Here is a 55,985-nt window from a genome sequence, read left to right on the forward strand (position 1 = left end):
GCAACAAGTTTTGCGGCGATGGTCTCATTGGCCTGCGCTATGCGGTGCTTGCGACAATACTTTACGTACAGAGCCTAGCGTTCGCTATCGACTGCTTCCAGATTTGTAGGAACGCTAATTTTTTCACCTGAGCTTCTGGCTTGCTCCCGGTCTTCAGTGACTCGGTGAACTCGGTTCGGTTTAGGATGTGCCTAACGTCCTTCGGGATGCTTAGGCGGACGTGCCAATTTCCTGACCGTAGAACTAGGTTGTCGCTTGCCATTTTCGCCCCTGAGCCTTGGGTTTTGATGCCGAAAAGGTAGCTGAGTTTTTCTATAATTTGTAGCAAAAATTTGTAGCAAAATTGCTTATAGTGCCTGTAATCGTTGGTTTTAAAGGGCTGCAGAGTATGATTCGGAAAGTCCCTATCTCTCCGCCATTATTTGAAGAGCCCCGCAGATCAAGGTCTGCGGGGCTTTTTCGTATCTGGCATTTGACGACTCTAACCATCCCGAATTTTTTCCAGTTGGCTCTTTCCAATCAACTTGGGAATCAGGTGGCGGAGAATCCGTGTGATAAAAGACTTTTCGAACCACTACGTCATATTGAGCTGACTCTCCCTTCTCGAAATCGCCGAATCCAGCACCATCACTCAATGGCATCAACAAGGCGGATCAATACCCGCCGTTCCCTCTGCTGTGACCCTGAATGACTTGGGATAAGAACTTCGTTGGCGCATTTAAGGACAGTCGCGTCCGCGTAAAAAAAGCCGGGCAACATCGCCCTTAAATCTGGAGTTCGTAAGGTGTGTTGGCCGTTCCATTAGGGTCGGTTGTATAAAGTTGCAGTATTTAATTGCGGCTATGTGGCGAAGTGTATAGTGTCTCCTGCGTGAATTCTAATCGGAATCATTATCGTTTGCAGGGGGGGGGAAATGTCGGAAGTACTTCAGCTTGGTGCAACCTTTGTTGGTGCTCAACCAACCAGCACAGGGTATTCCACCTCGGTTAATTTCTCCCCGAGGCCTCCTTTAAAACCAAATGAACAATTTATTTCAGGCGGTTTTATCCAAAAGCTGATTGCTAACGGGGTGAATGTTTTCACTGCTGCTAATGTCTTAGATATTGAAGGGGCCATGAATGCATCATTAATTGGTTTGAATGGGTTGGACAGTAAGCAGCTGAAAGCACAGCTGACGATGCAAGCTGCAATTCAGAAAAACTTACTCAACGATCGTGCGAGTCGGGGGGCACAAGAATCAGTAGCTATTACAGCGCAGGAGCGTACTGAGATAGTTTACGCGGGCGCAACTTGGGCCCACAACACGGCTACGGTAGACCACAGTTCGCAGCCTGACTTCTTCGGTACACCTCTTATGTTTATGGCTGGACTTTACTATTGGCTGTATGGGAAGGGCAAAACTCGTTATGTGAATATTGGCTCTCTTAATTTGCAGATGGTGACGCGTGATATCCCACCAGTCAGGGACGCGGTAGCTGCCAATGGTCCTGGCACCTACCAAATTAACTCTCCGTTCACTTATAATACATTTGGACCGGGCTACTTGACCTCGTTTGCAGGTTTGCTTTTAGGCAGGGTCAGCGGGAATGTATCGGGAGTACTAACTATTGCTGCAAATGGAACCTATGTATTCACCGGTTCTTACACCCTCAATCCAGATGTATTCGATGCAGATCCTAGCCATCGCCCCCCAGTTCAAGAAGCGCTTACCACAATCCTCCGCTCTATCGGCGATCAGATTGGGCACGTCGATTTCACAACCGTGGTTTTGGGTTCGCAACCTCTCATATTGAAAGGGAGCAAATAAAATGGCTAGATCAGGGGTTAGCGCAATGGTAGGCGCTGCAGTTGCGATGATGGGGTTAGTTCTGCAAGGGTGTAATGGAGATTCTGACGTTTCCTGTTCCAAAGCAGATCGTGTTTTTTTTGAACATTCTATTCGAAGCCATTTACAGCGTAATCCAGGGGCAAATGGAGTTGTGGACTATTCTGCGGACGGTAGTGCGACATATGACAGCCATAATAATTGGTGGGCAGTACCTTTTGTCTCTAACGGAAAAAAAATGCTTGCTATCTTAAGTTGCGATGGGCGTGTTGAACTTTCAGAGCGTCTCTGATTTTTGCTCTCGTATTTGTATATGTTCACTCGGTATAAAGATAAAAAACTAAACGGGCAGCCGGCACTGGTGTGTTGCTGGATTTCAGAGAAGGGCAGGTGTGCCGCAGGTGAGTGCGGCACGGATGGTTAATTAACTAGCTGAAATTATTTAATATTTGAGGGGTTTTCGTGGGCGTCGATAAATGCGGTGCCCATTTCCCCTCAGGCAGACACCACCCGGTTGCGCCCGCTTTCCTTGGCACGGTAAAGGCGTTCGTCGGCCAGTTTTAGTACTTGCTGCGGTGTCATTGGCGCGCCGGCCTTGCTGGCAACACCTATGGAGATTGTCAGGTTGCCGACTTGCGGTATGCGAGCGTCTGCGATGCTTTGGCGTATGCGTTCGGCGATGGCTCTGGCCGTTTCTTGCGTGGTATCCGGTAGCAGCAGCGAAAATTCCTCCCCACCGCTGCGACATGCCAGGTCGTTTGCCCGTGAGTTCTGCTTGAGGATTTCGGCCACCTGCTTGAGTGCAACGTCGCCAGCGTCGTGCCCGAATGTGTCATTGACCCGCTTGAAATGATCAATATCCAGCGCCAGTACCGTGTAGGGCTGCTGGGTCTGCTCCAGCACGCTCAGTAACTCTTCCATGGCCCGGCGATTGGCCAGGCCGGTGAGAGGGTCACTTTGCGCCTCGTGGCTGAGGCGGCCAAGCTTTTGCTGCAGCAGTTGCACGCCCGCCAGCATGGCCTGGCGGATGGCCGAAGCATCGTGGTACCAGGCGTTGATACGTTGCAGCAACTCCGTAGTCTGCGGCGCGGACAGCTGTTGCGCCGCGGCAGACAGCAGGCGCAGGGGCCGGGCGATCAGCGTTGTGCCGACGAATACCAGTACCATCCCCAGAAGCCCGGCCGGAATCATGCCCGTGATCATGTCGTGCATAAGCCGGCGCAAGGTCGCCTGACTATGCTCCCTGGGTTGTTGCACCACTACCGCCCAATTTGAGTCCGGGACCTGGCTGTAACCTGCCAGCATTTCGACGCCTTCGGAATTCCTTATTTCCATCGAACCGCGTTCGCCGCCCAGGGCCGCATCAACCGCAAGGTTTTCACCAAGCACTTCAGAGATACGCGCAGGATTGGGGTGGTAGAGCAGTCGACGATTGCTGTCGGCCACAAACGCAAAAGTGCCTTCGTGATGAAAGTGACTGCTGATGACGGTGTGCAAGGCACTTTGATCAAGCAGGTAAATAGACCCGACCACGGCGCCGAGAAACACACCGGCCTTGCTGAAAACAGGTTCTGATACGAATACGATCAAGTTGCCCTGGCGGGATACATAGGTCGAGCTGACCAGTGCCCGGCGCTCTTGGAGTGCTTGCCTGATACCGCTGGCCGGAACGTTGGAGCCGACAATCTGCGCCTGCGGCGGATTCGAGGCCAGGACCTTGCCGTTGGCATCGAGGATTTCGACGGAGTTGAAATACTGATCCTGTGCCTCCAGCCTCAAGGCTTCTTCATGCAGCACCTGGGGATCGTCCCAGTGCTTGCCGAGGATTTTGGCGCTGTAGTTCAGGTTGTTGTGGGCTGCGCGCAAGAACTCACCAATGCTGGAGGCAACTTTTGCCGCATAGGCAGCATTGGACTCCAGGGTCGAATGGATCAGGGCGTCGCGTTGTACGCGATAGGCCACCACAAGGCTGTTGCACAGGGTCGCCAGGACTGACGCCAGAACAATGCAGAGGATCAGGCCGCGCAGGTTTACGGGCAATGGGCGTGATGGTTTAAAGCTGTCGGTCATGGGCATGTTCGATAAGCGCAAAAAAACTTGAATAGAGGTTTGGACTCCAGAACCTGGCGGTGCGCAGGTCACTAGCAGAGTAGGTAGGGGTGCGCGCTCTGTCACACCCGTAAACAAGAATAATTGCTGAGCTGCGGCTATCGCCCGCTTGCGGCCGACGGCGGGTGCCAATCACCAGTCGGTGGATTTATGCGTCATTGGTATAAGTGCTATCAATAAAGCCGCGTTTATCAATGAATTCCTACGCGCTAAGTTACTTCTGTATTGAATACGCGCACACCTCTGGTGGCCGTTTCCTACAGAAGTTTTAACTTGAAAGGGAGATTCCTGTGACGTTTACGGTGCTTAAAGCCACGTTTATGGCCGCAATGGTCGGCATGTCCGCCGCGGAGGCGGGGGACTACAAGACCAACCCGTTCACCCTGACCTACGCGGGTGCGATCACTCGCAACGAGCCAGGCAAAGTCAATATCCACCCGGTCACCTACAAGCTCAATGGCCTGGACATCGCCGCCAATGTGTACACCCCCGCCAATTACGATGCGGGCAAGAAATACCCCGCCATTGTCGTCGCGCACCCCAACGGCGGGGTCAAGGAACAGGTGGCGGGCCTGTATGCCCAGCGCCTGGCGGACAGGGGCTATATCACCATCACCGCCGACGCCGCCTACCAGGGCGCCAGCGGCGGTCAGCCGCGCAACGTGGACAAGCCTGCCAACCGTGTTGAAGACATCCACGGCATGGCCGATTTTATTGCCAGTTACCCCGGTGTTGACCCCCAACGTCTGGGCTTGCTGGGTATCTGCGGCGGCGGTGGCTATGCCTTGAAAGCCGGGCAGAGCGACAAGCGCTTCCAGTCGATTGCCACTGTGAGCATGTTCAATTCAGGGCTGGTACGCCGTAATGGCTTTATGGATTCGCAACTGGACACCCTCCAGGAGCGTCTGCAGCAGGCCACCGCTGCCCGTGCCCAGGAAGCGGCAGGTGGCGAAGTAATCTACACCGGCGATGTCAAACTCACCGACGAGCAGATCGCCAAGCTGCCCTTTGATCTGTATCGCGAAGGTTTCGAGTATTACGGCAAAACCCACGCCCACCCCAACTCGACCTTCAAATACACCTTCAGCAGCCTGCTGGACCTGATGAGCTTCGACGCCACCAACCAGCTCGAATTGCTCAACAAACCGTTGCTGATGATTGCCGGCAGCAAGGCCGACACCCTGTATATGACCGAGCAGGCGTTCGCCAGGGCCACGGGCACCCAGGACAAGACACTGTTCAAGATCGATGGTGCGACCCATATCCAGACCTACTGGGTGCCTGAATATGTGGACACTGCCATTAACCAGCTGGCTGATTTCTATGCCAGAACACTCTGATTCCGGGAGGTTTGCATGAAGCGGACACTGTGGACACTTGCCATGTGTGTTGCGGCCCCCCTGGCGGGTGCCGCCGGATCGTCAGCCGTTGACGACAAGGCCCGGGCGCAGCAGATCACCCGCAGCGCCGACCAGGCCTCGACAGCGGGTCCCGAGGACTACTTTACCGGGCAGGTACGGGTCGATCCGCTGTTTGCCGCCAGCGAGGAAATCAACGCTTCGGGTGCCTACGTCACCTTTGCGCCGGGCTCCCGCTCCGCCTGGCACACTCACCCGGCCGGGCAGCGGCTGGTGGTGGTGTCCGGCGTGGGACTGACCCAGGAGTGGGGCAAGCCGGTGCAGCAAATCCACCCCGGCGATGTGGTGGTTTGCCCACCGGGCGTCAAACACTGGCACGGCGCCGCAGCGGACGGTGCCATGACTCATCTGGCCGTCACCGGCAGCGTGGACGGTAAGAGCGTGACCTGGATGGAGAAAGTGACGGATGAGCAATACCAGAGCCGTTAAGTTTCAGAGCCCTGCCATGCTGGCTGCGGGGTGGACGGGCAAAGCCGTGAGCTGGCACCTCCTCAGCCTGGGTAACGCAAGGCTTCGCGCAGCAGGGTGAAGGCCGGGGAGGACTGGCGTCGGCTCGGGTAGTAGAGGTGGTAGCCGGAGTAGGGTTCGCACCAGTCCTCCAGCACACGGATCAGGCGGCCCTGCTCGATATAGGGCCGTACCACGTCTTCCGGCATATAGGCCAGGCCCAGCCCCTGCAGGACTGATTCCAGGCGCATGGCAATGTTGTTGAACACCAGTTGGCCTTCGATCCGCACGTTGAGTGCCTGGCCGTATTTTTCGAATTCCCACATAAACAGGCCGCCGTGGGTAGGCATGCGCAGGGTGATGCAGTTGTGCGCCATGAGATCGGCCGGGATCACCGGCTTGGGGTAGTGGCTGAAGTAAGCGGGGGAGCCGATCACCGCCATGCGCATATCGGGCCCGATGCGCATGGCAATCATGTCCTTGGCCACCTGTTCGCCCAGGCGCACGCCAGCATCGAAGCCCTCGGCGACGATATCGGTCAGGCCGTAGTCGACGATAATCTCGATGCTCAAGTCCGGGTGGTCGGGCAGCAGCCGCGCCAGCACCGGCTGCAGCACCGCAATCGCCGCATGCTCCCCTGCGGTGATGCGCAATTTGCCCGCTGGCCGGTCACGGAACTTGCTGAGCAGCGCCAGCTCGCTGTTGATCTCGTCGAAGCGTGGGGCGATCACCTGCAGCAGGTGCTCGCCCGCCTGGGTCGGGGCAACGCTGCGGGTAGTGCGCGCCAGCAGGCGCACCCCCAGGCGTTCCTCGAGCTGGCGCATGGCCCGGCTCAGGGCCGGTTGCGACATGCCCAGGCGGGCGGCGGCGCGGGTAAAGCTGCGCTCCTGGGCAACTACCGCGAAGATCGCCAGTTGGTCGTAGCTTTCAACCGTCATATCGCCGTCCCTGTGCAGTGGCCCGTCAAACGATGGCGGGGTACTCGGCCAGGGTGTCCGGCCACGGGCTCAGCACCTCAAAGCCGTCGTCAGTCACGGCCACCATATGCTCCCACTGGGCCGACAGCGAGCCATCCCTGGTCACGACAGTCCAGTGGTCAGGCAGCGTCTTCACATGGCGCTTGCCAGCGTTAAGCATCGGTTCGATGGTGAAAATCATGCCGGTCTTGAGCTTCATGCCCTGGCCCGGATAACCGTAGTGCAGCACCTGCGGTTCGTCGTGATAGACCTTGCCGATGCCGTGGCCGCAATACTCGCGTACCACACTGAAGCCTTCTTTCTCGGCCAGGGTCTGGATGGCGTGGCCGATATCGCCCAGGGTTGCGCCCGGGCGGACCATGCGGATCCCGGCACACATGGCTTCGTAGGTAGTTTTCACCAGATGCCGGGCTGCGGGGCTTGGCTCGCCGACAAAGTACATGCGGCTGGTATCGCCGAACCAGCCATCCTTGACCACGGCGATATCGATATTGACGATATCGCCGTCGCGCAGCACGCGGTTGGACGGGATGCCGTGACATACCACTTCATTGACCGAAGCACATACGGTTTTGGGGAAACCGTGATAGCCCACGTTGCCGGGGATGGCCTTTTGCACGTTGACGATGTAATCGTGGCAGATCCGGTCGAGCTGGTCGGTGGTGACCCCGGCCTTGACGTGCTCGGCGATCATGGCCAGCACTTCGGCGGCCAGCTTGCCCGCGACCTTGGACTGGGCGATTTGCGCCGGGGTGTTGATAACGACGCTGGCCTTCATGAATGTGCTCCGGTTGCGAGGGGGGTGTCTTGCAGTGCCACATTCAAGTCCAGGCCGCCAGCCTGCTCGGCCCGCACCAGCAGGCGGCAGATCTGGTTGTGATCAAGGTTGGGGTGCAGTTCGGACAGCATGCCGATCCGCATCCAGTGCTCGGCTTGTGCATTGATCGAGCGGCTCAGCGCGTTGCTGGCGACCCGCAGGTTTTCGTGCATCTGCTCGGATATCTTGACGATGCCCATCAGCGTTCCAATATGAAATGTATATGGAACGTATATTAGGCGAGAGCTGCTCGTGATCGCAAGCTGTAGCGGTTTTCAATCGTGTAGAAACTCTGTTTCCGGTCAAGGTCTCCCTGTGGGAGCGGGCTTGCTCGCGATGCATGCGGCGCGGTCTGTCAGGTAAACCGCGTCAATTTCATCGCGAGCAAGCCCGCTCCCACAAAGTACTGCGGTTATTGGAGAGTTAATCAGCGCCACAAGTTGACTTTGGCCAGGTCGATCAGCTCCCGGGCGCGGCCGTCCATCACGGTCTTGAGCATAAACAGGCTGAAGCCCTTGGCCTGTTCGAACGTCTTGGTCGGCGGCATGACCAGCTCCTGACGGGCGCTGACCACATCCACCAGCACCGGGCCGTCATGGGCGAAGGCTTCGCGCAGCGCCGCTTCCAGTTCGGATGGATGCTCCACGCGAATCCCTTTAACCCCCATGGCCTGGGCCATTGCCGCAAAGTCCGGATTTTTCAGGTCGCAACCCACATCCGGGAAGCCCGCTGCCTTCATTTCCATTTCGACAAAACCCAGGGTGCCGTTGTTGAGCACGATGACCTTGACCGGCAAGCCCACCTGGCTGAGGGTGAGGAAGTCACCCATCATCATGGTGAAACCACCGTCGCCGGACATTGAGATAACCTGGCGATCCGGGTATGTCGCCTGTGCGCCGATGGCCTGCAGCATGGCATTGGCCATGGAGCCGTGGTTGAACGAGCCGATCAGGCGCCGTTTGCCGTTCATTTTCAAATAGCGGGCTGCCCACGCAGTGGGGGTGCCAACGTCGCAGGTGAAAATCGCATCCTCTGCCGCCAGCTCACTGACCAGCCGGTTGAGGTACTGGGGGTGGATGATAGAGCTGCCAGGGCCACTTTCCGCCAGGGCGTCGAGGTCTTCCCGGGCTTTTTTGTAATCGTCCAGCGCCTGGTCGAGGTGGTCGCGGTCGGGGTTTTGCATCACCTTGGGCAATACTGCCTCAAGTGTCAGCTTCACATCACCGAGCAGCCCCAGTTGCAGCGGGCAGCGATTGCCCAGGGCTTCGGGGCGCAGGTCGATCTGTGCGATATAACTGTGCTCGGGATAGAACTGGCGATAAGGAAAGTTGGTGCCCAGCATCAGCAGGGTGTCGCAGTTCATCATCGCCTTGTAACCCGAGGCGAAGCCGATCAGGCCGGTCATGCCGACGTCATAGGGGTTGTCGTATTCGACATGTTCCTTGCCGCGCAGGGCATGCACGATGGGCGCGTTCAACCGCTCGGCCAGGGCCAGGATTTCGCTATGGGCACCAGCGCAGCCTGCGCCGCACAGCAGTGTGACTTTCTTGCCGTCATTGAGAAACGACGCCAGCCGGTCGATATCGGGCGGGGCGGGACAGACCAGCGGCTGGGCAGGCTTGAGCCATTGCGCCACCTTGGCCTCGGTCGCTTGCAGCGCCACATCCCCCGGAATCACTACCACCGCCACTCCGCGTTTGGCGATGGCTGTGCGCATGGCCCGATGCAAAATCTGCGGCAGCTGCTCTGGGCGGGACACCAGTTCAACGTAGTGGCTGCATTCCTTGAACAGGCTTTCGGGGTGGGTGGCCTGAAAATAGTCGATACCGATTTCGCTGCCGGGGATGTGAGCGGCCAGTGCCAGCACCGGTACTCCGCTGCGATGGGCGTCGAACAGGCCATTGATCAAGTGCAGGTTGCCGGGGCCACAGCTGCCGGCGCAAACCGCCAGCTCGCCGGTCAAATGGGCTTCGGCCCCGGCGGCGAATGCGGCGGACTCCTCGTTGCGCATATGGATCCACTCAATCTGCTCCTGGCGACGCAAGGCGTCGGTAAAGCCATTGAGGGAATCACCCACCACGCCAAATACACGCTTTACGCCGGCTTGCAGCAGGGTTTCGGTGATGAAATCGGCAACCGTTCTGGTCATGGTGCGGGCTCCTCGAAGCAGTAGGGTGGATCAAGCAGGATAGACACTGCATGCGACCTTGCCGGGGATTGAAACGTTCACAGAGCCCGCTCCCACAGAGGCTTGATTGTTTAGCGCCGATGTAACCAAAGGTATAAATCCCTGCATTTAAACAACCCACCCGGGCGTGTGAGGCTGGGTTCCCTTTTTGGCAACGGTTGCAGGTATGAGCAGCATTCAGTGCCCCTGGCAGGCCTTCTGGGCCCTGTTTCACTGCCGTCATGCCCGCCCGCCGGATCTTCATCGTGCCGTCAAATCCTGAATATGTGCGCCCCGGCGCCTGTCTGATACGAACCGATGAGAATTGCCATGAGTGCTGCAACCGCGTTTGCCCCGCTGCAACAAGCCCTGGATTTTCTGGAATTACATCCCCACATCGAGATGTTCGAACTGTTCATCATCGACAATAACGGCGTGCCTCGCGGCAAGTTGCTGCACCGCGACGAGTTGCTGGCGGTCTACGAGAGCGGTCGGCCGCTGCCGAGCACGATTCTGGGCTTGAGCATTAACGGCGATGATGTGGAAAACACCGGCCTGGTGTGGGATGTGGGCGATATCGACTGCCGTGCCTATCCCGTCAGCGGCAGTTTGCAGCCCATGCCGTGGCGCCTTATTCCCACGGCGGCAGTGCAGGTCAGCATGCATCCCCAACAGGGCATGCCCGCCACAGTGGCCGACCCCCGGCACTTGCTGGCCAAGGTTATCGATGGCCTCAAGGCCGATGGCTATTACCCGGTGATGGCGGCGGAGCTGGAGTTTTATCTGCTCGATCAGCAGCGCGACAGCAACGGTCGCCCGCAACCGGCCCGTGATGCTGATGGCCAGCGCCCGCGGGCGACCCAGGTTTACGGTTTGCGCGAGCTGGAGCAGATCGAGCCGTTTCTGGCCGATTTGTACAGCGCTTGCAAGCTCCAGGGGATACCTGCACGCACGGCGATTTCCGAATATGCGCCGGGGCAGGTGGAAATTACCCTGGAGCATCGCAGTGACGCGCTGCAGGCAATGGACGAAGCGGTGCGCTACAAGCGCCTGGTCAAAGGCGTGGCGCACAAGCACGGGATGGTTGCCTGCTTTATGGCCAAGCCTTTCGATGATCTGGCCGGTACCGGCATGCACATGCATGTGAGCCTGGCCGACAAGGACGGCAACAACCTGTTTGCCAGCGAGGCACCGGACGGTACGCCGTTACTCAGGCAGGCGGTGGGCGGAATGCTCAGCACTTTGCTCGATTCACTGTTGATGTTTTGCCCCAATGCCAACTCCTACCGCCGATTCCAGAGCAACAGTTATGCGCCGCTGGCCGCTACCTGGGGCGTGGACAACCGTACGGTGAGCCTGCGGGTGCCCGGTGGTCCGGCGTTTTCACGGCATATCGAACACCGCATATGTGGTGCCGATGCCAATCCGTACCTGGCCGCGGCAGCTATTCTGGCAGGAATCCATCGTGGCATTCGCGAGCAACTCGACCCGGGTGCGCCGGTCGAAGGCAATGGCTATGCCCAGGCCAGCGAGCGGTTGCCGACCGACTGGCTGACCACCTTGCGGGCGTTGCAGGCTTCGGAGTGGGCAAAAGAAGCCTTCGGTCCGGAGTTTCTCAAGGTCTACCTGGCCGTGAAAAACGCGGAATACCGTCAATTCATGGGCGAAGTGGGCGAGCAGGACTGGCGCTGGTATTTGCAGCAGGCGTGACCCGCCTGTTTTCATGGTTTTGTGACAATTTTTTCACTGGTGCCCCGATAATCTCTGCGTTGATCATCATCAAACACAAGAGTTCGCGGGCCCATGTCATCGCAGCCACCTTCCACCCCTATAGAGCATGAGCTCGCCGAGCAGTTTGACCGCGAGCATGCGAAGGTTTGCCTGCAAGTACAGCCCCAAGGGCTTGCCCGCAGGTTCGTGTTGTGGCGCGAGCGGCGCCTGGTGCGCCGGGCGCTCAAGGTTGCGGGCGAGCCTGGACTGATCCTGGATCTGGCTTGCGGAGCCGGGCGTTTCTGGCCGATTTTGGCCGAGCATGGCAATCGGGTGATCCTGGCCTGCGACTCGTCGCAGGCCATGCTCGATCACGCACAAACCCACCATCCCGCCGGCCTGCTGGCGCGCATCAAACTGTTTCAAAGCTCGGTGTTTTCCATCGATATTTCGGAAAACGCCGTGGACTGCATTTTTTGCATGCAGTTGTTCCACCATGTGCGCGACAGCGATCATCGCCAGGCCATTTTGCGCGAGCTGCACAGGGTCAGTCGTGACGGCCTGATCCTTTCTGTGCCCCTTGGTCGTGCGGCGGAGCAGGGCTGTGATCCGCTCCGTATCGTGGTGAACAAGGACGAAATTGAAGGTCAATTTGAGCGGGCAGGCTTCAGTATCCTCAAACAGTACGAAGTGCTGCCCGGTTGTGGCATGGGCAGCATCTACATCTTGCGCAAGGACATTTAGTCCAGGGCCTTGAGCACCTCGTATGCCAACTTGACCCGTGCGTCGTTGGGGTAGTTCTTGTTGGCCAGAATGAAGATCGATTTTTGCTTGGCAGGCACAAACACTGCGTAGGCACCAAAGCCGCCGGTTGAGCCGGTCTTGTTGACCCATACCGCCTGTTGTGGGGCCAGAGGCGGATTCAGGGCGATGGCGTCATTGTTTTCATAGGCCATGTTGTTCGAGTTGCCTTCCAACAGCGATTTGAGCTCGACAGGGTAAGGGTACTGTTCCCAGATCAGATCCTGCGTCATGGGGCCCACGCGGAAATAACCGATGTGCGTGTCAGCCAGAGCCTTGCGAATCTGCGGGCTGGTTTCGCCCTGGCCCAGGTTGAGCTCGGTAAAGTGGATCAGGTCGCGGGCGCTGGTTTTCACGCCATAGGCTTCATTGCCGAGCACGCCGGAGTTAAGCCTGACCGGTGCATCCTGCTTGTCGTAGCCCTGGGCATACAACGTCATTTTGCTGGCGGGCACGGTGTAGTAGGTGTTGTGCAGCCCCAGTGCCGGGAACAGTTGTTGCTCCATTGCCTGGGTGAACGGCAGGTTCAGGCTTTTGGCGGCAATCACGCCGAGCATGCCGATGCTTGGATTGGCGTAGCTGCGCTGGGTGCCCATCGGGTAGGCGGGTTTCCAGCGTTTGAGGTAATCCATCAACTGGCGCTCGTCCTGCACGCTGTCCGGCAGCTGCAAAGGGAAGCCGCCTGCAGTATGGGTGGCCAGATGGGCCAGGGTTACCTTGCCAAAGGGCGTGCCTTCAAGTTCCGGCTCGTGTTTACCGACGGTATCGCTCAGTGAAAGTTTGCCCTGGGCCTGGGCATAAGTGGCCAGGGTGGCGGTAAACAGTTTGCTGACCGAGCCAACCTCGAACAGTGTGTCGGGGGTCACTGGCTCTTTACTGGCCTTGGACGCGACACCGAAGCTGTAAAAGTGTTGCTTGCCGTTAGCGCTCACGGCGATGACCAGGCCGGGCACGGCGTATTCTTGCATTACGTGCCTGGCGCCGTTTTGCACCACTGTATCCAGGTCAGAACCCTTTGCCAGTGCACTACTGGCAAAAGAGCAAAGGCCTATCAGCGAAAGTGTCAGTGCTGACAGTTTGCAGGTCATTTTCATGGGGTATCCTCGGTTTTTAGTGCGCAAATCTACTCGTGCCCGCTCACAGTGGCCCGACTGGCTTGTCACATAATGTGTTGTAACAAATCTTCAATGGCGTTGAGCAAGGCAATTTATAGAGGAAATCACTCTAGGGATGCGGGTTTTATATGGAAGTTTCGTAGGTTTTTTCGCGCACAACATGACGAGGCAATGTCCGGTAATCCCTGGCGGCGATATATACTGCGCGCCATTCTTCAAGGGAGAGCCGTGTGGCCATCGATATTCACTGGATTCGCGACAACGATAGCCTCGGCCAGCATTGCGCCGAATGGCAACAATTGCCGTTCGTAGCCCTCGACACCGAATTTATGCGGGTCGACACCTTTTACCCGATTGCCGGCCTGATCCAGATTGGCGACGGCACGCGGGCGTACCTGATCGACCCGTTGACCATCGACAACTGGCAGCCCCTGGCCGACCTGCTGGAAAACCAGGCGGTGGTCAAAGTGCTGCATGCCTGCAGTGAAGACCTTGAGGTTTTACTGCGCCTGACCGGCAGCCTGCCGGTGCCACTGTTCGACACCCAACTGGCAGCCGCCTATCTGAACCTGGGCTTCTCCATGGGCTATTCGCGCCTGGTCAAGGAAGTCCTGGATATCGATCTGCCCAAGGGCGAGACCCGCTCCGACTGGTTGCAGCGTCCGTTGTCGGAAACCCAGATCAGCTACGCCGCCGAAGATGCCGTGCACCTGGCTGAAGTCTACAAGTTGCTGCATCCGCGCCTGTCGGCGGAAAAGTACCGCTGGGTGCTGGAAGATGGCGCCGAACTGGTCGCCAACCTGCGCCGCGAAACAGATCCTTACGAGGTGTACCGCGAAGCCAAGCTGGCGTGGAAGCTGTCACGGGCCCAACTGGCGGTATTGCGTGAAATCTGCGCCTGGCGCGAGCACGAAGCCCGTGCCCGGGACCTGCCGCGCAACCGCGTGATACGCGAGCATGCATTGTGGCCTCTGGCCAAAACCCAGCCTGATAACCTGGTGGCACTGGCGCGCATTGAAGACATGCACCCGCGCACCGTGCGTCAGGACGGTGAGTTTTTGCTTGATCTGATCAAGCGTGCTGGCAGTCTGCCGCCGGAACAATGGCCGCCCGCCGTGCCCGAGCCGTTGCCGGTTGAAGCCGCGTTGCTGATCAAGCGTCTGCGTGCCATCGGCCAGGCTGAAGCTGAGCGCCTGAACATTGCGCCGGAACTGATGCTGCGTAAGAAAACCCTGGAAGCCCTGCTTAAAAGCGGCTTCCCCAATGGCCCTTATCAATTGCCGGAATCACTGCGCGGCTGGCGCCGTGAGTTGATGGGCCAGGCCTTGCTCGATTGCCTGGCCACCGCTGGAGAACTGTCTTGAAACGTATTTGCTCGATCTACCGCAGCACCAAACGCAACGAAATGTACCTGTATGTACTCAAGGCCGATGCCCTGGAGCGCGTGCCGGAACCGCTGATGCTGGCTTTTGGCAAGCCGATCCACGCCTTTGATCTGGTGCTGACGCCCGAGCGCAAGCTGTCGCGCGAAGACATCACCAAGGTTCTGGAAAACCTCGAGAGCCAGGGCTATCACCTGCAAATGCCGCCGGCCGAAGACGAATACATCGAGCACTTGCCTGAAGAGCTGTTGCGTCGCAACGACCCGATGTAAGTGCGGCGCCAGGTGCCCGGTTCCGGGCGCCTGTCTGAAACGGACTCATTTTGATTGGCGCTGGCCGAACGCGACGGGGCAAACCTCGGCGACGGGCGCTGGCAGTGTTTTGGAAAGGTTAGAAACATGCGCGTCCTGATTGCCGAGCACGATTACCCGCTGTACACCCAACTGCTGCAGCGCCTCGCCCCGGATCTGCAACTGCAGTCCAGCGGCGATTCCGAGGAACTGTCGCGCATGGCCGGTGAATGCCCGGTGTGGCTGGGCCAGCCGGACCTGCTGGCGACCCTGCTGCGCCAGGGCCACAAGCCTGCTTGGTTGCAGTCGACCTGGGCGGGCATCACACCGTTGTTGGCCGAAGGCCTAAAGCGTGATTATCGACTGACCCGCGCCGTGGGTATTTTTGGTCAGGTAATGGCTGAATACGTTCTGACCTACATGCTCGGCCACGAGCGTGAAGTCATGGCCCGGCTGGTCAGCCAGGTCGAGCGCAAGTGGGATAACCGCATGGGCCAGAGCCTGGTCGGGCGTAAGGTGCTGATCGTCGGGGCCGGGGATATTGGCCAGACCGTGGCGCAGTTTCTGCTGCCTTTTGGCGTTGAGTTGCATGCCATCGCCACAACCGCCCGCGAGCTGGCACCGTTCAAGGAAGTGGGTGTGCTGAGCGACTTGCCGCGCCTGGTGGGGCAGGTGGATTACGTGATCAACCTGTTGCCCAACACCCCGGACACCCATGATGTGTACGATGCCGAGCTGTTTGCGCAGTTCAATCCCAATGCCGTATTCATCAATGCCGGGCGCGGTGTGTCCGTGGTTGATGCCGATCTGGTCGAGGCTTTGCGCGTGGGGCATCTGGCGGGCGCGGTGATTGACGTCTGTCGTCAGGAGCCGCTGCCGGCCAAGCATCCGTTCTGGACGGCCTGGGGCTTGCTGTTGACCGGGCACAGCTCGGCGCCGACCTCGCCACCGATGATGGCCCAGCTGTTTGTCGACAATTTGCGTGCGTATCAGGCGGGTGAGGCATTGCGTGGCGAAGTGGATTTCGACCGCGGTTACTGATCCTGTAGATACTCTGTTGCCGGTCAAACCACTCCTGTGGGAGCGAGCCTGCTCGCGAAGGCCATTCGCGAGCAGGCTCGCTCCCACAGATGAAGTATTCCTGTAGCCGGGTTACAGGCTGAAATCGCCTTCAGCCACCAGCTTGCTCAGCGGTTCGCGCTGGCTTGGCACTTCCTTGGCTTGCAGGTAATCCACCAGGCTCGACTTGTCACCGATCTTGCCGATCGCAACCATTGCCTGGACCTGGTAGCCCTCAGGGATTTTCAGCTCTGTGCGCGCGCGCTCGAAATCCAGCCCGCTCATGCCGTGGGTATGCCAGCCGCTCAGGTGGGCCTGCAGGGCCAGATGGCCCCAGGCTGCGCCAGTATCGAAGGCGTGGGTCGGTGCGGGTTTTTCTTCGGTGGTGCCGGGTGCCGCGAAGGTGGTCTTGGACACAATCACCACCAGTGCTGCTGCATGCTTGGCCCAACCCTGGTTGAACTCCACCAGCAGGCTCAGGTAACGGTCGAACTCCGGGGTGCCGCGCAGGGCGAACAGAAAGCGCCAGGGTTGTGCGTTGTAGGCCGACGGTGCCCAGCGTGCTGCCTCAAAAAAGCTCAGCAGGGTGGCTTTGTCGATGGTCGCATCGGTAAAGGCGCGGGGCGACCAGCGCTGGGTAAATTGCTCGTGAATGCTGTGATCGGCTTTACGGCTGCTAGCAGGCATGGCGGTTTCCTGAGGTAAATGTAACGGCTCAATTCAGGGGCTAAAACTACTGGGATGCCGTCAAGCTGACAAGTCTGACGACAAGCCCTTGGCCCGCGGGGTCTTGGGCACTAGACTGGCGGCCTTTTCCACTCCCTGATGTTGATGTTTGAACCATGGCCGCAATCGTTGAACCGTTCTGGATCCGCAAAACCCTCGATCAACTTGATCAGGAGGAATGGGAGTCGCTGTGCGACGGCTGCGGATTGTGCTGCTTGCAAAAGCTCGAAGATGAAGACGACAACAGCGTCTACTACACGCGCATCGCCTGCAAACTGCTCGATCTGAAAACCTGCCAGTGCACCGACTACCCTAATCGTCGTGATTCAGTCCCTGACTGCATTCAGCTGTCGCCGGGCAAGGCCGAAGAGTTCAAGTGGCTGCCGCCGACTTGCGGCTACCGGCTGGTGAGCGAGCGCAAGGACTTGCCGCTGTGGCATCACCTGGTGTGTGGCGACCCGGACGCTGTCCACCATGAGCGCATTTCACAGTCCGGGCGCATGCTGGCCGAAGGCAGCGTGCCTGAAGATGACTGGGAAGATCATTTGATTTTCCGCGCCGGTTAAGTGCCGGAGCGGTTTGCAAGGAGTGTGTATGCCGCTGCGTTATCGATTGCCCCTGGGTTTGCTGCTGTTGCTGGCGGCGGGCCCGCTGTGGGCTGGGCAAAAAGTGGCGCTCGATTACCACGTACAGTTGTTGCCCAAAAGCGATCAGGCCGAGGTGCGGATCACCCTGGCCGAGGGTTCTGCTGTGCGCAGCCTGGATTTCGACCTGGGCGCGCCGGGCAGTTACAGCGACTTCAAGGCCGACGGGCAATGGCAACTGAGCCCCGACCCGGTCCATAGCCGGGGCCTGTGGCATCCGCCAGCGGGCAGTGCCAGCCTGAGTTACCGCGTCCGCCTGAACCAGCCGCGCAAGAACGGCACGTACGACACCCGGATCACGCCTGACTGGGCGTTGTTTCGCGGTGAACAACTGATCCCGCCTGCCAGCCTCGATCAGCAGGATGGGGTCGAGCTGGTGTCGCGGCTTGAATTCGAACTGCCCAAAGGCTGGAAAAGCGTTGAAACCGCCTGGCCGCGTATCGGTAAAAACCGCTTTCGTATCGATGATGTGTCGCGTCTGTTTGATCGCCCCACCGGCTGGATGCTCGCGGGTAACCTGGGCAGCCGCCGCACCACCCTGGGCGAAACCGAGGTCACGGTGAGCGCACCCAAGGGGCAGGGCATGCACCGCATGGATGTGCTGACCCTGTTGACCTTTGTGTGGCCGCAGGTGCAGGCGGTGTTCCCGCGCAACCCGCCCAAGCTGCTGATCGTCGGCGCGGGCAGCCCGATGTGGAAAGGCAGTGCAGCGGGGCGCAACTCGATCTACCTCTATAGCGGTTTGCCGCTGGTCAGCGAGAGCGGTTCAAGTCCGTTGTTGCGCGAAGTGGTGCAGTTGTTCAGCGGCATCAACGATGAGCCGGGGCATGACTGGATCGGCGAGGGCCTTGGCGAGTACTACGCCATCGAACTGCTGCGCCGCGCCGGCGGCATGAGTGATGAGCGTTACCAGACCCTGCAGCACAAGCTCAACGCTGCCGGTAAAAACGTGACCCGCCTGCGCGGTGAACAGGCAAACGCGGCCATGGTTGCGCGGGCAGTCACGCTGCTGCAGGCACTGGACCGTGAAATCCGTTTGCAGACCCACAGCAAGCGCTCGCTGGATGATGTCAGCCAGGCGCTGATGCGTATGGACAAGGTCAACACCGCGAGCTTTATCCAGCTGAGCGAAAGCGTGCTGGGCGGCGCCTCCGAGGTACTGGACAGCCCGCTGTTGCGCTGATCCTAACCCACGTGTAGCAGCTGCCGAGGGGCGAAGGCTGCGTCCGGCGGCGTAGCCGTCGTCAATTTGGCCAATGCGGTTTGTCAGTTACACCGCATCTAGATGATTTACGACCGCTTCGCGCTCGAACGCAGCCGCGTTCCTTCGCCAGTTGCTACGGCAGGCATCGCTGCTTTTTTACACCTTCTTTACGCCCCCGCATCCCTCTCGATCTCGATCCTTTACGCCCTGATTCCCCACACTCTCTTCCTACGCGGCAGGTGCCGCCTGGGGAGAGTTGTCATGGGCATTCTGGATGGGGTGTCGCTGCTGCTGGCAGTGGCGCTGTTCGTTTATCTGCTGGTTGCGCTGTTGCGCGCAGACCGGAACTAGGAGCGGGTATGCACAGTTATGACTATGGGCTGATGCTTGCCTTTTTTGCCCTGGTGCTGTTGCCCGCACCCTGGCTGGGGCGTTTTTACTACAAGGTGATGGAGGGACGGCGGACCTGGCTGAGCCCGGTATTGGGGCCCGTCGAAAAGGTCTGCTACCGCATCGCCGGGGTTGACCCGGGCAGTGAGCAAAGCTGGCAGAAGTACACCCTGGCCCTGCTGGTTTTCAACCTGACAGGCTTTGTGTTGTTGTTCGCCATTTTGCTGTTTCAGTCGTACTTGCCACTCAACCCCCAGCAGTTGCCGGGGCAGGAGTGGACGCAAGCGTTCAATACCGCGGTGAGTTTTGTCACCAACACCAACTGGCAGAGCTACAGCGGTGAAGCCAGCCTGAGCTATTTCAGCCAGATGGCCGGGCTGACCGTGCAGAATTTTGTCAGCGCCGCCACCGGCCTGGCCGTGCTGGTCGCCTTGTGCCGTGGTATCAGCCGCCGCTCGGCGCACACGCTGGGCAACTTCTGGGTCGACATGACCCGGGCCACGCTCTATGGCCTGCTGCCGTTGTGCCTGGTGCTGGCGTTGCTGCTGGTGTGGCAGGGCGTGCCGCAAACCTTTGCCCATTACGTCAATGCCGTAACCCTGCAAGGTGCCGATCAAGTAATCCCGCTGGGTCCGGCTGCCAGCCAGATTGCGATCAAACAACTGGGCACCAACGGCGGCGGCTTTTTCGGCGTGAACTCGGCGCATCCGTTCGAAAACCCGAGCGCCTGGAGCAACTTGTTCGAAATGGCCTCGATTATTCTGATCCCGGTGGCGTTGGTGTTCACCTTCGGCCATTACGTCAAGGACCTGCGTCAGAGCCGCGCAATCATCGCCTGCATGCTGGCCTTGTTCCTGATCGGCGGGGGCACCGCGCTGTATGCCGAGTACCAGCCGAACCCGGCGCTCAACAGCCCGCTGGTCGAGCAGAGCGCACCGCTGGAAGGCAAGGAAGTCCGCTTCGGCACCACCGGCAGTGTGCTGTGGACCGAAACCACGACCTCGGCCTCCAACGGCTCGGTCAACGCCATGCACGACAGCCTCAACCCGCTGACCGGGATGGTGGCACTGCTCAACATGATGGTCGGCGAAGTGATCTTCGGTGGCGTCGGTGCCGGGCTCTACGGGATGTTGCTCAACGTGTTGATCGCGGTGTTCCTCGCCGGCCTGATGATCGGTCGCACCCCTGAATACCTCGGTAAAAAACTCCAGGCCAGGGAAGTCCAGCTGCTGGTGGTGACCTTGCTGGTGATGCCGGTGGGGGTGCTGGTGCTGGGCGCGATTGCCGCCGTACTGCCCAGTGCTGTGGCCTCGGTCAGCAACCCCGGGCCCCATGGTTTCAGCCAGATCCTGTATGCCTTCACCTCGGCCAGTGCCAACAACGGCTCAGCCTTTGCCGGGCTTAACGCCAACACGCCGTTCTACAACCTGATGCTGGGCCTGGGCATGTTGATCGGACGCTTCGGTTATATCCTGCCGGTGCTGGCATTGGCCGGCAGCCTCGCGATCAAGAAAAGCGCGCCGATTGGCCAGGACAGTTTTCCGACCCACGGCCCGCTGTTTGTCGCTCTGCTGACCGTGACCATCTTGCTGGTGGGCGGCCTGACCTTCCTGCCGACCTTGGCCCTTGGCCCCATCGCTGAACAACTGACCCAGGGCTTCTGAGGAGACGAAGATGACTATGCCTGCTCCTGTTTCAAAGTTGACGCCAACGCCTGAAGCCAGGGCCCCTGAGTCGCCGAAGACTTCGTTCGCCGATATCTGGCGTCCGGCGCTGTTGCAAGCATTCGTCAAACTCGACCCGCGCCAGCTGAAACGCTCGCCGGTGATGCTGGTGGTCGAGCTGACCGCGATTTTTACCACGGTGCTGTGTGTTATCCCCGAGCCTGCAGTGCCTACCGGGGTGGCGGTGCAAATCGCTCTGTGGCTGTGGTTTACCGTGCTGTTCGCGAACTTTGCCGAAGCCCTGGCCGAGGGGCGCGGCAAGGCTCGCGCCGATAGCCTCAAAGCTGGCAGTGTGGGCTTGAGTGCGCGTCGGCGCACTGCCACGGGCAGCTTTGAAATCGTCCCGGCCACCCGCCTGCGCAAAGGGGATGTGGTGCGCGTCGAAGCGGGGGAGATGATTCCCGGCGACGGCGAGGTGATTGAAGGGATTGCCGCGGTCAACGAAGCGGCGATTACTGGCGAATCGGCGCCGGTGATCCGTGAGTCGGGCGGTGATCGCTCGGCGGTGACCGGCAATACGCGGCTGGTCAGTGACTGGTTGCTGGTGCAAATCAGCGCCAACCCCGGCGAGTCCACTCTGGACCGTATGATCGCACTGGTCGAAGGTGCAAAGCGGCAGAAAACCCCTAACGAGATTGCCCTGGATATTCTGCTGATCGGCCTGACCCTGATCTTTCTGATCGTGGTCGTGACCTTGCAGCCGTTCGCTTACTTTGCCGGTGGCAGCTTGCCCCTGGTGTTTCTGGTGGCCCTGCTGGTGACGCTGATTCCGACCACCATCGGCGGCCTGCTGTCGGCCATCGGTATTGCCGGCATGGACCGTCTGGTGCGCCTCAACGTGATTGCCAAGTCGGGGCGGGCGGTTGAAGCCGCGGGCGATGTGCATGTGTTGATGCTCGACAAGACCGGCACCATCACCTTCGGCAACCGCCGCTGCACGGCGCTGTATGCCTGCCCCGGCGTGACCGCCAAAGAGCTGGCAGAGGGCGCGTTGCGCGCTTCGCTGGCGGACGAGACGGCGGAGGGCAAGTCCATCGTCGAGTTTGTTCGGGGCCAGCACAGCTTGCCCGAGTTACCCGTGTCGGACTTCACGGCCGTACCCTTTACCGCTGAAACCCGCCTGTCGGGTATCGACCACAACGGTCGGGTGTACCGCAAAGGGGCCGTGGATTCAGTGCTGGCGTTTGTCGGCCTCAAACGCGGCGAGCTGTTGCCGGCCCTGTCCCGGGAAATCGACAAGATCGCCCAGAGCGGCGGTACCCCTTTGCTGGTCTGTGCCCAGGGCAAGCTGCTGGGCGCCATCCACCTCAAGGACGTGGTCAAGCCGGGTATTCGCGAGCGTTTTGCCGAGTTGCGCAAGTTGGGCATCCGCACCGTGATGGTGACGGGCGACAACCCGCTGACCGCCGCGGCCATTGCCGCTGAAGCCGGGGTGGATGACGTGCTGGCCGAGGCCACACCGGAGAAAAAACTGGCGCGCATTCGCCATGAGCAAAATGACGGCCGCCTTGTGGCGATGTGCGGTGATGGTGCCAATGACGCTCCGGCCCTGGCCCAGGCCGATGTGGGCATGGCGATGAACGACGGCACCCAGGCGGCCCGTGAAGCCGCGAACATGGTGGATCTGGACAGCGACCCCACCAAGCTGCTGGATGTAGTGCAGATCGGCAAGGAGTTACTGGTGACCCGTGGCGCATTGACCACGTTCTCGATCGCCAACGACGTGGCCAAGTACTTCGCGATTCTGCCGGCGCTGTTTGCTTCGATCTACCCGCAACTGGGCGTGCTCAACGTGATGGGCCTGCAGAGCCCGCAAAGCGCGATTGTGTCAGCCATCGTATTCAACGCGCTGATCATCGTGGTGCTGATCCCGCTGGCATTGCGCGGTGTGCGGGTGCAGGCGGCCAGTGCGGCGCACCTGTTACGCCGCAACCTGCTGATCTATGGCGTGGGCGGGCTGGTGGTGCCGTTTGTGGGCATCAAGCTGATCGACATGCTGCTCACCGCATTGCATCTGGTTTAAGCATTGGAGGGTTACACCATGAGCACTTTTTTACGTCCGGCCCTGAGCCTGATGCTGTTGATGACCGCCATTACCGGCGTGATCTACCCGCTGACCGTCACCGGCATTGCCCAGCTGGCGTTCCCCGAACAGGCCAATGGCAGCCTGGTCCGTGACAGTGCCGGCAAGGTGCTGGGGTCGGCATTGATTGCGCAGGATTTCAGCGGTGACAGCTGGTTTCACCCACGGCCATCGGCGGGAGCGTTTGCCACCGTGGCCAGTTCGGCCAGCAACCTGGCACCGAGCAACCCGGCTCTGGCGACACGGGTCAAGGACAGTGCCGCCCAGCTTGCCGTGCCGGGCCAGGGGCCGGTACCCCTGGCGCTGCTGACCACCTCGGGCAGCGGGCTGGACCCGCACTTGCCACCAGAGGCAATACGCTATCAACTAGCCCGTGTCGCTGCTGCTCGCAGCTTGCCGGTACAGGCTGTTGAACAACTGGTCGCGGAGCATATCGAGCGGCCGTTGGTGGGGCCGCCGGTGGTTAACGTGCTGCTGTTGAACAGGGCATTGGCGCAGTTGAAGAGCCCCTCACCCTGACCCTCTCCCGGAGGGAGAGGGGACTGACCGCACGCGGCTTCAAGAAAACCGCATATCAGCTCCCTCTCCCTCCGGGAGAGGGCTGGGGTGAGGGTAAAGCTTTCAGTCACACAATTTATCAGGAACCCCCCATGACTCATTCCGCCCGCGCCGATGCGTTGCTAGCCGATCTACCGCGCGCAGGCCGTGGCCGGCTTAAAGTGTTTCTCGGCGCGGCACCCGGCGTGGGCAAAACCTACGCCATGCTGCAAGCGGCTCATACGCAACTGCGCCAGGGTGTCGAAGTACTGGCCGGGGTGGTCGAAACCCATGGCCGCGCCGAGACCGAGGCCTTGCTCAATGGCTTGCCCCAGCAGCCCATGCTGCGCTCGGATTATCGCGGCGTGCAGCTTGAGGAAATGGACCTCGACGGTCTGCTTGCCGCCAGACCCAAGCTGGTACTGGTCGATGAGCTGGCCCACAGCAATGCCCCCGGCAGCCGTCACGCCAAGCGCTGGCAGGATGTGCAGGAATTGCTCGCGGCCGGGATCGATGTGTACACCACGGTCAACGTCCAGCATCTGGAAAGTCTCAACGATCAGGTGCGCGGCATCACCGGGGTCCAGGTGCGTGAGACCCTGCCGGACTGGGTTGTGCAGGAAGCCTACGAACTGCTGCTGATCGACCTGCCGCCCCGGGAACTGCTGGAGCGGCTGCGCGAGGGCAAGGTGTATGTACCTGAGCAGGCACGGGCAGCGATTGATGCGTTTTTCAGCCAGACCAATCTCAATGCTTTGCGCGAACTGGCAATGCAGACCGCTGCGGTGTATGTCGACGATGAACTGGACAAGGGCTATCGCCAGCAGGGGCAATCGGCTCCGGCGCTGCGCGGGCGTTTGCTGGTGGGGATCGACGGCGATACCCATGCCGAGCGCCTGGTGCGGCATGCCAGCCGGGTCGCGGAGCGTCGGCATCTGCCCTGGAGCCTGGTGCATGTGGACAACGGCCGGGCAGGCGACGAGCAATCACGCCTGCGCCTGCAAAGCGCCCAGCAACTGGCTGAGCGCCTGGGTGGCGAGGTGGTGTTGCTGCGTGCCGGTGAAGTGGCCAAAACCCTGATCCAGCATGCCGGCGAACGCCGTGCCAGCTTGCTGCTGGTGGGTCAGTCGCGGTTGACCTGGCGCCGTCGCCTGTTTGGCGGCGGACTGGCGGCGCGCTTGTTGCGTGACGCCCACGGCCTGGAAATCAACGTGCTCGACAATGAGCAGTCCCCTGTACCTGTCACCAACCGCCCGGAACACTCACTGGTGTGGTTCGACTACGGCCTGGCGCTGCTTGCCACGCTACTGGCCAGTGCCCTGGCCTGGGGAGTATCCAGCGTACTGGCGCTGCCCAATATCTCCCTGGTGTTTCTGGCTGCCGTGCTGCTGGTGGCCGTGCGCAGCAGCCTGGGGCCAGCATTGGCCTGTGCGGCGCTGTCATTTCTGGCCTATGACTTCCTCTTTATTCCGCCCAATTTCTCGTTCAGCATCCAGCGCGAAGAAGATGTGCTGACGTTGTTGTTCTTTCTGTTGATGGCGGCGCTCACTGGCAAACTGGCGGCTCGCCAGCGCCGGCAGTTGCAGGCCTTGCGCGACACTCAGCACGAAACCACCGAGCTTCTCGACCTGTCACGCAAGCTTACCGCCGCGACCGACCGCAAGGCTGTGGTCAATGCTGCCGGGCAGCATTTGAGCGGCTGGAAAGAGCTGGACATATGCCTGCTCAATCGCGATGGCAATGGCGGCTGGGACGTTGAAAGCGGCGGGCCGTTACAGTTCTGCGAAGCGGAGCGCGCCGCTGCTGACTGGGCCTGGGCCCACGACCAGCCTGCGGGCAAGGGTACGGGCACTTTGCCGATGGGCCGTTGGTGGTGGTGGCCGATCAGCGCCGAGGAGGGGCCATTGGCCTTGCTCGGCGTGTGCACGAGGCAGGGCCATTCACTAAGTGGCCAGCGTCGTCGGCTACTGATGGCTTTGAGCCAACCCCTGGCCCAGGCACTGGCGCGCGCGCGCTTGGCCCAGGACCTGGAAGCGGCCCGCCTGCACGGCGAAACCGAGCAGTTGCGCAGCGCACTGCTGGCATCGGTGTCCCATGATCTGCGCACACCGCTGACCAGCATGCGCGGCAGTATCGACACCTTGCTGGCCCTGGGCGAGGCGATCCCGTTGAGCGATCGCCGCGAGTTGCTCGAAGGCACCCGCGATGAGGCCGAGCGTCTGGACCGCTACATCCAGAACCTGCTGGACATGACCCGCCTGGGCCACGGTGCGCTCAAGCTGGCGCGCGACTGGGTGTCACCTGCCGACATTGCCGGCAGCGCCTTGAACCGCTTGCGTGCGGTGCTGGCGCCCTTGCAGGTGCAGGTGGATGTTGCGGCGCAATTGCCGCTGTTGCACGTGCATGGCGCCCTGATCGAGCAGGCGCTGGTCAATGTGCTGGAAAACGCTGCGCGCTTTTCACCTCCCCATGGCCAGTTGCAATTAACGGCGGGAGCCGATGAAAGCGAATTGTGGTTTGCCGTCAGTGACCAGGGCCCGGGGATCCCCGAGGAGGACAGGGTGAAGATTTTCGATATGTTTTATACCGCCGCACGGGGCGATCGCGGCGGGCAAGGCACGGGCCTGGGGCTCGCCATCTGCCAGGGCATGGTGGGGGCCCACGGCGGGCGGGTCAGCGTCGGCGAAGGCATCGGCGGGCAGGGTACGTGCATTACCCTGTATTTGCCGTTAAGCCTTCAACCGTGCCCCGAGAATGAAGGTCTGGAAAGTGAAGACTGATATTCTTTGGCTATCCCTCTATTGCGATAACAAGTCATGAGCCAGAGCGCGACCATTTTGGTCATCGACGATGAACCGCAGATTCGCAAATTCCTGCGTATCAGCCTGGTGTCCCAGGGATACACCGTGCTGGAGGCCGCGACCGGGGCCGATGGCTTGAGCCAGGCAGCGCTCGGACGGCCCGATGTGCTGGTGCTCGACCTGGGCTTGCCGGACATGGATGGCCAACAGGTACTGCGCGAGTTTCGCGAGTGGTCAAATGCGCCGGTACTGGTGCTCTCGGTGCGCGCCAGCGAAGCGCAAAAAGTCCAGGCACTGGACGGTGGGGCCAACGATTACGTGACCAAACCCTTCGGCATCCAGGAGTTTCTGGCACGAATCAGGGCCTTGTTGCGCCAGGCGCCTGTGGGCGAAACCCGGGAGTCGGCGCTTGAACTCGGCCCCTTGACCGTCGACCTGGCGTTCCGCCGTGTGCTGCTCGATGGCGTCGAAGTGGCGCTGACCCGCAAGGAATACGCGGTGCTGGCGCTCTTGGCGCGTCATCCGGGGCGGGTCATTACCCAGCAGCAATTGCTCAAGGATATTTGGGGCCCGAGCCATGTCGAAAACAGCCATTACCTGAGAATTGTCGTTGGCCATTTGCGCCAGAAACTGGCGGATGATCCGACCCGGCCACGGTATATCGTGACCGAAGCCGGGGTCGGCTACCGGTTGTTGGACGCCTCGTCCTTTTCGTAACGGTCCAGGGTGTCTTTTGCAATCAGGCGGCCCAGGGCGATCAGCTCTTGGGCTTTGTAGAACTCGAAAAACCGGCACACCCGCTTGGGCACGTTGATCAGGATATCGGGCGGGTAACCGGCGATCTTGTATTGCGCCAGTGAAGTCTGCATGACCTCGAAGCTCTGGTTGATCAAATCCAGCAGCGAGGCCGGGCCGACGTTGTCGATGATCACCGAGCCGGTGGCTGACTTGGGCGAGCCCTCTTCAGCGGCTGGGGAGGCGGTTTGCGGCGTGTCGAGCCAGGGATTGGGCTTTGCCTGGGCCAGCGGCTCGGCCTGGGGGTTGAGCAGTTCCTGTTCGAGGTTGAGCAAGTGCTCGGCCTGTTTGTTGCGAAACGGCATGCGCGAGCCCAGCGAACTCATCAGGTTGTCAAAGCGCCCCTTGAAAGCCGCCGGGCGCTGGATCACCGGCAACTGGTAGTGGCTCTGGTGGGTGGAGTTGAGGTTGACGGCGACGATCAGGTCGCAGTGGCTGGACACCACCGGCACGATGGGCAGCGGGTTGAGCAGGCTGCCGTCCACCAGCATGCGGTTGCCCTGCATCACCGGGGTAAACAGGCTGGGGATCGCTGCCGAGGCGCGCATGGCCTGGTGCAGGCAGCCCTCCTGAAACCAGATTTCCTGCTGGTGGGTGAGGTCGGTGGCGACGGCGGTGTAGGGGATGCGCAGGTCCTCGATATTGATTTCACCGACCATATTGCGGATCTGGCCGAAGACCTTTTCACCGCGAATCGCTCCAAGCCGGAAGCTGACATCCACCAGGCGCAGCACATCGAGGTAGTCCAGGCTTTGAATCCAGTCCCGGTACATGTCCAGTTTGCCGGCGGCGTAAATCCCGCCCACCACCGCGCCCATCGAGCAACCGGCGATACAGGCGATTTCATAGCCGCGGCTTTCCAGCTCTTCAATCACGCCGATATGGGCATAGCCCCGGGCACCGCCGGAGCCCAATACCAATGCAATACGTTTTTTCATGAACCCCACCTTCGCCTGACAGTCACTCACAATGCCTTTTTGTGACCCTGAGTGACAGCTTTTGGCATGAACGCGTATCTACCAGCTAGGCTAGTGCCTTGTAGCAATGACGGGTAGGTGTTGCCGGTTTTTTTGATTTTTACGTTGTGGCACTTTTATGCAGGTTGTTCGTCTGAGATTGCACTGAACTTTAATTTCTGAGGAAAACAACATGAAAGCATGGATTTGTGTACCGCTGATCGCGCTGGCGTTGGCAGGTTGTGCGGGTACCAAGGCGTATCGCGACAGTTGTGCGACGAACCTGGATTCGGCCTGGCATGAACTGGACCTGGCCAAGGCGGAAGGCTTCGCCGGGACTGTCAGCTACTCCAAGGCCTTGTCCTTGTTGACGGCGGCCAAGACCCAGCAGCAATTTGAAGCCTTTGAGGGTTGCACCAAAAAAGCCGAGAAGGCGCGTTTCTATATTCGTGAATCCCGCGCCGGGCGTTGAAGCGCAGCGGTAAAGGGGGAGGGGGAGGATGTCTGAGCTGGTTGACCGGATAGTGGCAAACATCGTGCGTCTGGAGGTCAGGTTACTGGCCTGTCAGGCGCGTCTGGAAGCCGATACGGACCCGGAGGCCCTGCACGACCTGCGCACCACTGTGCGCCGCTTGCGCAGCCTGTTGCGGCCTTTGCGCGGGTTGCCGGGGGTTGTGCAACTTGAAATGTCTGCATCCCAGGTTGGCGTGTTGACCACCCCCCTGCGTGATCTTGAAGTGCTGGCGGCACATTTGCAGGCGCACGGCTACACGGCGCAGGCGCAACGCCGCACGCAACAGTTGGCCGGCAGTTATGCCCGGGTGGCCGACAGTGAGCAGTTGGCTCAACTGTTGATGATCCTCGAGGTGTTTCCGCGCTTTTTGCGTGCTGCCGAGCGAGAAGGCCTGCTGCGTGGTTTGCGCCAGCGGATCGCAAAGGTCCTGGAAAAACAGTGGAAAACCCTGGAAAACGCTCTCAATGACCCTGGCCATGACCGCCATCGCGTAAGGTTGCTGATCAAGCGCGTACGCTATGCCGCTGAAGCCTACCCGGAGTTGAACCAGCTGCCGCCCTTGGTGCTGGCCCGCCTCAAGGGGGCACAGCAGGCGCTGGGCGAATGGCACGATGCCTGGCAATGGTTGCTGCAGGCCGGGCAACACGCCGACTTGCAACCCTGTGTGGCGCAATGGCAGGCCACCCTTGAGCACGGCGAAAAACGCGCTGACAAGGCGTTGGTCAAATTGAGTGCGGCTTGCTTTCACTCCTGATCTTTGGCCGATACAGCACTGTGCAGAGTCAGATGGATGGGTAGTATCCCGTCATATTTATCTGTTTCGAGGTGCTTATGCAGTTTTGCGAATTGGTTGCGGCGGTGCGCAACACGCCTTTGGACGTGACCATTCCGGCCGATTGGGGCCAGGGCCGCGCCAGCTTTGGCGGCCTGTTGGTGGCTTTGCAGTACGAAGCCATGCGCGCCCATGTGCCTGTCGAGCGGGCGTTGCGCTCATTGGCAGTGAGTTTTGTCGGGCCGGTGGCCGCCGATGTACCGGTGCGTTTCGAGGTTGAGGTGCTGCGCGAAGGCAAGGCGGTCAGCCAGGTGCTGGGGCGGGTGGTACAGGACGGTCAGGTCATGACCCTGGTACAAGGCAGCTTTGGCGCTGCGCGGGAGTCAGTGGCGAACGTGGACGGCTTGCCTGCGCCTGAGATGAAGGCGCCCGAAGATTGCCCGCTGTTGCCCTATATCAAAGGGGTTACCCCGGAGTTTATGCGTCATTTGTCCATGGCCTGGGCCGTGGGCGCACTGCCGTTTAGCGGTCGTGGAACGCGGGAAATGGGCGGCTGGGTACGTTTTGATGGCGGTGTTGAGGACGAACCTCTGACAGAAACCCATTTGCTGGCGCTGGTCGATACCTGGCCGCCTGCACTGCTGCCGTTACTGAACAAGCCGACAGCAGGCAGCACGCTGACCTGGACCATCGAGTTCGTGCAGCCACTGCCTAAGGTCAGCACGTTGCAGTGGTGCAAGTACCTGGCCGTCATCGAACATGCGCGGGATGGCTACGGCCATGTGGCGGCCAACCTGTGGGGCCCAGGCGGCGAGCTGATTGCGCTCAGCCGCCAGACCGTAGCCGTGTTCGGTTGATCAGAAGGTCTGGCTGTTATCCGTTGCGCTGGTGGCCTTGTGGCCCTGGCGTTGCAGGATCAGGGCCGCAAACAGGGCAACCAGACCGATCACCGCGCTGGTGGCGTTTTCACTGAAGACGCCCGACACCAGCAACAGAAAAGCCACCACCATCATCGGCACTGCGATCAGGTTGATTGCCTGATACGCGGTGTTTTGCTGGCCGTGCGGGTTGGAGCGCCATTGCCAGGCCGGTAGATTTGGATGACGTTTGCCCATGATTGCTCTCCTTGTTCGAGGGTTCAGCCTGGGCTGAACCGGATAAACAAATCATAGATTTATGGTCACCCTGCGGCGAATCAACAATGGCTATTGGCCTTATAGCTTTAGTTGACCAATCGCCCGATTCAACTCGCCTGCCAGGGTTGCCAGTTCATTGCTGGTAGTGGCCGAGTCGACGGTCTGTTGCACGGTGTTTTCGGTGACATCGCGGATGCTCACCACTGCCCGGTTCATCTCTTCCGCGACCTGGCTTTGCTGCTCGGCGGCCACGGCAATCTGGGTGTTGCTTTCGCGCATTTGCGCCACGGCGTGCGTGATCTCGGCCAATGCCGCGCCCGCTTCCTGGGCCTGCTGCACGCAGTCGTCGGCCTTGAACGAGCTTTCCTGCATAAAATCCACGGCGTCGCGGGTGCCCGCCTGCAAGGCCGAAACCATGGCGGTGATTTCGTCCGTGGATGTCTGCACGCGTTTGGCCAGGTGCCTCACTTCATCGGCGACCACGGCAAAGCCACGACCCATTTCACCTGCGCGAGCCGCTTCGATGGCCGCGTTCAACGCCAGCAGGTTGGTCTGTTCGGCGATGCTGTGAATCACACTGACCACGCCGTTGATCTTCTGGCTGTCCTGGGCCAGTTGCTGGATCATTTCTGCAGTGGTTTGCACCCCGGTGGACAGGCTGGCGATTGACTGTTGCACGCGGCTGACCACCTGCTGGCCACTCCCCGCCAGGTTGTCTGCGGTTTGCGACAGGTCGCGGGTAGCCCCAGCGTGTTGCGCAATATGGTAGACCGTGGCCGACATTTCATTGATTGCGGTGGCGGCCTGGTCGGTCTCGCTTTGCTGGCCGAGCATGCCGTGGCGCACCTCGTCCATGCTGCTGGCCAGGCGCGCGGCCCCGGCATCCAGTTGCGCGGCGGTTTGGGCCACGGTGTTCACCACCCGCTGGTAACCGGCCTGCATGGCATTGAAGGCGCTGGCCATCTGCCCGACCTCATCGGTACACGCCAGGGGCACCCGGGCGGACAGGTCACCGGTTTTCTCCACATGCAGCATCACGTCCTTGAGGGTGTTGAGCTGGCTCAGCAGGAAGCGGATCAGCAACTGCGAAGCGCAGAGCATGGCCAGCATCAGGATCAGCACGGCGGCGGCATAGTTGGGCAGCCGCTCGACAAACACCTGAGCCAGGCTAGGTGTATGGGCCAGCACGGCGATTTTTTGTCCGTCGTCGCGGGTCAGTACCTCGGCGCCCAGCAGCATATTGTGGCCGAACAACGGCATGGGATTGATTGAGACCCAGCCGTTGGCGTTGCCCAGTTGCGGCAGGGGTTGATCGTTGACGCTGGCGATCTGGTCGGGCGCCAGGGGCAGCAATTGGCTGGCCTCGGGCAAGGGCTGCCCGGCAGGCCAGGCACTGAGCAATTGCGCCTGGGCCCGGGCGTTGGCCTGGGCGGCGTTGCTGCGCGATTGCTGTTCCAGCTGCACGGCGTAGAGCACCAGCAGCAGTGTGGTGACAAAAGCCACCGCGTTGACAGCCCAGAATTTGTATTTGAGCGAGATGTTGCTAAGCCAGGTGCCCATGGGAGGTCTTCTCTGAATTGGCGCAAACAATATTGGCAAGGTGCCATCATTGTGCCGCTATTCAGTGACAATCTTGTTGATGTGGGTCAAAAGAGGCACTGCGTGGGAGCGGGCGTCAGTCTGTCAGTACCGGCAACCCGTAAAACGCCCGTGCACACGCGGTGGTGTGTTCGGCCAGGTCCTGCTCGCTTTCGCCACGGTGCACGGCCACTTCACGCAATACGTCGGTCAGGTAGGCCGGTTCGTTGCGACCATTTTTCGGTTTGGGCCGCAGGGTCCGCGGCAACAGGTACGGCGCATCACTTTCGAGCATCAGGCGACCGCGCGGGATATCACGTACCAGCGGGTGCAGGTGGGTACCGCGGCGCTCGTCGCAGATCCAGCCGGTAATGCCGATATGCAGGTCAAGGTCGAGGTAGCTGAACAGCGCCTTTTTCTCGCCGGTAAAGCAATGCACCACAGCAGCCGGCAAGCGGTCGCGGAAGTCGCGCAGGATTTCCAGCAAACGCTGGTTGGCATCACGCTCATGCAGAAAAACCGGCAGTTGCAGGTCAACAGCCAGCGCCAGATGTTCTTCCAGCACTTTCTCCTGCTGGGCGCGGGGCGAAAAGTCGCGGTTGAAGTCCAGCCCGCATTCACCCACCGCACACACGCCCGGTTCCTTGAGCAGGGCAAGCAACTGGCGGGCGCTGTCGCCGTTCCAGTCACTGGCCGAGTGCGGGTGAATGCCGGCCGTAGAGAACAGCCGCTGGCCGCTTTCGTCCAGCTCGCGGCACAGTTGCAAGGCCTGTTCGCTGCCTTCGACGCTGGTGCCGGTCAATACCAATTGGCACACCCCGGCCGCGTAGGCACGGTCGAGCACGGCCTGGTGTTTGCCGTCAAAGCTTGGGTTGGTCAGGTTGACGCCGATATCAATGAGTTGCATGGTTTTACCTCAGGCCACAGGCCTCGCAGCATATCAGAGCTGTAGATTTACAAGAAAAACCAAGAACTACAGACAGTTATGGTTGTCTTTGAATGCCGCAACAACGCAATGCCCGGTTGTTTAAAGGACGCATTGACTGTTTTGCGCGCTGATTCCAGCGCTTGAAAGCCTCACTTGAGGCAACCGGTTGTCGGGAAACCGACCGGGTGCTGGGCTGTATTCTTTCCGGAGAACGGATGACAAGACCGACGCTATTGATTGCGCTGTGCCTGCTGCTGTTGCCGCTACCGGCACTGGCACGCCTGACCGGACCTTTACAGGTCGGGCAGCCAAGCCAGGTCCGCGATCTGGCGCAAATCCGCAGCAGTCAGGTGTTGCGGGTGCTGGTCAATCAAAGCCGCAACAGCTCGGGCGAGGTGCAGGGGCAGGCGATTGGCGTTGAATACCATCGTCTGCGTGCGTTTGAACGCTACCTCAACAGCCATGCCCGCGATGGCCAGGAAATAACCCTCAAGATCATCCCTAAAGCCAAGGATCAACTGCTGGGCGCATTGTCCCGGGGTGAAGGCGATGTAGTTGCCCCGGGTGAGTTGATCGATTTCAAGCCCAGCCGCGCCATCAGCGCCAGTGATCCGATCGTCGACGATGTGCCCTTGTTGTTGGTGGGGGTCAAGGGCGAGCGGCGCTTTACCCGCCTTGAGCAACTGTCGGGCCGCACCGTGGCGTTGACCACCGGCAGTGCGGCGGGAGCCTCGGTCAATTTGATCAATCAAAAACTGGCCTTGCGCAAACTGCCCCCGGTGAAGATTGAGTGGGTAGATCCGACCCTGGCGGTGGAGGATGTGCTGGAGATGGTGCAGGCCGGGATTTTTCATTTGACCATCGTGGAGCGCCCGATTGCCGAGCGCTGGGCCACGCTGATGCCCAAGCTGCGTTTTGACCGCAAGGTGCTGGTCAGCGAGCCCGAGGCCATGCACTGGTATGTACGCCGTGATGCGTCGATGTTGCGGGCCAGCATCGACCGGTTTCTCGATGGCTACAAGGCCCCGGCCGATCAGGATGTGGCCTTTGAGCGGGTATACCGACGTTTGTACCGGGTGCATTACCCGTTGGCCCGGGCCGATCGCCAGCAGCTTGAAAAACTGCGCCCGGTGTTGCAAAAACATGCCCGGCAACAGGGCATGGACTGGTTGAACCTGGCAGCGCTGGCATTCAAGGAGTCTACCCTCAACCCTGAAGCCAAAGGCAGCGGCGGGGCGACAGGGCTACTCCAGATTACCCCCTCGGCCGCCCGGCGGGTGGGGGTCAACAATATTCAAAACGTCGATAGCAATGTGCAGGCCGGTGCCCGGTATCTGTCGCTGATCCGCCGCAAGTTCTTTGCCAGCCCCAAGCTCAACGAGCGTGAGCGCATGGCGTTTGTGCTGGCGGCTTACAACATGGGGCCGGAGCGGGTGCAGGGCATGCGGGCTGAAGCCAGGCGACGCGGCCTGAACCCCAATCAATGGTTCTTTCAGGTGGAACGTATTGCCATGGAGCAGGTGGGAATGGGGGCTGTCAGCTATGTTAATAGCGTGAATAAATACTATTTGGCCTTTGACCGGGAGCGGGATTCCCTGGAACCGGCAAAAGCTGAACTGGTCACACGCAAATAATCGAATAATTTGATTGTTTTGTCAGGTTTATTCGACTTTTAACATTATAAAAACTGATTAGTATGGCGAGCATTCCCCAACTGATGACCTAAAGGATTCCATCATGAGCAAATTGATCCATACCGTACTGGGCAGCCGCGCAGGTTATGGTTTGACGGTCTTGCGTATTTTCGTCGGTATTATCTTTGCCGCCCACGGTTCGCAAAAACTGTTCGGCTGGTTTGGCGGCGGGGGCCTGGCGGGCACGGCGCAATGGATGGAGAGCATTGGCCTGGCGCCGGGCATGTTGATGGCAGTGCTGGCGGGCGGTACCGAGTTTCTGGGCGGTCTGGCGCTGATTATTGGCTTGCTGGCGCGCCCTGCAGCCCTGGGCCTGTCGTTTACGTTGCTGGTGGCGATCTTCTCGGTGCATATCAGCAATGGCCTGTTTATGGCCAACAACGGCTATGAATTCGCCCTGGCCTTGCTGGGTGGTACCGTGGCAGTGCTGATCGAAGGTGCAGGCAAGTTGTCGATCGATCGTGCACTAGCTGACTGAAAACCCGATGCCAGTGAAAAGGCCCGCCCAGAGCGGGCCTTTTTCGTTCCAGATGATTGTTGACAGTAGTAAGCAGGTTTATCTAGGATGTTTTCTTGCGCCGATTTAAACAGCTACTTGCGGGGCGCCAGAGGGTCACAGACCGTCTAAGAGGCTTGAAACAGGCCTTGAAATACCGCTAAAGCGCTGGTTCGGTGTTGCCTCTCACCTGCCACGCAGAATCTTGAGGCGGAGAACCGATACATGAGTCACCCACGTCCCCTTGTACGTCTTGCGCCGATCTCGGCCAGCCCAACCTTGCGCAACCCAAAAATCCTCCTGGGCGGTAAGCATCAGCCTACGTTGCTGCGCTATCTCGATGGCTGGCCACGCCGCAAAGGGCGGCCTACGGCGTTTCTGATCCAGTTTGTGGAAGAGGGCGATCAACTGGCGCGATTTGCCGCTGACAGTTTTGACCTGGCGGTGATCCAGTCCCCCGATGCTGAAAATGCCGAGCGGGTGATTCACAACCTCACCCGTGTCAGCCGGCAGGGGTTGATAACCCTGCGCTGAGGCTCCAGCCCCGTAGCAGCCTCGTTCCTTCGGCAGCTGCTACGGATGGGATCAGAAACGCTCCAGCCGGTAAGGGTGCAACTCAGGCAGCGCGTGGGCACTGGTTGCCCCCGCCAACTGCGCGATCAGTTCAGCCGTTACCGCTGCCTGGGTCAGGCCCAAATGCTGATGGCCGAAGGCAAGCAGTACCTTGCCGTCGCACACCCGGTCGATGATCGGCAGTGAGTCCGGCAACGACGGGCGAAAGCCCATCCATGGCGTCGCGTCTTCAGCGCTAAGGTCATGGCGCAACAATCCTTTGCTCAGGCGATGCAGCTGCCAGGCGCGCTCCATGCTCGGCGGCGCTTCCAGGCCGGCAAATTCAACTGTACCCGCCAGCCTCAAGCCATCGCTCATCGGGGTCATGATGAATTTGCGTTCCAGTGAGGTGACGGCAAACGGCAGCCGGTCATGCTCGTGGGGCAGCATCAGGTGGTAACCGCGTTCGGTATCCAGCGGAACGTGCTTGCCGGTCAGGGTTGCGGTGAGTTTGGCCGAGTGGGCGCCGCAGGCGATCACGACCCGGCGGGCGGACACCTGGCCCTGGGCTGTCATCAGAGAAACTCCGGCCTCACTCAGTTGCCCGCCTGTGACCTGTTGCTTGAGAAACTGCACACCGCACTTTCTGGCAGCCTCTACCAGTTCGCAAACCACGCGATAGGGGTCGATAAAGTGCCCCGTGGCCGGAAAAAACAACCCGCCCTGAATCTGCTCGCTCAGTTGCGGCGCTGCCTTGTGTATGGCCCTGGCCTCCCAGAACTCGACCGGTACCTGCTGCTGGCGCATGCGTGCCTGCAGTGCCAGAAGTGGCTGCCGGGACTCGGAACGTTCGTACACCAGCAACGAACCGTCTTCGCGCATCAGGCCCGGGCAGTCAATGCCCTCCAGCAGCCTGTGCCAGGCACCCAGGCTGCTTTCGTTAAGTGCCCGAATACCGGCTACAGTGCGCTGAAAGGGTGCCTTGCGCAGGTTCAGCAGCAGACGCGTGAACCACGGCAGGGCCCGGGGCATATATTTCCAGTCCAGGCGCAGGGGGCCCATCGGGTCCATCAGCATGGCCGGCAAGCGCTTGAGAATCGACAGGTCGGCAATCGGGAACACCTGTTCGGTGGCCAGGTGCCCGGCATTGCCGAATGAGGCGCCATGGCCCGGTTCCTGCGGGTCGATGACCACCACCCGCTGGCCCTGGCGCGCCAGTTGCAGGGCACAGGCGACGCCGATGATTCCGGCGCCGACCACGGCAATGTCAGCTGTGTTTCCAGCGAAGTGATCAGGCATTTTCCAGTACTTCTCTGTGGCCATCGAGCAGGCGGCGCAAGTGCAGCGGGTTGGCGTGCTTGAGTGCCGTCGGCAACAGGCTGTCAGGGAAGTCCTGATAGCAGACAGGACGCAGGAAGCGCTGGATGGCCGCAGTGCCAACCGAGGTGGTACGGGTGTCCGAAGTCGCCGGGAAAGGCCCGCCGTGGACCATCGCGTCGCACACCTCAACCCCCGTTGGCCAGCCATTGACCAGCAAGCGACCAGCCTTGCGTTCCAGGGTCGCAAGCATGGCCCTGGCACTGTCGAGGTCGGCTTCATCCAGTTGCAGGGTGATGGTCAATTGGCCTTCAAGGTGCTCGAGCACCTGGCGGATCTCCTCGTCATCGGCGCATTGCACCACCAGCGCCGCAGCACCAAAGACTTCGGCCTGCAATGCAGGGTCGGCGAGGAAGTCCCCGGCCCGGGTCACAAACAGATGGGCCTGGCACTGGTTGGGTGTCTCCCCCCTCAAGCCGGCAGCGGCCTCTTGAGCACTGTTCAGTTCCTGCAAAGAGCCAATACCGGCTTCATAGGCCTGGAAAATCCCGGGAGTGAGCATCGTCTGGGCCGGGCTTTGCTGGACCAGCCGGGCAGCTGTGCTGATAAATCTATCCAGTGCCGGCCCTTGATGGCCGATAACCAGACCCGGGTTGGTGCAAAACTGGCCTGCCCCCTGGGTCAGAGATGCAACAAAGCCCTGCGCCAGTGATTCGCCGCGAGCCTGCAGCGCAGCGGGGAACAGCAGTACCGGGTTGATCGAGCTCATCTCCGCATACACCGGTATGGGTTCGGGGCGTGCTGCTGCCACTTTGCACAAAGCCATGCCGCCACTGCGCGAGCCGGTGAAGCCGACTGCCTTGATGCGTGGATCGCTGACCAGGGCAACACCGACTTCACGGCCGGAACCGAACAACAGGGAAAAGACCCCTTCAGGCAGGTCCGATTCTTTCACCGCACGGGCAATCGCATGGCCAACCAGTTCGCTGGTGCCAGGGTGGGCGCTGTGGGCCTTGACCACCACCGGGCAGCCGGCCGCCAGCGCCGAGGCAGTGTCGCCACCGGCCACGGAGAAGGCCAGCGGGAAGTTGCTGGCGCCGAATACCGCCACCGGCCCCAGTGGCACCTGGCGTTGGCGCAAATCTGCACGGGGCAGTGGTTGGCGCTCGGGCAGCGCGTTGTCGACCCGCACATCCAGCCATTCTCCAGCGCGTACGGTACGGGCAAAGGTACGCAGTTGCTGGCAGGTACGTGCGCGTTCACCGACGATGCGCGGGCGTGGCAGGCCTGATTCGCTGACGGCGCGGTCAATCAATTCATCGCCAAGGGCTTCGATTTCAGCGGCGATGGTTTCCAGAAAAGTGGCGCGAGTTTCCAGTGAGGTCTCGCGAAAGCTGTCAAAAGCCTCCTGGGCCAGGGTGCACGCCTGCTCGACATGTTCGCTGCCGCCGCCAAGGTAGGCCGGTTCGAGCACAGTGCCGGTGGCGGGATTGATCGCCCGGATCGCTTCGCGGTTACCGGTGATGGCTTGCTGACCGATCAGCATGTTGCCTGTCAGAGTCATGGCGTGTTCCTAAAAATGGGTTGGCTGGAACAAGGCGGCGCACATGATGTGCGCCGCTGTTCAGGGATGCAGGGCTGCGCTGCGGGTCAGGCGACGTTCTGTTCGGTGGACCAGGTTTTGTACCACTGGCGGAACAGGCTGTACTGGTTCTCGGCGTAGTGGCGTTGGGCATCGCTCAGCGCATCGGTGTCGTTGAAGTGCAGGCTGTATTCTGTGTCGCCATTGAGCACCATCAGGTGCTTGTAGTAGAGCACCAGGTCAGTGCCTTCATCGAACGACGAGAGCACCGCCAGGGCGGCTTCCAGCTCGCGGGCCAGGCGACGGGCTTTAGGGTCGCCCTTGGCCGCTTGCTTGCTCAGGGCCACCAGGTGCAACACTTCGCGAGGCAGGGCGTTGCCGATGCCGGTAATGGCGCCGGTGGCGTTGCAGTTGACGAAGCCATGCACAACCTGGGTGTCGACGCCGACCATCAGGGTCACATCATCGTCTTTGGAAGTGATGTGTTCGGCGGCGTAACGCATGTCGGCAGCACCGCCGAACTCTTTGAAGCCGATCAGGTTCGGGTATTGGCTACGCAGTTCGAAGAACAGGTCGGCGCGGGTGGCGAAGCCGTAGTACGGGCTGTTGTAGATAACCGCCGGTAGCTGTGGAGCGGCTTGCAGGATGGCGGCGAAGTGAGCTTTTTGCGCAGCAGGCGAGGCTGCACGGGACAGCAGGCGTGGAATCACCATCAGGCCCTGGGCGCCAACTTTGGCAGCGTGTGCCGCATGGGACACCGCTTCGCGGCTGTTTACGGCGCCGGTGCCGACGATGGTTGGGATGCCCGCAGCTACCAGGCGTGCCACACCTTCCTGGCGCTCGGCTTCGGTCAGCAAAGGCCAGTCACCCATGGAGCCGCAGTACACCACGGCACTCATGCCGATATCGATCAGTTCGCGGCCCTTGGCCACCAGCGCGTCGAAGTCCGGCTTGCGCTCGGCGGTGCAAGGGGTCATCAGGGCAGGCATGCAACCGGTGAAAATGTTATCGCTCATTGTTCTAACTCCTCGAGTCGTTTATTCGGATGTGTTTACGGCGAAGGGCTTAAATGCCCCACGCGAAAGGATCTTTTTCGTCGATCAGCAGCATGCTGTCGGCGGTCATATAGGCCTGGCCGGTAATGAACGGGCGAATGCGCTCGCCGTCCCATTGATAACTGCCGACAAACTGGCTGGCGGTGATGCTGGCCTGCACCCAGGGCTGGCCTGGAGCCAGCTTGCCGTCGGCGGCCAGGCACGCCAGCTTGGCGCTGGTGCCGGTGCCACAGGGCGAGCGGTCATAGGCCTTGCCCGGGCACATGACAAAGTTGCGGCTGTCGGCCTGGTCGTCGTCGGCAAACAGTTCGATATGGTCGATCAGGGCACCGTCTTCGCCGTGGATACCCTGTGCCTCAAGGGCCTTGAGCATGGTCCAGGTGTACTCGGTCAGGGCTTCGACATTGTCCAGTTGCAGTGTCTTGCCGTGATCGGAGACCAGGAAGAACCAGTTGCCGCCCCAGGCAATATCGCCCTGCACACGGCCATGCCCCGGCACCTCAACGGCGACCTGCTGGCGATAGCGGTAGGAGGGCACATTGCCTACGGTGACCTTGCCATCTGGATGCAGGGTGGCGGTGACCGGGCCGACCGGGGTGTCGATCTTGTGCTCGCCGATCTCGATCTGGCCCAGGTGATGCAGGGAGGCGATCAGGCCGATGGTGCCGTGGCCGCACATGCCCAGATAACCGGCATTGTTGAAGAAGATCACCCCGCACGTGGCATCCGCCGACACGGGCTCGCAGTACAGTGCACCGACCAGTACATCGTTGCCTCGGGGCTCCAGCAGGCAGGCCCGGCGCCATTGGTCATGCTGGTCGCGCAGGGTGTCGCGCTGCTCGGCAATGCTGCGCCCGGCCAGTTGCGGGAAGCCTTTGATCACCACGCGGGTGGGTTCGCCGCCGGTATGTGAATCAATGATATGGACTTGCTTCATGAACGTATCCCTTGGAAGAGAACAACGGCTCGGAGGACTACTGTGGTTAACGGTGTCTCAGGATGAAGTCTGGATAAACGCCCCCGTGGCGTGGCTGGCCGGGGTGTTACTGGCAAGTTCCGGGGCTTCTTCGCTGTCCTCGTCGTCTTCCAGCCGGACCAGATGAGCCGGCACGCCGGTGGCCGCGCCCCAGTAATAGATGCCCGTCGCACAAGCTGCGACGACCAGGGTGTCAAACGGGTGGGCAAGTACGCCCAGGCCACCGAAAGTGCCGAGTTTGGACAGCACCATGGTTACGGCGTAGAAGCCGATCAGCCACAAAGATGAGCGTACTTGCTGGCCCAGGCTCAGGTGGTTGGTCGGTACGAATCGCGAACACAGCAGGTACACCACGAACATCACGATTTGCAGGCCGAGCAGCCAGGACACGGTGTTCCAGCCTGACCAGTAAACAATCAGCGCAGCGACGATAAATGACAGCGGCCCCATCACCCCCATCCACTTGACCCGGAACGGGCGTGGCATGTCTGGGGCATTGCGGCGCAATGCGGCCACGGACACCGGTGCCACTGCGTAGCTCAGTACCAGGGCGGCAGATACCACGCTGATCAGGGCTTCCCAGGACGGGAAAGGCAGGGTCCAGAACACCGACAGGCCAAAGGTCAGCCACAGTGCCGGGCGCGGGATGCCGGACTTTTCATCGATGCGGGTGAAAATCTTGAAAAACGTGCCGGTTTGCGCCCAGCCATAAATCACCCGCGGTGTGGCATTCATGTAAATGTTGCCGCAGCCGCTTGGCGAGATCACCGCATCAGCCACCACCAGATAAGCCAGCCAGCCCACACCCAGAGCCAGGGCGATGTCGCGATAGGGCAATGCCAGTTCCTTGGTCACGCCGGCCCAGCCGTTGGCCAGCATTTCAGTGGGTACGCCGCCGAGGAAGGCCACTTGCAGCAGCACATAAATCACGGTCGACAACAGGACCGACAGGATCAGGGCAATCGGGATGGTGCGTTGCGGGTTCTTCACTTCACTGGCCACCGAAATGATCGGTGTCAGGCCCAGATAGGCGAAGATAATGCCGCCTGCAGAAACGGCCATCTGCACGCCCGACAGGCCGAACGGGGCGAAGCCCTGGGCGTAGAGATTTTCCGGTTTGAAGAAGGTGAACAGCACGCCGATGACCAGCAGCGGCACGATAAATTTGAATACGCTGACCAGGTTATTGGCCATGGCGAAGGTCTTCACGCTTCGGTAGTTGAGCATGAAAAACAGGCACAGCAGGCCGAACTGCAGGAGCCAGCCCAGGATCGAAGGGTCACTGGAGCCGGCCTTGGTCAGCTCGGGGAACCATGCCGCGGCGTATTGGCGGGCGGCGACCACTTCAATTGCCACCAGGCTGGAGAAGGCGATCAGGGTGATAAAGCCCATCAAGTAACCGAGCAACGGGCCATGGGAGTAAACCGGGTAACGAATGACGCCACCGGCGCGCGGCAGGGCAGCGCCCAGCTCGCAGTAAACGATGCCTAGCAACAGCACGGAAAAACCGCCCAGCAGCCAGGAAAAAATCCCAGCCGGGCCAGCGATCGCCGACACATGACTGGCTGCAAACAACCAGCCGGAACCGAAGATGGCACCCAGACCGATAAAGGTCAGGTCCATCAGTGAGAGCTGTTTCTTGAATTTGCCTTTACCTGACATAGCGTCGCCTTTTTGTGAGTTATTGGTTAGGCAGGTGTGATGTCATTTGCCATTGCGCCAATACGGTTGGCGGGTGTGCAATGGCGCTAGATTGAACGTCGGGGAAAGTTTGCGATTGATCTTTTCCATTGAAGCCGATGACGAAATCAGCACAATGCACCCAGGCGGCCGATACCTGGCCAGTGGTGGGAGAGTGAGTTTTATGACGCAGAATGCTTTTGCAATCCTGAGCCAGGGCAGCGAGTTGAGCCGCCCCGAGAGTCTTGAGCAGTTGCTCTCGGGGGTAGCCCTGTTGCTACCGATGCTCGATGCCATCCCCAATGCCGCGATCTTCATCAAGGACAATGCCGCGCGCTATGTACTGGCCAACCGCACCCTGGTCCAGCGCTGCGGCCTCAAGCAGTTGCAACCCCTGCTCGGCAAAACCAGCGCCGAGGTATTCCCCGCGCAGTTGGGGCCGGGCTATACCGAGCAGGATCGCCAGGTGCTGGAGCAGGGGCTGGTGCTTGAGGACCAGCTGGAACTGCATCTGTACGGGACCCGGGAGCCTGGCTGGTGCCTGACCCACAAGCGCCCGCTGTACAATCTCCAGGGCGAGATCATCGGCCTGGCCGGGATCTCCGTGGACTTGCAATCAGCCAGTGATACCCACCCGGCGTACCAGCGGCTGGCGGCAGTGGATGAGCACATTCGCACGCATTTCAACCGCCGCGTTACCCTGGGTGAGTTGACCCGTATTGCCGGAATCTCCGTGGCGCAACTGGAGCGCTACTGCAAGCGTGTGTTTCACCTGACGCCACGGCAGATGATCCAGAAGGTGCGTCTGGAACACGCCCATCGGCTGTTGCTGACCGATATTCCGATTACCCAGGTGGCCCTGCAGTGCGGATACACCGACCACAGCGCATTCACCCGCCAATTCAAGGCATTGACCGGCTTTACCCCGCGCCAGTATCGCCAGGCCACGGCACAGTGAGAGTGTCGCTGCGCTTGTGATTTTTATCAGCGCCTCTATGTATTTCGTCGCGCCGGGGTGCTAAGAGTCTGCCCTGGCCAATGCAACCTGCTGGAGAACGACCGCGAGTGAGTACCAACATCATCACCAGGCAAGGCCATGAAGCCCTGAAGCAGGAGCTTGACTACCTGTGGCGGGAAAAACGCCCGGATACCACACGCAAGGTGACCTGGGCAGCATCACTGGGTGATCGCAGCGAAAACGCTGACTACCAGTACAACAAGAAGTTGCTGCGCGAGATTGACCGACGGGTGCGCTACCTGCGCAAGCGCCTCGAGGATGTACGGGTGGTTGATTACTCGCCGGAGCAGGAAGGCCGGGTGTTTTTTGGTGCCTGGGTCGAAATTGAAAACGAGGCCGGGGACGTCAAGAAATTCCGCATTGTGGGTTACGACGAAATCTACGGACGCAACGACTACATCTCCATCGACTCACCGATGGCCCGTGCGCTGTTGAAGAAAGAGGTGGGCGACGAGGCAGTGGTGCAGACCCCGAGCGGGGAAGTGCTGTGGTGGATCAACGAGATTTATTACGAGAAAAGCTAGGGTAAAACCTGGGCGGATATTTAGCCGCTGCAGGGTTTAACTGGTGTACCGCGTACATATCCGGCATCTGCGTTTAACTGGAATATTGGTTTCGCCCTTACGGCGAGTCACTTTTTCCAGACGCCGAAAAAGTAACCAAAAAGGCTTGCCCCTGGCGTACGGCCTTCGCTGCGCTCAGGTTCCCTCGTTCCGGTCCCGCTCCGTGGGCCCGCCGCCACGGGCCATCCATGGCCCATCGCGGCTCTCCCGGCATCCATGCCGGTCGACCCACTGCGCAGAACCTCCTCTCGGCCTCCCGATGGGGCGGGTAGATCAAGATCAAAAGCCGTCGAGGCGGCCGACCGGCCGGCCTGTTTGAATGCAGGATTTTCGACCGACATATCTCCCTGTGGGAGCCGGGCTTGCCCGCGATGCAGGCACCTCGTTCTATCTCGAGGAACAAAGTGCTGCCATCGCGGGCAAGCCCGCTCCCATAACAGAGCCGGAGGGAGGGAGCCGGCGAACCTTGGCGAATCGGCCGAGTGGTAGGGCGAGGACCTTTTGGTTCCTTTTGGGTCCTTTCAAAATGGACTCGCCGTAAGGGCGAAACCAATATTTCAGTTAAACGCGAATGCAGGATATGTACGCGGCGTAACAGTTGAATCCCAAAACGACGATCGCAGCCTCGCTGCGCTCGTCAACGCCAGGATTTATAGTGTCTGGCCATATCAACCCTCGCGCAACACCGTCAACGGGCTGGCATTCAGCGCCCTGCGTGTGCCAAACACGCCCGCACCGCCCACCATCACCGCGCCCAACACCGGCAACAGCAACAACCACGGATGTGGGTGCCACGGCAGGTCAAAGGCAAAGCGGTAAAGCACCAGACTGACCAGTTCGGCCCCTAGCGCCGCCAGCAGGCCGCTGGTGGCGCCCAGCAAGCCGAACTCGATGCGCCGGGCCTTCACCAGCAGTTGCCGCTCGGCCCCCAGCGCGCGCAGCAGGGCGCCCTGGCGAATGCGTTCATCCAGGGTGGATTGCAAGCCGGAAAACAGCACCGCCATGCCCGCCGCCAACACAAACAGCAGCACGTATTCCACAGCAATGGTCACTTGCGCCAGGATGCTGCGCAGTTGCTCCAGCAATGCATCGATAGGCAAGATGGTCACGGCCGGGAAGGTGCGCGACAGTTCGATGATTTCCTTGTCGTGTCCCGGTGCCAGGTAAAAGCTGGTGAGGTAGGTGGCCGGCAAGTCCTGCAAGGTGCCAGGCTGGAAAATCATGAAAAAGTTGGGCTGGAAGTTGTCCCAGTTGATGCTGCGCAAACTGGTGACCCGTGCTTCGCGATTGACACCGGCAATGGTGAAGGTCATCAGGTCGCCCAGCTTCAGCTTGAGGCTTTCGGCGACTTTGGCTTCCACTGAAACGCCCGGCACATCGCCTTCGGGCTTCGGGCCCCACCAGCTACCTGCTGTCAGCTGGTTTTCGGCAGGCAGGTCAGCCGCCCAGGTCAGGCTCAGGTCGCGCTGGATGGCCTTGTCGCCACTGGAGTCCTTGCTGACGATGTCTTGCACCGGTTCGCCATTGATGCTGATCAGACGCCCCGGAATGACCGGGTACAGCGGCGCAGCGCGGGCCTGAAGGGTCATCAGGTGGGCGCCGAAAGCCTCCTTGTCGGCCGGCAGGATATTCAGCGCAAAGTAGTTGGGTGCATCTTTGGGCAACTGGTTTTGCCAGGTGTCGAGCAATTCGCCGCGCAGCAGGGCGATCAGGGCCATCGACAGCAGGATCAGGCCAAAGGCCAGGGCCTGGCCCGCCGCGGCCAGCGGATGGCGCAGCAACTGACCCAGCCCCAGGCGCCAGGGCAGTGAGGCACGGGCCAGCAGGCGGCGCAGACTTTGCAGGCCCAGCAGCAGGATTCCGCCAAGCACCACGGCGGCAATCACGCCACCCCCGAGCAGGGCGAAGGTCAGCACCAGGTCCAGGCTCATGCGCCACATGATCAGCCCCAGTGCCAGCAGCGCCGCGCCGTAGACGGTCCAGGTGCTGGACGGAATCGGCAGCAAATCGCGGCGCAACACCCGCAGTGGAGGTACGCGGCCCAGTGCCGCGAGCGGCGGCAAGGCGAAACCAGCCAGCGCCACCAGCCCGGTACCCATCCCGGCAATCGCCTGCATCAGGCCGCCGGGCGGTACGTTAGCCGGTAGCAGGTCATGCAACAGGGCGAACAGTCCAAGTTGCGCGAGCCAGCCGAGAAAGGCGCCGGCGAGGCTGGCCATCAGCCCGAGCACACTCAGTTGCAGGGTAAACAACCAGAGTGTTTCGCGCCGTGACAGGCCGAGGCAACGCAGCAGGGCGCTGGCATCGAAACGCCGATTGGCAAAGCGGGTGGCAGACAACGCCACGGCCACGCCCGCCAGCAGCACCGCCACCAGGCTGGCCATGTTCAGGTAACGCTCGGCCTTGCCCAGCGCACCGCCGATCTGCTGGTTGCCGTCACGGCCGTCCAGGAGGCGCTGGTTGGCGTCCAGGCCAGGCTTGATCACCTGGCGATACGATTCCAGCGCCGGTGCTTCACCGCGCCACAGTTCGCGGTAGGTGACACGGCTGCCCGGTTGTACGATGCCGGTGGAGGCAAGGTCGTCCAGATTGATCAGTACTCGTGGGGTCAGGCTGTAAAGGTTGCCGGCCCGGTCGGGTTCGTAAGTCAGCACGCGGGTGATACGCACGGTTTTTGAACCGACATCGATTTCATCGCCGACCTTCAGGTCCAGCGCGGTCAGCAGTCGGGCTTCGGCCCAGGCCTCACCGGATTTGGGACCGCCCCCAGGCTGTTCTTCGGCATAGGGCTGCGGGGCGCTTTTCAGTTCGCCGCGCAACGGGTAGGCATCGTCTGCCGCCTTGATGCTGGAGAGCTGAATGCCATTGTCGGTGGCAATCACGCTGGCGAATTCGACCACCCGGGCGTGTTCGAGGCCCAGGTCGTTGCCGACCTTGATTTGTTCTTCACGGGCCGGGGCCGTGCCATCAAGCACCAGGTCGGCGCCGAGGAACTCGGTGGCACGCAACAACATCGCGCCATTGAGGCGGGCACCGAAGTAGCCGATGGCCGTGCTGGCCGCCACGGCGACCAGCAGGGCGAAGAACAGCACCCGCAGCTCGCCGGCGCGGGCATCGCGCAGTAATTGGCGTACGGCCAGACTCAGCATGCGCAACAGCGGCAGACGTGCCATCAGGGCTCCAGAGGGCCGACCAGATGGCCAGCTTCAAGACGGATCAGGCGCCGGCAACGATGGGCCAGGCGTTCGTCATGGGTCACCAGCACCAGGGTGGTGCCGTTTTCCTTGTTCAGTTCAAAGAGCAGGTCGGTGATGCGCTCGCCAGTGTGGCTGTCCAGGTTGCCGGTGGGTTCATCGGCAAACAGCACGTCGGGATTGGCGGCAAATGCCCGGGCAATGGCAACCCGTTGCTGCTCGCCGCCGGACAGCTGGCGTGGCGAGTGACTCAGGCGCTGGCCCAGGCCGACGCGTTCCAGCAGGTGGCGGGCATGCTCGCGGGCATCCTTGCGACCCTCCAGTTCCAGCGGCAGCATGACGTTTTCCAGGGCATTGAGGCTGTCGAGCAGCTGGAATGACTGGAACACAAAGCCCACGTGTTCGGCCCGCACCCGGGCGCGCTGGTCTTCGTCCAGGGTGCTCAGGGCTCGCCCGGCCAGGATTACTTCGCCCTGGCTGGGCAGGTCGAGGCCGGCGAGCAGGCCCAGCAGCGTCGATTTGCCTGAACCTGAGGCGCCGACAATCGCCAGGCTGTCGCCCTTGCTCAGTTCGAGGCTCAAGGAGTGCAGGATGGTTAACTCGCCTTCCGCGCTGGGAACCACTTTGCTAAGGTTCTGCGCGGTGAGAATACTTTCGCCCATGGAGAATCCAATGCGTGTGTGGTTTTTAAGTGTTGCTCTGGCCCTGATGTGCGTGGCACAGACGGCAACGGCGGGAACTGTCTTGATCGTCGGCGATAGTATCAGCGCGGCTTTCGGCCTGGATACCCGTCAGGGATGGGTGTCTTTGCTCGAACAGCGGCTCAGGGAGCAAGGCTACGACGACAAGGTGGTCAATGCTTCGATCAGTGGCGACACCAGCGCCGGAGGGCTGGCGCGGCTTCCTGCGCTGCTTGCAGAGCATAAACCGGATGTAGTGATTATCGAGCTGGGTGGCAACGATGGCCTGCGCGGGCAGCTCCCTGCGCAATTGAAACAAAATCTTGCAGGAATGATCGATGCCTCGCAGCAGGCGGGTGCCAAGGTGTTGCTGTTGGGGATGCAATTGCCGCCCAATTATGGCGCGCGTTACACCCGGGCTTTTGCTGCGGTGTACAGCGAGCTGGGCAAGGAAAAAAACGTTGCCCTGGTGCCGTTTTTGCTTGAGGGCGTGGGCGGCAAGCCCGAACTGATGCAGGCCGATCGCATCCACCCGGCAGTCGGTGCGCAGGGGCTTTTGCTGGATAATGTGTGGCCGGCGTTAAAACCCCTGCTTTGATGCTTTTCTAGTGGCAGTGTTTCGGCTAAGGTGGCGCCCCCCCGATTTGGAGCCCTCGATGTCGCGTCCTGCCTGGTCTTTATATGCCTATCAACTGATCGAGCCCGATGAGCAGCTCGATCTGTTCGCCTGCCAGGAGGTACGGGTGCATCTGGTGACACGTCAACTGGAGCTGGGAGGCACCATTGACCGCACCTTGTGTGGCTCATTGCTGCCGGCGCAACCGCGTTGGTCGGATGTCACCCGCAAGGTGTTTCAGGACCACCGGTTATGCCCGCTGTGCCGGGCAATCATCGAGTCGCAGCGCCGGGGCACGGAGCCCATCTGGCCAGAGTTGCGCTTTGAACTATGATCTTACCTGTTTGATGCCCTGACCGGCTCACGCTCCCCGTGGGCGCGGTGTACACTCCCTTTTTTTGTCCCCCGTTGATTATGCGAAGGATGTTCCGGATGTTGTCGCGCCTACCTGCAGTTACCCGCTACCTGTCCGTTGCCGCACTTTGTGTTGCGGGTCCCGCGGTCGCGCTTGAATTCCCGCTGCCACCGCCTGGCGAAGATGTCGTTGGCGAAGTGCAGGTGATCAAAGGCAAGTACGAAGACTCCTTTGCCGACCTGGGTAACCAGTACGAGCTGGGCTATTCGGAAATGATCGCTGCCAACCCCGGGGTAGACGCCTGGCTGCCGGTCAAAAAGAACCCGGACGGCACCCTCGTCGATACCGATATCGTGTTGCCGACCCAGTTCATCCTGCCGCCGGGTAAGCGTGAGGGGATCGTGATCAACCTCGCCGAATACCGCCTGTATTATTATCCCAAGGACCAGAACAAGGTTTACACCTTCCCGCTGGGGATTGGCCGCGAAGGTTGGGGATCGCCCCTGGGGCAAACCAAAATCACCGCCAAGACGCCCAATCCGACCTGGACACCGCCGGCTTCGATCAAGGCCGAGCACGCCAAAAATGGTGACCCGCTGCCTAACGTGGTGCCCGCAGGCCCCGATAACCCGCTGGGTCCGTTCAAGTTCACCCTCGGCATGCCGGGCTACCTGATCCACGGCTCCAACGCCAAGTTCGGCATTGGCACGGGCACCAGCCACGGCTGCTTCCGCATGCTTAACCAGAACGTGCTGCAAATGGCGCAGATGGTGCCGGTGGGTACGCCGGTGCGGATCATCAACGAGCCGTACAAAATTGGCGTCAGTGGCGGCAAGGTGTTCCTTGAAGTTCACGAGCCGTTGAACGTGAAGGATGGTTCGTTGCTGGCCGTGAGCGACAAGTCGCACTTGACCCCTGAAGACTTGCAGAACAAGTACGCAGGCTTCATGAACTTCCTGCTCAAGCATCAGGACCTTGAAAACAGCATCCAGATAGACAAGGATCTGGCATTCCCGGTAGTGGGAGCAGAAACCGGCATACCTGCAGTAATAGGCACAACCAATACCGGTATGGCTACTGGCCAGTCGCTGGATTATGTGCAGTAAGCCGTACTGAACAAGCGCAATAAAAAGCCGCCCCGGTTAATACCCCTGGCGGCTTTTTTATTGCCTGTTTAGTGACCGGCAGGCAATAAAAAAGCCGACCTATAAATAGGTCGGCTTGATAACAGTCCCGAAGGACTATTACTTGCGGCTTGCTTTTTCAAGCATGCGCAGAGCGCGCTCGTTAGCTTCGTCAGCAGTCTGTTGTGCTTTTTGAGCAGCAGCCAGAGCTTCATCAGCTTTACGGTAGGCTTCGTCAGCACGAGCCTGGGAGCGAGCTGCTGCATCTTCAGTTGCAGTCAGACGGGCTTCAGTTTCTTTAGATACGCTGCTGCAACCGGTAGCCAGAACTGCGGCCAATGCCAGAGCAGAGAATTTCAGAACGTTGTTCATCGTGTTCCCCTTCAAGGACTTTCTAATTGAAGCTGTTCCTTCAAAGTGAGGAAACAGCCGGCGTACATAGTACCCATTACTTGTAGTAAGTAAAATGACCTAGCGCAAGAACCAAAAAAAATAATTGGCTGGCAATCTCGGTAGGCTAGCTTTAACAGATTGTGTTTGTAAAACAGTCAGTTTGGAGTGCCCTAAGTGGCATCAGAGTGATGGCGCAGCGTGACTTTAAGTGCGGTTGAACGTCATAGCCTCCACCTTCCGGAAAATGTTCAGGGCCGGGTCAAGGATGTCGGGCCGGCGAAACGTTGGTGCGGGCCTGATCTGCTGACAACTGGCTGCCCCGGGAAGTGAACATTTGCACTAGAGTGGCTACTCTCTAATCAGGCCTGCCGGCACATCCCGGGCTGGCAGCGCGTGCGTGATGGCGTAGTAGTTCCCTCGGCGGAAAAACATCAGTAAGGTAGGGGTCACACTACAAGACCCGCGAGGAGCAATGATGAGCGAGGCGTTGTCTATCCACCATGACCAGGCAGGTCACCAGTTTGAGACCACTGTCGACGGTCATCGTGCTTACCTGACCTACATGGATCTGGGTAAGCAGACTCTGGATATCTATCGCACGTTTGTGCCTAACGCCCTGCGTGGTCGGGGTATTGCGGCAGCCTTGACGGAGCAGGCGCTCGATTACGCAGACAAGATGGGCTATGAGGTGATTCCCTCATGTTCATACGTTGAGCGCTATATGGAACGCCACAAGCGCCCTCAGGCCAATACCTGAAGAACACGCACACAAAAACGCCGGGCATGCCCGGCGTTTTTGTGTGCGTCTGCAACCGTGCGGAACTGGCGCCAAACTATTGTGGGAGCGAGCAAGCCCGCTCCCACATGGGCTGTTAGCCGCGGGTGCGCTTTGGCAACACATCCTTGAGCTTGGCATGCATGCTGCGCAAGGTGGTCTCGGTAGCCGACCAGTCGATGCAGGCATCAGTGATCGACACGCCGTACTGCAAGTCTTCAAGGTTTTTAGGAATTGCCTGGCAGCCCCAGTTCAAGTGACTCTCAACCATCAGGCCGATAATCGACTGGTTGCCCTCGACGATCTGGTTGGCCACGTTTTCCATGACCAGCGGCTGCAGGGCCGGGTCCTTGTTGGAATTGGCGTGGCTGCAATCGACCATGATGTTCGGGGTGATCCTGGCCTTGGTCAGTGCCTGCTCGCAGAGCGCAACGCTGACGGAGTCATAGTTCGGTTTGCCGTTGCCGCCGCGCAATACCACATGACCGTAGGCATTGCCCTTGGTGGTGACGATCGACACGCCGCCTTCCTGGTTGATACCCAGGAAACGATGCGGGCTTGAAACCGACTGCAAGGCATTGATCGCAACCGTCAGGCCGCCATCGGTGCCGTTCTTGAAGCCTACGGCCGAAGACAGGCCGGACGCCATTTCACGGTGAGTCTGGGACTCAGTGGTGCGTGCGCCGATGGCCGACCAGCTGATGAGGTCCTGCAAGTACTGCGGGGAAATCGGGTCGAGGGCTTCAGTTGCGGTTGGCAGGCCCATTTCGGCCAGGTCCAGCAGCAGCTTGCGACCAATATGCAGACCGTCCTGGATCTTGAACGAGTCGTCCAGATACGGGTCGTTGATAAGGCCTTTCCAGCCCACGGTGGTACGGGGCTTTTCGAAATAAACCCGCATGACCAGATACAGCGTGTCGCTGACTTCAGCCGCAAGCACCTTCAGGCGCTCGGCGTATTCATGGGCAGCCTTGAGATCGTGAATCGAGCAAGGCCCGATGACAACGAACAGTCGATGGTCAGTGCCATCCAGGATGTTGCGAATCACCTCGCGCCCTTTGGTCACGGTCCGCAGCGCTGTTTCGCTGAGAGGAATCTCGCGTTTGAGCTGTTCAGGGGTGATCAGGGTTTCGTTGGAGGCAACGTTTAGGTCGTCGATCGGTAAATCAGCCATCGTGTTACTCGTCAGGTCACGGGTGCCGGCCGCCAGCGATCCCCGTGCGGCGGAGCACAGCTTGATTGAGCGCATCGGGGAGCCGAACCTTAACGCGTTATCCGGTAGGTCGACAATGGGCAGGTACAGCTTTAATCCAGCACGGCCTGCGCCATTGCGTGGTCCATGGTGGCTTGCGAGAACTCCACGGCGTGATGAGTGACCCATTCCAGAGCCAGGGCTTGCAGGTCCTGGGGGCAGGGGCTTTGTTGCTGCTGCAGGCGTGAGAAGTGTTCGATCTGACAGACCTGTTCGCCCATTCGCGCACCAAACAGGGTTTGTTCATCAATCAAGGCAACGCCGATGCGGTAACCCTCCTTGCGCTTTTCGCACCAGGCTATATAGCCCGGATAACGTGCGTTTTCCCCCAGGGTAGGCATGGACATATCAACGGCGGTGCCGCATCGCCAGCTTCTGTCGCTGTTGCATGCCACGCCGCCGAGGCTGATAGAGTGCAGCTTCTGGCGCGGCAGTGAAGGTTGGTTGCGTAGCGTTATCTCAACGGGAATATCATCTGGGTGAGGTAAAAAACGACCCATGAATTCGGACTCCAGGTGCCATTAAATTAGTATTGTCTTATGAGTATAGTGACTGCGATGGAACTGACTGACTTTGATGCCGACCAGCTACTGCTGGCACTTCCCGGCACCTCGCTGGTCATCTTTACCGGTGCGGGCTGTTCGGCGTGCCGAGTGGCCCGGCGCATGCTGCCCGACATGCAATTGCCCGTTGAACGGTTGTGCTGGATTGATGCCGGCAACAACGGCGGGTTGGTCGAGCGCTACGAAATTTTCCATCTGCCTAGCCTGTTTGTGGTGCACAACGGGGCCTTTTACGGTGAGTTGAAATCGCGCCTGAGCGAAGGTGAGCTGGCACATCATGTTCGGCTGGCCTTGATGCTTGAGCCTGACGAGCTACCGTGAAGCAACGTTTGAACCCGCTTTAGTGCTGTGGAGGCGATATGAGCAAAGGCTTAAAGGGCAAGCTGGTGCTGGCCATTTCTTCTCGGGCCCTGTTCGACTTGAGCGATAGCCATCAGGTGTACCTGGCCCAGGGGATCGAGGCGTACCGGCAATACCAGATCGAACATGAAGATGAAGTACTGGCCCCGGGGGATGCCTTTGCGCTGGTCAAGAAGCTCCTGAGCTTTAATGCCAGCCTTGGCCGGGAGCGGGTCGAGGTGGTGCTGGTCTCGCGTAACAGCGCCGATACCGGGCTGCGGGTGTTCAATTCGATCCAGCATTACGGCCTGAATATTTCCCGGGCAGCGTTCTCGGGCGGGCGCAACCCCCATCCCTATCTCAATGCTTTTGGTTGTGATCTGTTTTTGTCGACCCATGCCGAGGATGTGCGCAGTGCCCTGGATGCGGGTTTTGCAGCCGCAACCATTCTCTCGGGTGGCTCACTGCGTGCCGAAAGCAATGAACTGCGGATTGCCTTTGACGGTGATGCGGTGCTGTTTTCCGACGAGTCGGAGCGGGTTTTCCAGTCCGGAGGCCTGGAGGCATTTCAGTCCCTTGAGCGCGAATCTGCGCGCAATCCGCTGCGGGGCGGGCCCTTCAAGGGCTTTCTGGAGGCTTTAAACCTGTTGCAACGCGAGTTCCCCGATGACAACTGCCCGATTCGCACTGCGCTGGTCACTGCCCGTTCGGCTCCTGCCCATGAACGGGTGATCCGCACGTTGCGTGACTGGGACATTCGTCTGGATGAATCGCTTTTTCTGGGCGGGCTGGATAAATCGGCCTTTCTCGAAGCCTTTGCTGCGGATGTATTTTTTGATGACCAGGCCGGTCATTGCGAGAGGGCGCGCCAGGTGGTGGCGACCGGCCATGTGCCTCACGGCATCAGCAATGAATCCAGGGATTTCGCCCCCGAATAAGCATTGCCGGCGAGTTGCCGAGCGGAGCATCGCACTTGTCCCGACGCTGCTAAGCTCAACTTACTTCGTATATTGACGCTGTCGGGAAGGTCGCATGATTCGCTCAATCCTGTACGCCACTGACCTCGGCATTTACGCGCCCGTTGTGATGCAGCATGCGCTTGGAATGGCCCGCAGTTTCAGCGCCGATCTGTTTGTGTTGCATGTGGTTGAGCCCATGGGCCTGTTTGCCGAGTCGGTACTGCAGAGCTATCTCGATGAGCAGGCGTTGAGCGAGCTGCACCAGCAGGGCATGAGCACAATGCTTTCCAATATCGAGTTGCGGGTATTGGAGAGTCTTCGCGAAGAGTTGGCGGGGTGGGAACAGGAACTGGCCTTGATCCGATCGGTCAAGGTTATTCAAGGGGAGCCTTCACACGTCATTCTGGAGCAGTCGCAAAAGCTTTCAGTAGACCTGCTCATACTGGGCAGTCATGCCCAGCCCTCGGGGGGCGAATCGCATTTGGGGCGTACGGCCGCCCGAGTTATCGAGCTGGCCAAGATACCGGTGTATCTGGTGCCCCTGATGCAGCGCCGGCGCAGTGCTGATGTGTAAGGCTGATGAATCAATAAAAATGATAAAAAAGTTCTAGATTTCTTATTCCAACCTTCCATATAGTTATATATCGCCGCCGATGCCTTGGCGCCTATCAGCTTTGAGGGATGCATATGAAGCTTCAACAATTGCGCTACATCTGGGAAGTGGCGCACCACGACCTCAACGTTTCGGCCACCGCGCAGAGTCTTTACACCTCACAGCCGGGTATCAGCAAACAGATCCGCCTGCTTGAAGACGAACTGGGCGTCGAGGTATTTGCCCGCAGCGGCAAACATCTGACTCGCGTCACTCCGGCTGGCGAGCGCATCATCACGACCGCTGGCGAGATCCTGCGCAAGGTCGAAAGCATCAAGCAGATCGCCCAGGAATTCTCCAACGAGAAAAAGGGTACGCTGTCGATTGCCACCACCCACACCCAGGCGCGTTATGCATTGCCGCCGGTGATCAGCAACTTTATCAAGCAGTATCCGGACGTAGCCCTGCATATGCACCAGGGTTCGCCCATGCAGATCGCCGAGATGGCCGCCGATGGCACTGTCGATTTTGCCATTGCCACTGAAGCCCTTGAGCTGTTCGGCGACCTGGTGATGATGCCGTGCTACCGCTGGAATCGCTGCGTCGTGGTGCCTCAGGGTCACCCGCTGACCAAACTGCCAAAGCTGACCCTCGAAGCGCTGGCCGAATACCCGATCGTGACCTATGTGTTCGGCTTTACCGGTCGCTCCAAGCTCGACGAGGCGTTCAGCCATCGTGGCCTGACCCCTAAAGTGGTATTTACCGCTGCCGACGCCGACGTGATCAAAACCTATGTGCGTTTGGGCCTGGGTGTTGGCATCGTGGCCAAAATGGCCGTCGACACCAATCTGGATAAAGATCTGGTGGTCCTTGATGCCAGCGAGCTGTTCGAGTCCAGCATCACCAAAATCGGTTTCCGTCGTGGCACTTTCCTGCGCGGATTCATGTGCGACTTTATCGAGAAATTTGCCCCGCACCTCACCCGTGAAGTGATGGCCAAAGCGATTGCCTGCCACAACAAGCAAGAGCTGGAAGAGCTGTTTGAAGGCGTGGAATTGCCGGTTCACTGATTCGCCGGCCCTGTACTACCCCTGTGGGAGCGGGCTTGCCCGCGATGGCATCGACGCGATCTGATTCAAGGATCGCGCCGTCTGCATCGCGAGCAAGCCCGCTCCCACATTTGGTTCGCAGGGCTGTAATTGCTGCACACTGGCCAGGCGCTGGCTGAGCGCTTTATGGATATTTATTTAGTGCCCGCCAGAAACGCACTTATTTGAAACTAAGGGCTCCACTGACTTCCAGGAG

Annotated in this window: 53 protein-coding genes and 1 pseudogene; 32 read left to right on the forward strand and 22 right to left on the reverse strand. The window is 60.1% G+C overall.

What is annotated here, in order from left to right; genetic code table 11:
• Positions 1-61: 61 nt before the first annotated feature.
• The gene (locus GHN92_RS24435; RefSeq protein WP_372239738.1) at positions 62-262 is read right to left on the reverse strand and encodes a DUF6538 domain-containing protein; all 201 of its coding nucleotides are present in this window, start codon (positions 260-262) and stop codon (positions 62-64) included.
• A gap of 651 nt (positions 263-913) precedes the next feature.
• On the opposite strand from GHN92_RS24435, the gene GHN92_RS09650 reads away from it, so the two are divergent.
• Positions 914-1,807: a lipid II-degrading bacteriocin gene (locus GHN92_RS09650; protein WP_153379973.1), complete on the forward strand. Its 894-nt coding sequence runs from the start codon at positions 914-916 to the stop codon at positions 1,805-1,807.
• 513 nt (positions 1,808-2,320) lie between these two features.
• Here the strand turns inward: GHN92_RS09650 and GHN92_RS09655 are convergent.
• On the reverse strand, positions 2,321-3,895 hold the full coding sequence (locus GHN92_RS09655) for a diguanylate cyclase (protein ID WP_133144903.1): 1,575 nt from the start codon (positions 3,893-3,895) through the stop codon (positions 2,321-2,323).
• Between the two features lie 329 nt (positions 3,896-4,224).
• Between GHN92_RS09655 and GHN92_RS09660 the strand changes: the two genes are divergently transcribed.
• Both GHN92_RS09660 and GHN92_RS09665 read left to right on the forward strand, forming a co-directional pair.
• Positions 4,225-5,274, forward strand: a complete 1,050-nt coding sequence (locus GHN92_RS09660; RefSeq protein ID WP_133144904.1) for an alpha/beta hydrolase — start codon at positions 4,225-4,227, stop codon at positions 5,272-5,274.
• 15 nt (positions 5,275-5,289) lie between these two features.
• Positions 5,290-5,778 (forward strand): annotated as a pseudogene (locus GHN92_RS09665) (cupin domain-containing protein); the annotation flags it as partial.
• Between the two features lie 65 nt (positions 5,779-5,843).
• On the opposite strand, the gene GHN92_RS09670 reads toward GHN92_RS09665, so the two are convergent.
• The 4 genes from GHN92_RS09670 to poxB form a co-directional block, all read right to left on the reverse strand.
• A complete protein-coding gene (locus GHN92_RS09670; protein WP_133144905.1) occupies positions 5,844-6,737 on the reverse strand; it encodes a LysR family transcriptional regulator in 894 nt (297 codons plus the stop codon).
• A 25-nt stretch (positions 6,738-6,762) separates the two neighbouring features.
• Positions 6,763-7,554, reverse strand: coding sequence for a type I methionyl aminopeptidase (gene map / locus GHN92_RS09675; protein ID WP_095025138.1), 792 nt, complete (start codon positions 7,552-7,554; stop codon positions 6,763-6,765).
• Positions 7,551-7,793: a ParD-like family protein gene (locus GHN92_RS09680; RefSeq protein ID WP_016780087.1), complete on the reverse strand. Its 243-nt coding sequence runs from the start codon at positions 7,791-7,793 to the stop codon at positions 7,551-7,553. Before GHN92_RS09680 ends, map begins: the two co-directional genes overlap by 4 nt.
• A 227-nt stretch (positions 7,794-8,020) precedes the next feature.
• Positions 8,021-9,742 carry a ubiquinone-dependent pyruvate dehydrogenase gene (gene poxB, locus GHN92_RS09685; RefSeq protein ID WP_095025137.1) on the reverse strand — a complete coding sequence of 574 codons (1,722 nt, stop codon included), beginning with the start codon at positions 9,740-9,742 and terminating at the stop codon, positions 8,021-8,023.
• A 348-nt stretch (positions 9,743-10,090) separates the two neighbouring features.
• On the opposite strand from poxB, the gene GHN92_RS09690 reads away from it, so the two are divergent.
• Together GHN92_RS09690 and GHN92_RS09695 are read left to right on the forward strand one after the other, a co-directional pair.
• Positions 10,091-11,470, forward strand: coding sequence for a glutamine synthetase family protein (locus GHN92_RS09690; protein ID WP_133144906.1), 1,380 nt, complete (start codon positions 10,091-10,093; stop codon positions 11,468-11,470).
• Between the two features lie 93 nt (positions 11,471-11,563).
• On the forward strand, positions 11,564-12,214 hold the full coding sequence (locus GHN92_RS09695; protein WP_095019348.1) for a bifunctional 2-polyprenyl-6-hydroxyphenol methylase/3-demethylubiquinol 3-O-methyltransferase UbiG: 651 nt from the start codon (positions 11,564-11,566) through the stop codon (positions 12,212-12,214).
• Here the strand turns inward: GHN92_RS09695 and ampC are convergent.
• Entirely contained in the window at positions 12,211-13,365 is a 1,155-nt protein-coding gene (gene ampC, locus GHN92_RS09700; RefSeq protein WP_133144907.1) for a class C beta-lactamase, read from the reverse strand. The two genes, GHN92_RS09695 and ampC, sit on opposite strands and share 4 nt — an antisense overlap.
• Positions 13,366-13,616: 251 nt before the next feature.
• Here ampC and rnd point away from each other — a divergent pair, with 251 nt between their 5' ends.
• The 3 genes from rnd to GHN92_RS09715 all read left to right on the forward strand — a co-directional run bounded on the left by rnd (position 13,617) and on the right by GHN92_RS09715 (position 16,099).
• Complete coding sequence (rnd, locus tag GHN92_RS09705) at positions 13,617-14,750, forward strand: ribonuclease D (protein ID WP_095002175.1); 1,134 nt, start codon at positions 13,617-13,619, stop codon at positions 14,748-14,750.
• Positions 14,747-15,040, forward strand: coding sequence for a YcgL domain-containing protein (locus GHN92_RS09710; RefSeq protein ID WP_095002174.1), 294 nt, complete (start codon positions 14,747-14,749; stop codon positions 15,038-15,040). Before rnd ends, GHN92_RS09710 begins: the two co-directional genes overlap by 4 nt.
• Positions 15,041-15,166: 126 nt before the next feature.
• Positions 15,167-16,099: a D-2-hydroxyacid dehydrogenase gene (locus GHN92_RS09715; RefSeq protein ID WP_095002173.1), complete on the forward strand. Its 933-nt coding sequence runs from the start codon at positions 15,167-15,169 to the stop codon at positions 16,097-16,099.
• A gap of 111 nt (positions 16,100-16,210) precedes the next feature.
• Here GHN92_RS09715 and GHN92_RS09720 read toward each other — a convergent pair whose 3' ends face one another.
• Positions 16,211-16,804 carry a nitroreductase family protein gene (locus GHN92_RS09720; protein ID WP_133144908.1) on the reverse strand — a complete coding sequence of 198 codons (594 nt, stop codon included), beginning with the start codon at positions 16,802-16,804 and terminating at the stop codon, positions 16,211-16,213.
• Positions 16,805-16,959: 155 nt separating this feature from the next.
• On the opposite strand from GHN92_RS09720, the gene GHN92_RS09725 reads away from it, so the two are divergent.
• The 8 genes from GHN92_RS09725 (at position 16,960) to GHN92_RS09760 (ending at position 26,943) form a co-directional block, all read left to right on the forward strand.
• Entirely contained in the window at positions 16,960-17,409 is a 450-nt protein-coding gene (locus GHN92_RS09725) for a YcgN family cysteine cluster protein (RefSeq protein WP_016780096.1), read from the forward strand.
• Between the two features lie 28 nt (positions 17,410-17,437).
• Positions 17,438-18,670 carry a hypothetical protein gene (locus tag GHN92_RS09730; protein WP_095019345.1) on the forward strand — a complete coding sequence of 411 codons (1,233 nt, stop codon included), beginning with the start codon at positions 17,438-17,440 and terminating at the stop codon, positions 18,668-18,670.
• 282 nt (positions 18,671-18,952) lie between these two features.
• Positions 18,953-19,042, forward strand: coding sequence for a K(+)-transporting ATPase subunit F (gene kdpF / locus GHN92_RS09735; RefSeq protein ID WP_016780098.1), 90 nt, complete (start codon positions 18,953-18,955; stop codon positions 19,040-19,042).
• A gap of 8 nt (positions 19,043-19,050) precedes the next feature.
• On the forward strand, positions 19,051-20,745 hold the full coding sequence (gene kdpA, locus GHN92_RS09740; RefSeq protein WP_095002171.1) for a potassium-transporting ATPase subunit KdpA: 1,695 nt from the start codon (positions 19,051-19,053) through the stop codon (positions 20,743-20,745).
• 10 nt (positions 20,746-20,755) lie between these two features.
• Entirely contained in the window at positions 20,756-22,828 is a 2,073-nt protein-coding gene (gene kdpB, locus GHN92_RS09745; RefSeq protein WP_133144909.1) for a potassium-transporting ATPase subunit KdpB, read from the forward strand.
• 18 nt (positions 22,829-22,846) lie between these two features.
• Positions 22,847-23,407, forward strand: coding sequence for a potassium-transporting ATPase subunit KdpC (gene kdpC, locus GHN92_RS09750; protein ID WP_095025132.1), 561 nt, complete (start codon positions 22,847-22,849; stop codon positions 23,405-23,407).
• 131 nt (positions 23,408-23,538) lie between these two features.
• Positions 23,539-26,205: a sensor histidine kinase KdpD gene (locus GHN92_RS09755; protein ID WP_095026101.1), complete on the forward strand. Its 2,667-nt coding sequence runs from the start codon at positions 23,539-23,541 to the stop codon at positions 26,203-26,205.
• A gap of 36 nt (positions 26,206-26,241) precedes the next feature.
• On the forward strand, positions 26,242-26,943 hold the full coding sequence (locus GHN92_RS09760; protein WP_095023979.1) for a response regulator: 702 nt from the start codon (positions 26,242-26,244) through the stop codon (positions 26,941-26,943).
• Here GHN92_RS09760 and GHN92_RS09765 read toward each other — a convergent pair.
• Entirely contained in the window at positions 26,910-27,959 is a 1,050-nt protein-coding gene (locus GHN92_RS09765; RefSeq protein WP_095002166.1) for a patatin-like phospholipase family protein, read from the reverse strand. The genes GHN92_RS09760 and GHN92_RS09765 overlap by 34 nt on opposite strands.
• Positions 27,960-28,170: 211 nt before the next feature.
• Here GHN92_RS09765 and GHN92_RS09770 point away from each other — a divergent pair, with 211 nt between their 5' ends.
• The 3 genes from GHN92_RS09770 to GHN92_RS09780 all read left to right on the forward strand — a co-directional run bounded on the left by GHN92_RS09770 (position 28,171) and on the right by GHN92_RS09780 (position 30,120).
• Positions 28,171-28,449 (forward strand): hypothetical protein, encoded by a 279-nt coding sequence (locus tag GHN92_RS09770; protein WP_095002165.1) that lies wholly within the window; start codon positions 28,171-28,173, stop codon positions 28,447-28,449.
• Positions 28,450-28,477: 28 nt separating this feature from the next.
• Positions 28,478-29,245 carry a CHAD domain-containing protein gene (locus tag GHN92_RS09775; RefSeq protein WP_095002164.1) on the forward strand — a complete coding sequence of 256 codons (768 nt, stop codon included), beginning with the start codon at positions 28,478-28,480 and terminating at the stop codon, positions 29,243-29,245.
• Positions 29,246-29,322: 77 nt separating this feature from the next.
• Positions 29,323-30,120, forward strand: coding sequence for an acyl-CoA thioesterase II (locus GHN92_RS09780; RefSeq protein WP_095002163.1), 798 nt, complete (start codon positions 29,323-29,325; stop codon positions 30,118-30,120).
• Here GHN92_RS09780 and GHN92_RS09785 read toward each other — a convergent pair whose 3' ends face one another.
• The 3 genes from GHN92_RS09785 to GHN92_RS09795 all read right to left on the reverse strand — a co-directional run bounded on the left by GHN92_RS09785 (position 30,121) and on the right by GHN92_RS09795 (position 32,884).
• Positions 30,121-30,378, reverse strand: coding sequence for a terminase (locus GHN92_RS09785; protein WP_095002162.1), 258 nt, complete (start codon positions 30,376-30,378; stop codon positions 30,121-30,123). It lies immediately after the preceding gene.
• 99 nt (positions 30,379-30,477) lie between these two features.
• On the reverse strand, positions 30,478-31,959 hold the full coding sequence (locus GHN92_RS09790) for a methyl-accepting chemotaxis protein (protein ID WP_153379975.1): 1,482 nt from the start codon (positions 31,957-31,959) through the stop codon (positions 30,478-30,480).
• Positions 31,960-32,074: 115 nt separating this feature from the next.
• Positions 32,075-32,884 (reverse strand): TatD family hydrolase, encoded by an 810-nt coding sequence (locus GHN92_RS09795; RefSeq protein WP_016780110.1) that lies wholly within the window; start codon positions 32,882-32,884, stop codon positions 32,075-32,077.
• 236 nt (positions 32,885-33,120) lie between these two features.
• On the opposite strand from GHN92_RS09795, the gene GHN92_RS09800 reads away from it, so the two are divergent.
• From GHN92_RS09800 to GHN92_RS09810, 3 genes are all read left to right on the forward strand, one after another.
• Positions 33,121-34,539: a transglycosylase SLT domain-containing protein gene (locus GHN92_RS09800; protein ID WP_095002160.1), complete on the forward strand. Its 1,419-nt coding sequence runs from the start codon at positions 33,121-33,123 to the stop codon at positions 34,537-34,539.
• A gap of 103 nt (positions 34,540-34,642) precedes the next feature.
• Positions 34,643-35,077: a DoxX family protein gene (locus GHN92_RS09805; RefSeq protein ID WP_095002159.1), complete on the forward strand. Its 435-nt coding sequence runs from the start codon at positions 34,643-34,645 to the stop codon at positions 35,075-35,077.
• A 243-nt stretch (positions 35,078-35,320) separates the two neighbouring features.
• Positions 35,321-35,629 (forward strand): class I SAM-dependent methyltransferase, encoded by a 309-nt coding sequence (locus GHN92_RS09810; protein ID WP_133144914.1) that lies wholly within the window; start codon positions 35,321-35,323, stop codon positions 35,627-35,629.
• Between the two features lie 51 nt (positions 35,630-35,680).
• On the opposite strand, the gene GHN92_RS09815 is transcribed toward GHN92_RS09810, so the two are convergent.
• The 5 genes from GHN92_RS09815 to GHN92_RS09835 form a co-directional block, all read right to left on the reverse strand.
• Positions 35,681-36,946: an FAD-binding oxidoreductase gene (locus GHN92_RS09815; protein WP_095002157.1), complete on the reverse strand. Its 1,266-nt coding sequence runs from the start codon at positions 36,944-36,946 to the stop codon at positions 35,681-35,683.
• Positions 36,939-38,528 carry an aldehyde dehydrogenase (NADP(+)) gene (locus GHN92_RS09820; RefSeq protein WP_095020267.1) on the reverse strand — a complete coding sequence of 530 codons (1,590 nt, stop codon included), beginning with the start codon at positions 38,526-38,528 and terminating at the stop codon, positions 36,939-36,941. The genes GHN92_RS09815 and GHN92_RS09820 overlap by 8 nt, the downstream gene beginning before the upstream one ends.
• 86 nt (positions 38,529-38,614) lie before the next feature.
• Entirely contained in the window at positions 38,615-39,562 is a 948-nt protein-coding gene (locus tag GHN92_RS09825) for a dihydrodipicolinate synthase family protein (RefSeq protein ID WP_153379977.1), read from the reverse strand.
• A 49-nt stretch (positions 39,563-39,611) separates the two neighbouring features.
• Positions 39,612-40,538 carry a 4-hydroxyproline epimerase gene (locus GHN92_RS09830; RefSeq protein WP_133144916.1) on the reverse strand — a complete coding sequence of 309 codons (927 nt, stop codon included), beginning with the start codon at positions 40,536-40,538 and terminating at the stop codon, positions 39,612-39,614.
• A 57-nt stretch (positions 40,539-40,595) separates the two neighbouring features.
• The gene (locus tag GHN92_RS09835; protein WP_095002153.1) at positions 40,596-42,239 is read right to left on the reverse strand and encodes an APC family permease; all 1,644 of its coding nucleotides are present in this window, start codon (positions 42,237-42,239) and stop codon (positions 40,596-40,598) included.
• 202 nt (positions 42,240-42,441) lie between these two features.
• Between GHN92_RS09835 and GHN92_RS09840 the strand changes: the two genes are divergently transcribed.
• The gene (locus GHN92_RS09840; RefSeq protein WP_095002272.1) at positions 42,442-43,215 is read left to right on the forward strand and encodes an AraC family transcriptional regulator; all 774 of its coding nucleotides are present in this window, start codon (positions 42,442-42,444) and stop codon (positions 43,213-43,215) included.
• A gap of 107 nt (positions 43,216-43,322) precedes the next feature.
• Entirely contained in the window at positions 43,323-43,799 is a 477-nt protein-coding gene (gene greB / locus GHN92_RS09845; protein WP_029611319.1) for a transcription elongation factor GreB, read from the forward strand.
• 707 nt (positions 43,800-44,506) lie between these two features.
• Here the strand turns inward: greB and GHN92_RS09850 are convergent.
• Both GHN92_RS09850 and GHN92_RS09855 read right to left on the reverse strand, forming a co-directional pair.
• Positions 44,507-47,011: an ABC transporter permease gene (locus GHN92_RS09850; RefSeq protein ID WP_153379979.1), complete on the reverse strand. Its 2,505-nt coding sequence runs from the start codon at positions 47,009-47,011 to the stop codon at positions 44,507-44,509.
• Positions 47,011-47,694, reverse strand: coding sequence for an ABC transporter ATP-binding protein (locus GHN92_RS09855; protein WP_095002151.1), 684 nt, complete (start codon positions 47,692-47,694; stop codon positions 47,011-47,013). Before GHN92_RS09855 ends, GHN92_RS09850 begins: the two co-directional genes overlap by 1 nt.
• A 10-nt stretch (positions 47,695-47,704) precedes the next feature.
• Here GHN92_RS09855 and GHN92_RS09860 point away from each other — a divergent pair, with 10 nt between their 5' ends.
• From GHN92_RS09860 to GHN92_RS09870, 3 genes are all read left to right on the forward strand, one after another.
• Positions 47,705-48,310, forward strand: coding sequence for an arylesterase (locus GHN92_RS09860; protein WP_153379981.1), 606 nt, complete (start codon positions 47,705-47,707; stop codon positions 48,308-48,310).
• Between the two features lie 58 nt (positions 48,311-48,368).
• A complete protein-coding gene (locus GHN92_RS09865; RefSeq protein ID WP_003446817.1) occupies positions 48,369-48,662 on the forward strand; it encodes a hypothetical protein in 294 nt (97 codons plus the stop codon).
• A 98-nt stretch (positions 48,663-48,760) separates the two neighbouring features.
• Positions 48,761-49,789, forward strand: coding sequence for a L,D-transpeptidase family protein (locus tag GHN92_RS09870; RefSeq protein ID WP_095002149.1), 1,029 nt, complete (start codon positions 48,761-48,763; stop codon positions 49,787-49,789).
• Between the two features lie 138 nt (positions 49,790-49,927).
• On the opposite strand, the gene oprI is transcribed toward GHN92_RS09870, so the two are convergent.
• Positions 49,928-50,179: an outer membrane lipoprotei OprI gene (oprI, locus tag GHN92_RS09875; RefSeq protein ID WP_003172710.1), complete on the reverse strand. Its 252-nt coding sequence runs from the start codon at positions 50,177-50,179 to the stop codon at positions 49,928-49,930.
• A 496-nt stretch (positions 50,180-50,675) separates the two neighbouring features.
• Between oprI and GHN92_RS09880 the strand changes: the two genes are divergently transcribed.
• Complete coding sequence (locus GHN92_RS09880; RefSeq protein WP_019827604.1) at positions 50,676-50,957, forward strand: GNAT family N-acetyltransferase; 282 nt, start codon at positions 50,676-50,678, stop codon at positions 50,955-50,957.
• A gap of 115 nt (positions 50,958-51,072) precedes the next feature.
• On the opposite strand, the gene GHN92_RS09885 is transcribed toward GHN92_RS09880, so the two are convergent.
• Together GHN92_RS09885 and GHN92_RS09890 are read right to left on the reverse strand one after the other, a co-directional pair.
• On the reverse strand, positions 51,073-52,149 hold the full coding sequence (locus tag GHN92_RS09885; RefSeq protein WP_095002271.1) for a 3-deoxy-7-phosphoheptulonate synthase: 1,077 nt from the start codon (positions 52,147-52,149) through the stop codon (positions 51,073-51,075).
• A gap of 131 nt (positions 52,150-52,280) precedes the next feature.
• A complete protein-coding gene (locus GHN92_RS09890; protein WP_095002147.1) occupies positions 52,281-52,727 on the reverse strand; it encodes a PilZ domain-containing protein in 447 nt (148 codons plus the stop codon).
• Positions 52,728-52,784: 57 nt separating this feature from the next.
• Between GHN92_RS09890 and GHN92_RS09895 the strand changes: the two genes are divergently transcribed.
• The 4 genes from GHN92_RS09895 to cysB all read left to right on the forward strand — a co-directional run bounded on the left by GHN92_RS09895 (position 52,785) and on the right by cysB (position 55,750).
• Positions 52,785-53,111, forward strand: a complete 327-nt coding sequence (locus tag GHN92_RS09895; RefSeq protein ID WP_095020265.1) for a thioredoxin family protein — start codon at positions 52,785-52,787, stop codon at positions 53,109-53,111.
• A 38-nt stretch (positions 53,112-53,149) separates the two neighbouring features.
• A complete protein-coding gene (locus GHN92_RS09900; RefSeq protein WP_095002145.1) occupies positions 53,150-54,067 on the forward strand; it encodes a 5'-nucleotidase in 918 nt (305 codons plus the stop codon).
• Positions 54,068-54,161: 94 nt separating this feature from the next.
• Positions 54,162-54,662 (forward strand): universal stress protein, encoded by a 501-nt coding sequence (locus GHN92_RS09905; RefSeq protein ID WP_095002144.1) that lies wholly within the window; start codon positions 54,162-54,164, stop codon positions 54,660-54,662.
• Between the two features lie 113 nt (positions 54,663-54,775).
• Positions 54,776-55,750 (forward strand): HTH-type transcriptional regulator CysB, encoded by a 975-nt coding sequence (cysB, locus tag GHN92_RS09910; RefSeq protein ID WP_016780131.1) that lies wholly within the window; start codon positions 54,776-54,778, stop codon positions 55,748-55,750.
• The last annotated feature ends 235 nt before the right edge of the window (positions 55,751-55,985 follow it).

Source organism: Pseudomonas sp. FSL R10-2964 (assembly GCF_009600035.1).
GTDB classification, from domain to species: Bacteria; Pseudomonadota; Gammaproteobacteria; order Pseudomonadales; family Pseudomonadaceae; genus Aquipseudomonas; species Aquipseudomonas bubulae.

Bases quoted from the DNA above. Each gene is read 5' to 3' on its own strand.
- GHN92_RS24435 (WP_372239738.1), bottom strand. From the start codon at position 262: ATGGCAAGCGACAACCTAGTTCTACGGTCAGGAAATTGGCACGTCCGC.
- GHN92_RS09650 (WP_153379973.1), top strand. From the start codon at position 914: ATGTCGGAAGTACTTCAGCTTGGTGCAACCTTTGTTGGTGCTCAACCA.
- GHN92_RS09655 (WP_133144903.1), bottom strand. From the start codon at position 3,895: ATGACCGACAGCTTTAAACCATCACGCCCATTGCCCGTAAACCTGCGC.
- GHN92_RS09670 (WP_133144905.1), bottom strand. From the start codon at position 6,737: ATGACGGTTGAAAGCTACGACCAACTGGCGATCTTCGCGGTAGTTGCC.
- map (WP_095025138.1), bottom strand. From the start codon at position 7,554: ATGAAGGCCAGCGTCGTTATCAACACCCCGGCGCAAATCGCCCAGTCC.
- GHN92_RS09680 (WP_016780087.1), bottom strand. From the start codon at position 7,793: ATGGGCATCGTCAAGATATCCGAGCAGATGCACGAAAACCTGCGGGTC.
- poxB (WP_095025137.1), bottom strand. From the start codon at position 9,742: ATGACCAGAACGGTTGCCGATTTCATCACCGAAACCCTGCTGCAAGCC.
- GHN92_RS09690 (WP_133144906.1), top strand. From the start codon at position 10,091: ATGAGTGCTGCAACCGCGTTTGCCCCGCTGCAACAAGCCCTGGATTTT.
- GHN92_RS09695 (WP_095019348.1), top strand. From the start codon at position 11,564: ATGTCATCGCAGCCACCTTCCACCCCTATAGAGCATGAGCTCGCCGAG.
- ampC (WP_133144907.1), bottom strand. From the start codon at position 13,365: ATGAAAATGACCTGCAAACTGTCAGCACTGACACTTTCGCTGATAGGC.
- GHN92_RS09715 (WP_095002173.1), top strand. From the start codon at position 15,167: ATGCGCGTCCTGATTGCCGAGCACGATTACCCGCTGTACACCCAACTG.
- GHN92_RS09720 (WP_133144908.1), bottom strand. From the start codon at position 16,804: ATGCCTGCTAGCAGCCGTAAAGCCGATCACAGCATTCACGAGCAATTT.
- GHN92_RS09725 (WP_016780096.1), top strand. From the start codon at position 16,960: ATGGCCGCAATCGTTGAACCGTTCTGGATCCGCAAAACCCTCGATCAA.
- GHN92_RS09730 (WP_095019345.1), top strand. From the start codon at position 17,438: ATGCCGCTGCGTTATCGATTGCCCCTGGGTTTGCTGCTGTTGCTGGCG.
- kdpF (WP_016780098.1), top strand. From the start codon at position 18,953: ATGGGCATTCTGGATGGGGTGTCGCTGCTGCTGGCAGTGGCGCTGTTC.
- kdpA (WP_095002171.1), top strand. From the start codon at position 19,051: ATGCACAGTTATGACTATGGGCTGATGCTTGCCTTTTTTGCCCTGGTG.
- kdpB (WP_133144909.1), top strand. From the start codon at position 20,756: ATGACTATGCCTGCTCCTGTTTCAAAGTTGACGCCAACGCCTGAAGCC.
- kdpC (WP_095025132.1), top strand. From the start codon at position 22,847: ATGAGCACTTTTTTACGTCCGGCCCTGAGCCTGATGCTGTTGATGACC.
- GHN92_RS09755 (WP_095026101.1), top strand. From the start codon at position 23,539: ATGACTCATTCCGCCCGCGCCGATGCGTTGCTAGCCGATCTACCGCGC.
- GHN92_RS09760 (WP_095023979.1), top strand. From the start codon at position 26,242: ATGAGCCAGAGCGCGACCATTTTGGTCATCGACGATGAACCGCAGATT.
- GHN92_RS09765 (WP_095002166.1), bottom strand. From the start codon at position 27,959: ATGAAAAAACGTATTGCATTGGTATTGGGCTCCGGCGGTGCCCGGGGC.
- GHN92_RS09770 (WP_095002165.1), top strand. From the start codon at position 28,171: ATGAAAGCATGGATTTGTGTACCGCTGATCGCGCTGGCGTTGGCAGGT.
- GHN92_RS09775 (WP_095002164.1), top strand. From the start codon at position 28,478: ATGTCTGAGCTGGTTGACCGGATAGTGGCAAACATCGTGCGTCTGGAG.
- GHN92_RS09780 (WP_095002163.1), top strand. From the start codon at position 29,323: ATGCAGTTTTGCGAATTGGTTGCGGCGGTGCGCAACACGCCTTTGGAC.
- GHN92_RS09785 (WP_095002162.1), bottom strand. From the start codon at position 30,378: ATGGGCAAACGTCATCCAAATCTACCGGCCTGGCAATGGCGCTCCAAC.
- GHN92_RS09790 (WP_153379975.1), bottom strand. From the start codon at position 31,959: ATGGGCACCTGGCTTAGCAACATCTCGCTCAAATACAAATTCTGGGCT.
- GHN92_RS09795 (WP_016780110.1), bottom strand. From the start codon at position 32,884: ATGCAACTCATTGATATCGGCGTCAACCTGACCAACCCAAGCTTTGAC.
- GHN92_RS09800 (WP_095002160.1), top strand. From the start codon at position 33,121: ATGACAAGACCGACGCTATTGATTGCGCTGTGCCTGCTGCTGTTGCCG.
- GHN92_RS09805 (WP_095002159.1), top strand. From the start codon at position 34,643: ATGAGCAAATTGATCCATACCGTACTGGGCAGCCGCGCAGGTTATGGT.
- GHN92_RS09810 (WP_133144914.1), top strand. From the start codon at position 35,321: ATGAGTCACCCACGTCCCCTTGTACGTCTTGCGCCGATCTCGGCCAGC.
- GHN92_RS09815 (WP_095002157.1), bottom strand. From the start codon at position 36,946: ATGCCTGATCACTTCGCTGGAAACACAGCTGACATTGCCGTGGTCGGC.
- GHN92_RS09820 (WP_095020267.1), bottom strand. From the start codon at position 38,528: ATGACTCTGACAGGCAACATGCTGATCGGTCAGCAAGCCATCACCGGT.
- GHN92_RS09825 (WP_153379977.1), bottom strand. From the start codon at position 39,562: ATGAGCGATAACATTTTCACCGGTTGCATGCCTGCCCTGATGACCCCT.
- GHN92_RS09830 (WP_133144916.1), bottom strand. From the start codon at position 40,538: ATGAAGCAAGTCCATATCATTGATTCACATACCGGCGGCGAACCCACC.
- GHN92_RS09835 (WP_095002153.1), bottom strand. From the start codon at position 42,239: ATGTCAGGTAAAGGCAAATTCAAGAAACAGCTCTCACTGATGGACCTG.
- GHN92_RS09840 (WP_095002272.1), top strand. From the start codon at position 42,442: ATGACGCAGAATGCTTTTGCAATCCTGAGCCAGGGCAGCGAGTTGAGC.
- GHN92_RS09850 (WP_153379979.1), bottom strand. From the start codon at position 47,011: ATGGCACGTCTGCCGCTGTTGCGCATGCTGAGTCTGGCCGTACGCCAA.
- GHN92_RS09855 (WP_095002151.1), bottom strand. From the start codon at position 47,694: ATGGGCGAAAGTATTCTCACCGCGCAGAACCTTAGCAAAGTGGTTCCC.
- GHN92_RS09860 (WP_153379981.1), top strand. From the start codon at position 47,705: ATGCGTGTGTGGTTTTTAAGTGTTGCTCTGGCCCTGATGTGCGTGGCA.
- GHN92_RS09865 (WP_003446817.1), top strand. From the start codon at position 48,369: ATGTCGCGTCCTGCCTGGTCTTTATATGCCTATCAACTGATCGAGCCC.
- GHN92_RS09870 (WP_095002149.1), top strand. From the start codon at position 48,761: ATGTTGTCGCGCCTACCTGCAGTTACCCGCTACCTGTCCGTTGCCGCA.
- oprI (WP_003172710.1), bottom strand. From the start codon at position 50,179: ATGAACAACGTTCTGAAATTCTCTGCTCTGGCATTGGCCGCAGTTCTG.
- GHN92_RS09880 (WP_019827604.1), top strand. From the start codon at position 50,676: ATGAGCGAGGCGTTGTCTATCCACCATGACCAGGCAGGTCACCAGTTT.
- GHN92_RS09885 (WP_095002271.1), bottom strand. From the start codon at position 52,149: ATGGCTGATTTACCGATCGACGACCTAAACGTTGCCTCCAACGAAACC.
- GHN92_RS09890 (WP_095002147.1), bottom strand. From the start codon at position 52,727: ATGGGTCGTTTTTTACCTCACCCAGATGATATTCCCGTTGAGATAACG.
- GHN92_RS09895 (WP_095020265.1), top strand. From the start codon at position 52,785: ATGGAACTGACTGACTTTGATGCCGACCAGCTACTGCTGGCACTTCCC.
- GHN92_RS09900 (WP_095002145.1), top strand. From the start codon at position 53,150: ATGAGCAAAGGCTTAAAGGGCAAGCTGGTGCTGGCCATTTCTTCTCGG.
- GHN92_RS09905 (WP_095002144.1), top strand. From the start codon at position 54,162: ATGATTCGCTCAATCCTGTACGCCACTGACCTCGGCATTTACGCGCCC.
- cysB (WP_016780131.1), top strand. From the start codon at position 54,776: ATGAAGCTTCAACAATTGCGCTACATCTGGGAAGTGGCGCACCACGAC.